General features: G+C 45.1%; 41 protein-coding genes. 17 read left to right on the top strand and 24 right to left on the bottom strand.

All coding sequences use genetic code 11. The features are described from left to right. On the top strand, nt 1-1598 hold a 1598-nt coding region (gene recD / locus ABY436_RS03880; RefSeq protein ID WP_372737714.1), incomplete at its 5' end, for an exodeoxyribonuclease V subunit alpha. A gap of 84 nt (nt 1599-1682) precedes the next feature. On the opposite strand, the gene ABY436_RS03885 is transcribed toward recD, so the two are convergent. Next, complete coding sequence (locus ABY436_RS03885) at nt 1683-1823, bottom strand: hypothetical protein (RefSeq protein WP_372737715.1); 141 nt, start codon at nt 1821-1823, stop codon at nt 1683-1685. 46 nt (nt 1824-1869) lie between these two features. Continuing rightward, nucleotides 1870-2112 carry a GrxA family glutaredoxin gene (locus ABY436_RS03890; protein WP_372737716.1) on the bottom strand — a complete coding sequence of 81 codons (243 nt, stop codon included), beginning with the start codon at nt 2110-2112 and terminating at the stop codon, nt 1870-1872. Between the two features lie 557 nt (nt 2113-2669). Between ABY436_RS03890 and mqo the strand changes: the two genes are divergently transcribed. Then, nucleotides 2670-4154 carry a malate dehydrogenase (quinone) gene (gene mqo / locus ABY436_RS03895; RefSeq protein ID WP_372737717.1) on the top strand — a complete coding sequence of 495 codons (1485 nt, stop codon included), beginning with the start codon at nt 2670-2672 and terminating at the stop codon, nt 4152-4154. A 127-nt stretch (nt 4155-4281) separates the two neighbouring features. Here mqo and ABY436_RS03900 read toward each other — a convergent pair whose 3' ends face one another. Beyond that, the gene (locus ABY436_RS03900; protein WP_372737718.1) at nt 4282-4854 is read right to left on the bottom strand and encodes a TIGR04211 family SH3 domain-containing protein; all 573 of its coding nucleotides are present in this window, start codon (nt 4852-4854) and stop codon (nt 4282-4284) included. 191 nt (nt 4855-5045) lie between these two features. Here ABY436_RS03900 and ABY436_RS03905 point away from each other — a divergent pair, with 191 nt between their 5' ends. Continuing rightward, the gene (locus tag ABY436_RS03905) at nt 5046-5879 is read left to right on the top strand and encodes a mechanosensitive ion channel family protein (RefSeq protein ID WP_372737719.1); all 834 of its coding nucleotides are present in this window, start codon (nt 5046-5048) and stop codon (nt 5877-5879) included. A 91-nt stretch (nt 5880-5970) separates the two neighbouring features. Here the strand turns inward: ABY436_RS03905 and ABY436_RS03910 are convergent, their stop codons facing one another. From ABY436_RS03910 to ABY436_RS03925, 4 genes are all read right to left on the bottom strand, one after another. Next, nucleotides 5971-8172, bottom strand: coding sequence for a hypothetical protein (locus ABY436_RS03910; RefSeq protein WP_372737720.1), 2202 nt, complete (start codon nt 8170-8172; stop codon nt 5971-5973). 96 nt (nt 8173-8268) lie between these two features. Beyond that, nucleotides 8269-8589, bottom strand: a complete 321-nt coding sequence (gene yidD / locus ABY436_RS03915; RefSeq protein ID WP_372737721.1) for a membrane protein insertion efficiency factor YidD — start codon at nt 8587-8589, stop codon at nt 8269-8271. Continuing rightward, nucleotides 8546-9385: a diguanylate cyclase domain-containing protein gene (locus ABY436_RS03920; RefSeq protein ID WP_372737722.1), complete on the bottom strand. Its 840-nt coding sequence runs from the start codon at nt 9383-9385 to the stop codon at nt 8546-8548. Before ABY436_RS03920 ends, yidD begins: the two co-directional genes overlap by 44 nt. A gap of 106 nt (nt 9386-9491) precedes the next feature. Continuing rightward, nucleotides 9492-10877, bottom strand: a complete 1386-nt coding sequence (locus ABY436_RS03925; RefSeq protein ID WP_372737723.1) for a PhoH family protein — start codon at nt 10875-10877, stop codon at nt 9492-9494. A gap of 105 nt (nt 10878-10982) precedes the next feature. Between ABY436_RS03925 and cobB the strand changes: the two genes are divergently transcribed. Together cobB and ppnN are read left to right on the top strand one after the other, a co-directional pair. Beyond that, the gene (cobB, locus tag ABY436_RS03930) at nt 10983-11693 is read left to right on the top strand and encodes a Sir2 family NAD+-dependent deacetylase (RefSeq protein WP_372737724.1); all 711 of its coding nucleotides are present in this window, start codon (nt 10983-10985) and stop codon (nt 11691-11693) included. A gap of 145 nt (nt 11694-11838) precedes the next feature. Then, a complete protein-coding gene (gene ppnN, locus ABY436_RS03935) occupies nt 11839-13209 on the top strand; it encodes a nucleotide 5'-monophosphate nucleosidase PpnN (RefSeq protein ID WP_372737725.1) in 1371 nt (456 codons plus the stop codon). 127 nt (nt 13210-13336) lie between these two features. Here ppnN and bktB read toward each other — a convergent pair whose 3' ends face one another. Continuing rightward, nucleotides 13337-14521: a beta-ketothiolase BktB gene (gene bktB, locus ABY436_RS03940; protein WP_372737726.1), complete on the bottom strand. Its 1185-nt coding sequence runs from the start codon at nt 14519-14521 to the stop codon at nt 13337-13339. Between the two features lie 268 nt (nt 14522-14789). On the opposite strand from bktB, the gene ABY436_RS03945 reads away from it, so the two are divergent. From ABY436_RS03945 to ABY436_RS03985, 9 genes are all read left to right on the top strand, one after another. After that, the gene (locus ABY436_RS03945) at nt 14790-15767 is read left to right on the top strand and encodes a M23 family metallopeptidase (protein WP_090728500.1); all 978 of its coding nucleotides are present in this window, start codon (nt 14790-14792) and stop codon (nt 15765-15767) included. Then, nucleotides 15716-16177 (top strand): polymer-forming cytoskeletal protein, encoded by a 462-nt coding sequence (locus ABY436_RS03950; protein ID WP_090728501.1) that lies wholly within the window; start codon nt 15716-15718, stop codon nt 16175-16177. The genes ABY436_RS03945 and ABY436_RS03950 overlap by 52 nt, the downstream gene beginning before the upstream one ends. A gap of 3 nt (nt 16178-16180) precedes the next feature. Further along, entirely contained in the window at nt 16181-16987 is an 807-nt protein-coding gene (locus ABY436_RS03955; protein WP_372737727.1) for a class II glutamine amidotransferase, read from the top strand. A 93-nt stretch (nt 16988-17080) separates the two neighbouring features. Next, nucleotides 17081-18739, top strand: a complete 1659-nt coding sequence (locus ABY436_RS03960) for an AMP-binding protein (protein WP_372737728.1) — start codon at nt 17081-17083, stop codon at nt 18737-18739. Nucleotides 18740-18793: 54 nt separating this feature from the next. Further along, the gene (gene hrpA, locus ABY436_RS03965) at nt 18794-22783 is read left to right on the top strand and encodes an ATP-dependent RNA helicase HrpA (RefSeq protein ID WP_372737729.1); all 3990 of its coding nucleotides are present in this window, start codon (nt 18794-18796) and stop codon (nt 22781-22783) included. Nucleotides 22784-23120: 337 nt separating this feature from the next. Beyond that, entirely contained in the window at nt 23121-24026 is a 906-nt protein-coding gene (locus ABY436_RS03970) for a porin (RefSeq protein WP_372737730.1), read from the top strand. 138 nt (nt 24027-24164) lie between these two features. Beyond that, nucleotides 24165-24875, top strand: a complete 711-nt coding sequence (locus tag ABY436_RS03975) for a VacJ family lipoprotein (RefSeq protein WP_090728505.1) — start codon at nt 24165-24167, stop codon at nt 24873-24875. Between the two features lie 35 nt (nt 24876-24910). After that, a complete protein-coding gene (locus ABY436_RS03980; protein WP_372737731.1) occupies nt 24911-26086 on the top strand; it encodes a PP2C family protein-serine/threonine phosphatase in 1176 nt (391 codons plus the stop codon). After that, entirely contained in the window at nt 26083-26565 is a 483-nt protein-coding gene (locus ABY436_RS03985; protein ID WP_372737732.1) for an STAS domain-containing protein, read from the top strand. Before ABY436_RS03980 ends, ABY436_RS03985 begins: the two co-directional genes overlap by 4 nt. 178 nt (nt 26566-26743) lie before the next feature. Here ABY436_RS03985 and tal read toward each other — a convergent pair whose 3' ends face one another. From tal to ABY436_RS04060, 15 genes are all read right to left on the bottom strand, one after another. Then, nucleotides 26744-27697 (bottom strand): transaldolase, encoded by a 954-nt coding sequence (gene tal, locus ABY436_RS03990; RefSeq protein ID WP_372737733.1) that lies wholly within the window; start codon nt 27695-27697, stop codon nt 26744-26746. 33 nt (nt 27698-27730) lie between these two features. Next, nucleotides 27731-28750 carry a tRNA dihydrouridine(20/20a) synthase DusA gene (dusA, locus tag ABY436_RS03995; RefSeq protein WP_372737734.1) on the bottom strand — a complete coding sequence of 340 codons (1020 nt, stop codon included), beginning with the start codon at nt 28748-28750 and terminating at the stop codon, nt 27731-27733. A 457-nt stretch (nt 28751-29207) separates the two neighbouring features. Continuing rightward, on the bottom strand, nt 29208-30305 hold the full coding sequence (gene paaE / locus ABY436_RS04000; RefSeq protein WP_372737735.1) for a 1,2-phenylacetyl-CoA epoxidase subunit PaaE: 1098 nt from the start codon (nt 30303-30305) through the stop codon (nt 29208-29210). 8 nt (nt 30306-30313) lie between these two features. Next, nucleotides 30314-30856 (bottom strand): 1,2-phenylacetyl-CoA epoxidase subunit PaaD, encoded by a 543-nt coding sequence (paaD, locus tag ABY436_RS04005; RefSeq protein WP_372737736.1) that lies wholly within the window; start codon nt 30854-30856, stop codon nt 30314-30316. 3 nt (nt 30857-30859) lie between these two features. Then, entirely contained in the window at nt 30860-31624 is a 765-nt protein-coding gene (gene paaC / locus ABY436_RS04010) for a 1,2-phenylacetyl-CoA epoxidase subunit PaaC (protein WP_372737737.1), read from the bottom strand. A gap of 20 nt (nt 31625-31644) precedes the next feature. Continuing rightward, complete coding sequence (paaB, locus tag ABY436_RS04015; protein ID WP_090728513.1) at nt 31645-31932, bottom strand: 1,2-phenylacetyl-CoA epoxidase subunit PaaB; 288 nt, start codon at nt 31930-31932, stop codon at nt 31645-31647. 12 nt (nt 31933-31944) lie between these two features. After that, nucleotides 31945-32886, bottom strand: a complete 942-nt coding sequence (gene paaA, locus ABY436_RS04020) for a 1,2-phenylacetyl-CoA epoxidase subunit PaaA (protein ID WP_372737738.1) — start codon at nt 32884-32886, stop codon at nt 31945-31947. A 428-nt stretch (nt 32887-33314) separates the two neighbouring features. Further along, the gene (locus ABY436_RS04025; protein WP_090728515.1) at nt 33315-34040 is read right to left on the bottom strand and encodes a glycerophosphodiester phosphodiesterase family protein; all 726 of its coding nucleotides are present in this window, start codon (nt 34038-34040) and stop codon (nt 33315-33317) included. 19 nt (nt 34041-34059) lie between these two features. After that, a complete protein-coding gene (locus tag ABY436_RS04030) occupies nt 34060-35088 on the bottom strand; it encodes a lipid A deacylase LpxR family protein (RefSeq protein ID WP_372737739.1) in 1029 nt (342 codons plus the stop codon). Nucleotide 35089: 1 nt separating this feature from the next. Further along, nucleotides 35090-35620 (bottom strand): disulfide bond formation protein B, encoded by a 531-nt coding sequence (locus ABY436_RS04035; RefSeq protein WP_372737740.1) that lies wholly within the window; start codon nt 35618-35620, stop codon nt 35090-35092. A gap of 44 nt (nt 35621-35664) precedes the next feature. After that, a complete protein-coding gene (locus ABY436_RS04040; RefSeq protein ID WP_372737741.1) occupies nt 35665-36012 on the bottom strand; it encodes a YdbL family protein in 348 nt (115 codons plus the stop codon). An 8-nt stretch (nt 36013-36020) separates the two neighbouring features. Further along, entirely contained in the window at nt 36021-36218 is a 198-nt protein-coding gene (locus tag ABY436_RS04045) for a YnbE family lipoprotein (RefSeq protein ID WP_372737742.1), read from the bottom strand. Between the two features lie 24 nt (nt 36219-36242). Next, nucleotides 36243-38633 (bottom strand): YdbH domain-containing protein, encoded by a 2391-nt coding sequence (locus ABY436_RS04050; protein ID WP_372737743.1) that lies wholly within the window; start codon nt 38631-38633, stop codon nt 36243-36245. Between the two features lies 1 nt (nt 38634). Next, nucleotides 38635-39009 carry a hypothetical protein gene (locus ABY436_RS04055; RefSeq protein WP_372737744.1) on the bottom strand — a complete coding sequence of 125 codons (375 nt, stop codon included), beginning with the start codon at nt 39007-39009 and terminating at the stop codon, nt 38635-38637. Continuing rightward, on the bottom strand, nt 39009-39659 hold the full coding sequence (locus ABY436_RS04060; protein WP_372737749.1) for an O-methyltransferase: 651 nt from the start codon (nt 39657-39659) through the stop codon (nt 39009-39011). The genes ABY436_RS04055 and ABY436_RS04060 overlap by 1 nt, the downstream gene beginning before the upstream one ends. A gap of 255 nt (nt 39660-39914) precedes the next feature. On the opposite strand from ABY436_RS04060, the gene ABY436_RS04065 reads away from it, so the two are divergent. Further along, nucleotides 39915-40265: a hypothetical protein gene (locus ABY436_RS04065; RefSeq protein WP_372737745.1), complete on the top strand. Its 351-nt coding sequence runs from the start codon at nt 39915-39917 to the stop codon at nt 40263-40265. 6 nt (nt 40266-40271) lie between these two features. After that, nucleotides 40272-41663, top strand: coding sequence for a DNA recombination protein RmuC (gene rmuC, locus ABY436_RS04070; RefSeq protein WP_372737746.1), 1392 nt, complete (start codon nt 40272-40274; stop codon nt 41661-41663). A gap of 80 nt (nt 41664-41743) precedes the next feature. Here rmuC and ABY436_RS04075 read toward each other — a convergent pair whose 3' ends face one another. Further along, nucleotides 41744-42187: a SirB2 family protein gene (locus ABY436_RS04075; protein ID WP_372737747.1), complete on the bottom strand. Its 444-nt coding sequence runs from the start codon at nt 42185-42187 to the stop codon at nt 41744-41746. Between the two features lie 130 nt (nt 42188-42317). Here ABY436_RS04075 and ABY436_RS04080 point away from each other — a divergent pair, with 130 nt between their 5' ends. Continuing rightward, on the top strand, nt 42318-43178 hold the full coding sequence (locus ABY436_RS04080; protein ID WP_372737748.1) for a DUF6279 family lipoprotein: 861 nt from the start codon (nt 42318-42320) through the stop codon (nt 43176-43178). Nucleotides 43179-43193 lie beyond the last annotated feature (15 nt).

The following is a 43193-nucleotide window of genomic DNA, read 5'->3' on the forward strand; positions in this document are numbered from 1 at the left end:
CTCTTAATAAAAGCCCGGTTGTGACACCACTGGTATTAGATAAAGGGCGCTTGTATCTTTATCGTTATTGGCAATATGAGTGTCAGGTCGCGGTTGATTTGTTGGCGCGCGCCACTCCCGCTGATTTTTCACTGCCATTCCTTAAAGAAAAACTGAATGTGCTTTTTCCTTCAAGCGCATTTCCTTCAGGTGAGCGCTATCAAACTGAAGAGGCGATTGAACCCGATGGTCAGAGAATTGCCGCGGCGACGGCTGTTATGCAGTCTCTAGCTATTATCAGTGGTGGGCCGGGAACCGGAAAAACAACGACGATAACGCGAATGCTGGCGATCTACCTGCAGATGCAGCATCATCAGTATCCAGATAAACACCCGGTCATACGCTTAGCAGCCCCTACGGGGAAAGCGGCCGCACGTTTATCCGAATCAATCAGTGCGGCGCGTGATTCATTAGATGTCAGTGACGAAATCAAAGAGCAGATACCTGATGAAGGTACCACTCTGCATCGTCTTTTAGGTGCCCGCCCGGGACAGTCAGGCTTCAAATATAATGCGGATAATCCACTGCATCTTGATTTGCTGGTGGTCGATGAAGCATCGATGATTGATTTGCCCCTGATGGCTGGTTTGTTGTCGGCATTGCCGCCAAAGGCGAGGTTAATCCTCGTGGGGGATAAAGAGCAGTTGGCCTCTGTTGAAGCGGGTAGTGTTATGGGAGACCTTTGTGCATTACCCAAGCAGGCCAGGCGAAGCCATAAAATGGCTGCTTGCCTGCAGGAAACATGTGGTCTGACAGAGTCACTGGCCTTAAATGCTTTACCGTTTGCTGATTCGGTGGCTTTTCTGACACGTAGTTATCGGTTTTCAATGGACAGTGGTATTGGCGCATTGGCTCGCGCTGTTAATAACGGCAGTGCCGAACAAGTAAAAACAGTATTGCAGTCTGGCTATAGTGACGTGCAGCGGCTGTCGGTGAATACTTCAGATAATTCTCAATTAATTCAGCATATGTTAGTTAAGTATAGAAGCTATCTGGATACGGTGAGTATGAATGCTCCTCCTGCGGATATTTTAAAACGTTTCTCAGACTTTCGTGTTTTATGTGGATTACGCAAAGGCATTTTTGGTGTGGAAACGCTTAATGAAGCCTTTGAAAAGGAGGCCGAAAGCCGCCATTTGATTAAAATGAATGGCCGTTGGTATCCCGGTAGGCCTGTTATGATTACGCGTAATGATCGTTCTTTACGCCTGTATAACGGTGATGTGGGAATCGCATTGACAGATGCACAAACACAGCAGTTGAAAGTATGGTTTGATCAGGGAGGAGAGTTGGTTTCATACTCCACTAGCCGTTTACCACAGCATGAAACAGTATTTGCGATGACAGTGCACAAAAGTCAGGGATCTGAGTTTAACGAAGTGACACTGGTGTTGGCGGAGGATGCTAAGGTGATTAGCCGGGAGTTAGTCTATACAGGAATAACACGCGCTAAAAAATATTGCTCACTTTACGGCTCATTTAAAACGATCGCAGCGTCTATCGATAAAGTAACCATCAGAATGAGTGGATTGGCAGAAAGAATCTGGGATAGAGGATAAAAACGAGCATATCCGCAAATTCTATCTACCGCTTGTTCTGCCTGTCACCCGCTCTATCTGCTTCTGATTCTGGCTGAATGTCACTTAGCGGCGGCGGTTTTTAGGACGCTGCTCATCAGTTTTTATGCGAATAGGCTGCATCTCTTTCTTCTGGCTGACAGAAAGTAGCTGTTTACCGATAAACACGGCAAGTACTGCGATTATAAGAGTCATCAGAATTGTCATAAACTACCTCGTAGACATTTTTTATTACTTAGCGTTACTGTAGACCTTAAAGGCCCATGTCAGCAACCTTATTCGAAAATTCGGTGTATCCGCCTACATACTCCTGGCCGATAAAAATCTGAGGCACGGTATGTACCGGTTTTCCAATCGTTTTTTCTAAGTCAGCCTGGCTGATATTTTCCTTGTGGATATCTAAATAGGTGAAATTGAGATTTTTTTGTTCACAGATCTGCTTTGCTCTTTTACAAAAGCCACAACCCTCTTTGCCAAAAATAGTCACACGTTCCATCTAGTCTCTCCTGTTGATAGAAATTAAGACTTAATAAAACATTAAAAGTTGCAGTTTTCTAATGGGTTATTGCTATTAAACAGATTAATGAAACTAATCAGCGAATTCAGGAACGAGTATTTGACATCAGGCATCTCGCAGATAGCTTAGGTCAGGGTGTAGAGGGTCATTACTTCAGGCGTAGGTTATACAGAGGAGTTTGTAAACTGACAATTATGGAAAAGCGAAGGAATATAATGAGTTATCAGCAGTGATCGAATAAAAAAAGACTGTCAAAATGGCACACGTATACTACGAATTGACCAGTACTAAAGGCCTTATTCTTCAAGACATTTGCAAAAGATTCCGTATAATTTGCGCCAATATACCCCATATGGAAATGTTTTATACGTTCATATGTTTGTAATTAGTACGAAAATCCTAGGGTAAGGCATCCTATAGACAGCGAAACCATAAGATTCGTTGCAGTGTGATTCAGAGTGATTTGCTCTTAATTATTCACACTATCGGGTGTGATTTTCAGATCCCATATTTATATTAGAAATGGTGAGAGCAAAATGATAGCAAAATCGGCAGATGTATTGTTAGTAGGTGCGGGTGCGATGAGTACCACCCTGGGTATGCTTTTGAAGCAGCTCGACCCTGACATCAATATTGTGATGGTAGAACGGTTAGGTCATGTTGCACATGAAAGTACAGATGGCTGGAATAATGCCGGAACAGGGCATGCAGCTTATTGTGAACTGAACTACACACCGAAACTACCTGACGGTAGCATTGATACCGCTAAAGCTTTTGTCATTAACTCTGCTTTTGAGGTTAGCCTGCAGTTTTGGTCATATCTGGTTAAGCAGGGTGCTTTACCAAAACCAGAAAACTTTATTCATGCAACGCCTCATCAAAGCTTTGTTTGGGGGGAGGCTAATGTTGAGTTTTTGCGTAAGCGTTATGCGGCCCTGAGTCAGTCGCCGCAATTCGCAGATATGGAGTACAGTGAAGATCCTCGTGTCTTACGTGAATGGATGCCGCTGATTCTTGAAAACCGTGATCCTATGGAGCCTATTGCGGGCACGCGGGTTCGTTATGGTGCTGATGTTGATTTTGGTGCGCTTGCGCGCAACATGACACACTATCTTCAGGCGCAGGATAATTTTGAGTTGTTACTTAATCATACTGTTACAGATCTTGAGCAGGATGATGATGGTCAATGGCAGGTTGCGCTTGAAAACAGAAAAACGGGTGTGGAAAGAACCATAGCATCGCGTTTTGTCTTTTTGGGGGCAGGCGGTGGTGCGTTACCTTTATTGCAGATGTCTGGTATTCCTGAAGGAGATGGTTACGGCGGCTTTCCTGTCAGTGGTCAGTGGCTTGTATGTAAAAAGCCAGAAATCGTTGCAAAACATCAAGCCAAAGTTTATGGCTTAGCGCCTATTGGTGCGCCTCCCATGTCTGTGCCACATTTAGATACGCGTATCATCAGTGGTGAGAAAGCCTTATTGTTTGGTCCGTTTGCTGGCTTTACTACTAAGTTTCTAAAACAGGGTTCCATATTGGATCTGCCTAAAAGTTTACGAACGAATAACCTTAAATCTATGTTGTCTGTGGGTAAAAACAATATGGATCTGACGCGTTATCTGATCAGTGAGGCGATGCAATCCCATGAAGAGCGTGTTGCCTCTCTGCGTAACTTCTACCCTGATGCTAAAGATGAAGACTGGGAGCTGGCCAATGCGGGGCAACGGGTTCAGATCATCAAAAAAGATAAGGACAAAGGCGGTAAATTAGAGTTTGGAACGGAAGTTATCACGGCGGCTGATCATTCATTGGCCGCATTGCTGGGCGCTTCACCAGGTGCATCAACGGCCGTTAATACGATGATCAATATCGTTGAGCGCTGCTTTCCTGAACGCTTGGCAACAGACGAGTGGCAGCAGAAATTGAAGGAGATGGTTCCTTCATACGGTGAATCATTGAAGGATAACGATGAATTACTGAAGCGTGTCCGTCAATATACCCTATCTACACTGGAGCTTGATCAGTAGTGCCTGATAGTTGAGTGGCTCCCTTATTTAGGACGGGTCATAGGTAAATAAAAAGCCGACTTGAATGTCGGCTTTTTTATCTGTGCAATTTGGTACCCAGCACTTTCAGTGACAGAAATGAAAAGAATTACATCCAGTCATCTCTGCGTTTTTTCTTTTTAGGTAAGTAGGGTACAAGCAAACCTAATAAAACGCCGCCCAGAGCAACCAGACCACCGTAAGTAAACCAGCGCATCAGATTACTTTCATCCATGTTGTCTATTTGGCGGTTCAGGTCTGTAATTTCTGTATTTAATTTGGAGAGTTGGTCAGAATAAGTACCATTTTCAGCTTTGAAGGTGTCAAGTTCACCCCGAAGGCTTTGAATCTCTGTTGATTGCTGTTTGACCAGTACTTCACTTGTTTCCAGTGCGGATTCAAGCTTCGGAACCCGGATTTGAATACTGTCACCGTTCTCCACGTTATTGGCATCAACCCAGCCGGTTTTTCCTGAAGAGGTGCGGACCTGGATAAATTTACCATCACCACTTTTTCTCAGGATGTCGATCGATGACCCACTGCGAACACGTCCGGTAATTTTATATTGATTACTGGGGCCGCCATGGACAAAAACATAAACGTCATCGGCAATATGGCCTTTTTCGGCCAAAGCAGGGATTGAAGCCGAAATGAATACAGCTGCAAGTATATATTTCTTCATTGTTCAGAGAGCCTTTGTCTCGGATTAATGTATTGGATGGATACCTCTGAGAGAACACCTATTGTAAATGATTTACTCTGCAATAGGATCGAAAAGATGCGCTAAAGTTCCTTTAGATATAGGATTTATAGCACGAGAAAGGGATAATGCCGCCTAGTTTGTATCAGACCAATTAGACAATGGAGTTATCAATGGAAAAATTTCTGGATCCAGACATGTTAATCAATATTCAGAATGAGTATATCCTGCCTTGGGGTATCAATATTCTGACAGCGGTTGCTGTTTTTATTGCGGGGCGTGTTGTTGTTGGATTGGTGATGAGGCTTGTTAAGAAGCTGCTGCAAAAATCTAAAATGGACAATATGTTAATTAATTTTATCTCGTCTATTTTAAGCTCTTTGTTGCTCCTTTTTGTCATTGTAGCGTCACTCGATCAGCTTGGTGTGAATACTTCTTCTTTAATTGCGATTGTCGGCGCAGCAGGTTTGGCAATCGGTTTGTCTTTACAGGACTCCTTGAAGAATTTTGCGGCAGGTGTTCTTCTGGTGGTGTTTCGCCCGTTCAAAGAGGGTCATTTTATTGAAGCCGCTGGTGTTTCGGGTGTTGTAGAGAGTATTTCAATTTTCAGTACGGTGATGCGTACCGGGGATAACCGTGAAGTGATTGTGCCTAATGGACCAATCTATAGTGGTGTTATTACGAATTATTCTAAACGTGATACTCGTCGGGTCGATATGGTATTTGGTATTGGATATGATGCGGACCTGTTACAAGCGAAAAAATTATTGGCTGAAATATTGTCAGAAGATGAACGCATTCTTCCTGAGCCGGCGAGCGTTATTGCTGTTGCCGCACTGGCTGACAGTAGCGTGAATTTTAATGTTCGTCCCTGGGTCAAAACCTCTGATTACTGGGCGGTTCTGTGGGACACCAATGAAAAGGTAAAGCTGCGCTTTGATGCGGCAGGTATTTCTATTCCATTCCCGCAGATGGATGTTCATCTGCACAAGCAAGACCAGAACTAGTCAGGGTTTTCAGACTACCGTTCAGGTTCGGGCGATAGTTTAATCAGATCTCAGACCAGAGTGATGCTGTCGCCTGGTCTTCATATTCTGGCTATTTTAATGAAGGGTTACGAGGCAGCTGATTTAATTGTCCGCGTAACTCATCATTTTCCTGATTAGCTTTCTGAGTCTCCATTCGGTATTTAAAAATCTCTTCGTAGCGTGCTTCCAGTTTAGCTTCAAGTGACGCTATCTCTTTTTGTTGCTGGCTGACAGTAGACTCGAGTGTATCAATCTGACTTTGTAAGCTGGACAGCATACCAAAACCATTCGGCAGCAGCTCATCCTCCTCATCCTCAATGCCTTGAGCAACACTTTTAGTACTCAATTCATTATAAATATGGCTATAAAGCGCTTTGAGGTCGCTTGATTCACGGTCTGAATAGCGAATGGTCTGCTCTATCGCGCTATGAGCACTGGCAGCACCAATAGAACCTGCCAGTAAGTGTTCCAGCATTCGATGAAACTCGATAAGTTCAATAATGGTGATGTGGGGCTTGCCAAGGACCTGCAGGTCTTCAGCAATGGTATAGACTGATTCGCGCGCCTTGTCTGCGGTTAGATACTGTGAGAGTAATATTTTAGCTTCTTCTATTTTTATGCTTAACGTTATATAAGCATCCAGGCCGGTCGGGCGTGCTTTGCTGCTGATGTTTTGTGGTTGCATTGCCGCCATGAACTCAGTGGTGAGTGTGCGTTCATCTTTGTGCGGGTGGTATATGAGTGAGCCGATAATATAAAAACTGATATTAAACAAGAGACTCCAGATAACACTATGGGTCACTGGGTTAAACCCATCCAGGCCCAGAAGTGCTTCTGGTCTTAACTGCTCAATACCCCAGGGTCCGTAAACTAAAATGTCCTGATTTAACCATCCCTGTTTGATAAAGGTAGGTAAACCCAAGGTGTAACACCAGATGAAAAAGCCAGCCAGCAGACCCGAAAATGCTCCGCCGCTGTTTCCCTTGATCCAGAACATTCCTCCAAAAACAGCGGGGGCAAACTGCAAAATAGCAACGAAGGATAGTAAACCGATGGCGACCAATATGTAGGAGTCGCTGAATTCATATTCAAACCAATAACTGCAGGCAAGAATCAAGACTACAAGTATCCAGCGTATCTGCAGAAGGTGGGTGCGTAGGCGTTGGGCTGCAGTGAAGCACTCAATTAAGGGTAACACCAGATGGTTAGAAACCATGGTGGAAAGTGTCATAGTGGTAATGATGATCATGCCGGTAGCGGCGGAAAAGCCGCCAATAAACGCAAACATGGTCAGTGTCGGGTACCCTGCTTGTTGAGGTAGCAACAACACAAAGAAATCCGCAGATTCGGCAGGAAGGCCGCTCATTAAGCCTGCAGCAGCTAAAGGTATTACGAAGAGATTGATGGCAATCATATACAGCGGAAATAACCACATGGCTGTTTTGATATGTTGCTGGTCAGTATTTTCAATAACGGCGACATGGAATTGTCTGGGCAATAGAAAGATGCCTGCGAAACTCAGTACGATTAATGTCATCCACATGCTGGCACTGTTTTCAACAACATTGAACTGGGTTATGTATGACAGGTTAGCTTCTGCTATACGTGTATTAATATCAACCAGGCCATCATAGAGCACGAAGCAAACAAATAAGCCAACGCTGGCAAAGGCAACCAGTTTGACCACGCTTTCAACAACAAGCGCCACTATCATTCCCTGATGTCGTTCGGTTGGGTCCAGCTTACGGACACCAAAAATGATAGTAAAAGCGGCCATTATTAACGTGATAAAAATTCCGCTGTACTCAGAGCTTGCGCCGCCTTGTTCATTTGTAATAATTTCGAATGAACTAACGATCGCTTTTAATTGCAGTGCGATATAGGGAAGGATGCCGACAAGCGCGATTACTGTGACCAGGCCGGCGATTCTCTGGGAGCGGCGGTATCGTGTAGAGATGAAGTCGGCAATACTGGTGATACGAAAAGTTTCTTTGATGGCTACCATCTTTCTGAGCGTAACCCACCAGAACATAATGCCGATAATTGCACCCACATAGATGCCTAAAAACAGCAGCCCTGATGTGCTGGCAAAACCGACGCTGCCATAAAAAGTCCATGATGTATGAAAAACCGCGAGGGAAAGCGCATAAATCCATGGGCTTTTGAGCGGCCTGCCTGATTTGGTAATCCGCCGTTCAACAAGTTGAGCCACAGCAAATAGCAAAAGCATGTAGAAGATGACGGTTGAAATCACGGCTAAGGGCGAAAACATCAAAATTGGCCTTTCAAAGAGTGCTCTGGTTCTGTATCTGGTGACTGTTCAAAATATACACTGATTGTAGCGCGTTTTTATACAGAGGTTTAAACACTATTTGGCAGAGTCACTATATGACTTTTCATGCGGGCTGCATCCGCATGCGGGAGGGACTAAGTCGATCCCTCCGTCGTGCCAGGGGTGGCACTTGAGAATTCTGCGAGTACCTAAACCGACTCCCTTCAAGAGGCCGTGGGTTTCAATGGCTTCAAGCATATAATGAGAGCAACTGGGATAGAAACGACAGTTATTTCCCAGAAATGGGCTGATGGCGTATTGATAGACGCGAATTACAGCGGTCAGCACAGCGGTTATTATTTTCTTCAAAACCCTATATCCCGGTACAGTTTTTTTCAGCACGTAACAGAAAGTCATCAAACTGGGAGTCGAGAGTGCTGTCAAATTCGGCACTTCCGTACATCATTTCAAGGGGGATGTTGGTATCGGCGATAAGAATATCTCTACCAGAGATCGCCGTTTTGATCCGGCGCGTGACAATGTTAGTTTGTTCAAGCGTTGCATCGAGCAGGCAGATTACAAAGCTATTATTATCGAGTCTGGCCGCGTAGTCTGACTCGCGTAACACATCGCGTAAGGCCCGGGATACATTAATCAATATATGATCACCCATGGCGTAACCATAGCTTTGATTGACATGACGCATGTTTGAGATAGTAACAACCAGTAAAGAGGTAGGGTGCTTATAACGTTTAGCGCGGGCAATATCCTGCGTCCCCATCAAAAATAGCTGTGACCGGTTAAAGAGGCCAGTCAAAGGGTCGTGTGTTGTTTGTGTGGTTAATGCCGTTTCACTTTGAATTAACGCACTGATATCCTGTAAAAACACATGGATTTGGGAGTGGTGAGGTCGGTACGTTGCAGTGTATTGACGCAGGCCTGCGCCGCTCATGAGGGCAATGCGATGCTGTTGGGTTGTTTTATCTGCAGCGGCCTGCTGGGTGTGACTGATCAGTGAAGCGACTGCCTCCTCTGATTGGTTTAAATCAGACAAAGTGAATGTCATTAAATCGGATACTGCCGTATGAAAAACATGACCTGCCGCTTCATTAGCATAAGTGATGCGCATGTCATCAATAACAAGTACCGCATTGGGGCTGTATTCGACAAGTGGATGTGATGTTGTGTTTGTTATGCTTGTATCAGTACTCATATAAAATCCACGTATTTGCTTTATTCGTCTGAATTCAGGCTAATGATTGTTTAAATATTCTCAATGACAGCCGTGATTCATCATCGGAATAACGGCTGTCTTATTATTATAGGTTCTCTTCAGCGTATTCAGCCAGTCGTGAGCGGAATATTCCTTCAAAGTGAACATTTGCAGCACCATCAAAGCCTTTAAAGCGTTCTACTATATAAGTTAACCCGGAAGTAAGTGGCGTCAGGTAATTAGAGTCGATTTGTGCCAGGTTGCCCAAACAGATCATCTTTGTGCCTTTCCCTGAGCGGGTAAGGATAGTTTTCAGCTGTGAGGGTGTCAGGTTCTGTGCTTCATCAATGATAACAACGGCGTCCTGAATACTCCGGCCGCGTATAAAATTTAATGATTTAAATTGGATGTTGGCCTTTTCAATAGTGTATTTAACGCTGCTCAACGGGCGCTCATCATTTTCGTGCATCGCTTCAAGGTTATCATTGATTGCACTCATCCAGGGTGTCATTTTTTCCTCTTCCGTGCCGGGCAGAAAGCCTATATCTTCGGCTACGGGAGGCGTTGAACGGGTCACAATAATCTTATTATAGCGTTTGTCTTCAATGACCATTTCAAGTGCGCAGGCTAAAGCGATCAAGGTCTTTCCCGAGCCTGCTGCGCCATTCAGAATGGAGAGATCAATCGAGGGGTCAAGTACCGACTGCATGGCAAATGCCTGGTAGATATTGATCGGCGAGATGCCCCAGCAAGTTTGTTGCATCAGGTGCTCATAACCTAAATCGAGTAGCACAATTTCGGTTTCATTAATGGCGACGACACGTGCGGCAAAATCTTTTGAGTCATCAAAAATATATTCGCTGATATAGGCATCAGGAATTAAGGATTTATCAATATAGTGGTATGTTTTACCTTCTTCCTGAACGCTTTTTACCTGATCGACTTTTTCCCAGAATGTGCCATCCAGGTGTGTATGACCGGCCGGCAGTAACTCGATATCAGAAACCAACTGGTCAGTACGATAGTCTTCCACTCGCTCTAAACCCGCGCCGAGTGCCTTTAGTCGCATATTGATATCTTTAGTAACCAGTACAACTTCGCGATCTGTTGTTGTTGATTGCAGGTGCAGAGCACAATTTATAATGAGATTGTCTTTTTTGTTGCTGGTGAGAAAGCCAGGTCGGGCGGTGAGTTCGTGGTCGGGAAAAATACTGAGCTTACCGAGTTTAATTTCCCTGTCTTTTCCGGGAAGAGGAATCTGCACACCTTTGGTTATTTGTGATGGTGAGGCTGCGGTAGATAAAATATCGTCAATGGCTCTGATTGCATAGCGAGCTTCTTGAGCAACGTTTTTTTTGCGATCCTTGATATCATCCAGTTCTTCGAGAACGGTCATCGGGATCGTTATATCTTGTTCTTTGAACTCATACAGGCATCTGGGGTCGTGCAGTAGAACGTTAGTGTCGAGAATATAGAGTTTTGCTTCGCTCATGGCTCTATCCTTTTGTAGTCTAAAGAGAATGGCAGACTTAATAGACCTTCAACATTCATGATAGTCTACTGTTCTGCAGTTGTGGTCAACTATCCGGAGAAGCGAATGGGTTATCAATCAATCGTTGTATTAACGGGAGCGGGTATCTCTGCTGAATCGGGTATACGGACCTTCAGGGCCAGTGACGGGTTATGGGAAGATCACCTTATCGAGGACGTTGCGACACCAGAAGGTTTTCATAGAGACCCTGCGCTGGTGCATCGTTTTTATAATGCACGACGACAGCAGTTGTTTAGTGCTGCTGTGCAACCGAATGAAGCGCATAACGCTTTGGTTAAGCTGGAAGCGCATTTTGAGGGGCGCTTTCTGCTGGTGACACAAAATGTCGATAATTTACATGAGCGCGCCGGCAGTAAGTCTCTTATTCATATGCACGGCGAATTGCTGAATGTGCGTTGTATCCGGACGGGGTTCGTCTCTTTGGTCAAGGGCAGCGTGACGCCACAGGATCGATGCGTCTGTTGTGGTCTGTCAGGAACATTGAGGCCGGATATCGTTTGGTTTGGTGAAGAACCCATGCAAATGAACGCTATTTATCATGCGTTAAGTCAATGCGATCTTTTTTTATCAATAGGTACGTCAGGGCATGTATACCCGGCAGCCGGCTTTGTCGAAGTCGCTAATCAGGTCGGTGCTCTTAGCGTAGAAATTAATCTTGAACCGTCACGTAAAGAATCGCACTTTAAAGCGCATTACTATGGTCCGGCGAGCGAACGGGTGCCTGATTTTGTTGATGAGTTAATAAGTGGCAGTTAAAAAACTCAGTAAGAAAAGTATAAGTTTCTGTTATTTATAGATATACCTGTGTAAAAGTGAACTATGTTGAAGAAAAAAGATGTCTGAAAAAGAGTTAAAGCAGTGACTATTAATATCGATTTATTTTTTTGAGGATGGTGGGTTTATGATCACTGAACATTTTATTAATGCAAATGTTACGCCGTTGGAGAGCATGGATTCCCTCTCTCCACATGAGGTGGCTAAATTACAGGATATGAGTAATGGCGGTTTATACCGACTGTTTCGTCAATGTAGTCTGGCTGTGTTAAATACGGGAAGTGAATTGGATAGTACACGTACGGTGTTACATCGTTTTCGTGAGTTTGATATACGCATCAAGCACAAGCATAGGGGAGTACAACTGGAATTAATTAATGCGCCTGCGTCAGCGTTTGTTGATGGTGAAATTATTCAGGGTATCCGTGAGCATCTTTTTACAGTTCTGCGGGATTTACTGTATGTGGGCGATGAGCTTGATCAGTGTTGTGACGGTTTGAGTGAATCGCAACGCATTACTAATACCGTGTTCCATATTTTACGTCACGCCGATGCTATGCGTCCTCATGTGAAGCCCAATTTAGTGGTGTGTTGGGGAGGACATTCGATTCAACGGGTAGAATATGATTACACCAAAGAAGTCGGTTATGAGCTGGGTTTGCGGTCCTTCGATATCTGCACAGGATGCGGTCCCGGCGCCATGAAAGGGCCAATGAAAGGGGCAACCATTGCGCATGCTAAACAACGAAAAATGGGTCCCCGGTATATAGGCCTGACAGAGCCGGGCATCATTGCCGCTGAATCACCTAACCCTATCGTTAATGAGTTGGTGACCTTGCCTGATATCGAAAAGCGCTTAGAGGCATTTGTGCGTTTGGGGCATGGGATTGTAGTATTTCCCGGCGGTGCGGGTACAGCAGAAGAGATTCTTTATTTGTTAGGAATTTTGCTTCACCCTAAAAACAGGAATATTCCTTTTCCACTTGTTTTTACCGGGCCGGCAGGCAGTGAAGCTTATTTTGAAACAGTAGATCGCTTTATTAAATTAACAATTGGAGAGCGGGCTGCAGAGCTATACCAAATAGTCGTGGCTGACTCACATGGTGTTGCTGTAAAAGTCCGCGAAGGTATGACGCGCGTTCTGGAGTATCGTAAACAGACGGATGAGTCCTATCATTACAACTGGCAGTTGCATATCCCACATGAGTTTCAACAGCCATTTGAGCCGACGCATGAAGAGATGGCGCAGTTGAATCTGGATAAAGGGCAGCCCGATTATATTTTAGCGGCTCAGCTCAGAAAGGCATTATCAGGCATTGTTGCCGGTAATGTGAAGGAACCGGGGGTCTTGGCTATTGAGCAGCATGGGCCTTTTGAGCTTACCGGGGATGCAGAGATCATGAGTGCATTAGATCAGCTGCTTTCATCCTTTGTAGAGCAAAAACGGATGAAGATTAACCATGAAGAATATCAGCCCTGTTACAGAATTGTAAATTAACAGCTTCGTGAATTAACAGCTTCGTCAATTAAGCGAAAAAAAGAGCCTCAATTGAGGCTCTTTTTCACTTATCTGACTATTTAACAGGTTATTAATTATCCGATAAGTACTATCTGTTTTTTATCGCTTATACGCGCTCAAGCAGTGCAGCAATGCCCTGGCCACCACCGATACACATAGTAACAACAGCATAACGTCCTTCAACGCGTTGCAATTCATACAGTGCTTTAACAGTGATAATGGCACCAGTCGCACCAATGGGGTGACCCAAAGAGATACCAGAACCGTTAGGGTTTACTTTGTCTGCAGGCAGGTCAAGGTCACGGGCTACAGCCAGTGCCTGAGCTGCAAATGCTTCGTTTACTTCCCAAACATCGATATCAGCTACCGTTAGGCCTGCTTCGTCTAGCAGTTTGCGAACGGCAGGTATCGGGCCAATACCCATATATTTAGGCTCAACCCCTGCAAACGAGTAGCCAGCCAGGCGTGCCATTGGTTTCAGGCCACGAGACTGAGCTTCATCAGCACTCATCATGGTAACAACCGCAGCCGCATCATTCAGACCTGATGCGTTACCTGCCGTTACACTACCATCACGCTTAAAGGCTGGGCGTAACTTAGTCATGTCTTCTAATTTACAGCCTTTACGGGTGTGCTCATCGGTATCGAAGAAAGTGCTGCCATTACGGCTTTTCAACTCTATCGGCAGAATCTGATCTTTAAAGCGACCCGATGTTGTAGCGGCTTCAGCGCGTTGATGGCTGAGGGTAGCCAGTGCATCCTGGTCTTCACGGCTGATGTTCCATTTTTCTGCTACGTTTTCAGCCGTGATGCCCATGTGCGTATCTTCGAACGGGCAGGTAAGCGCGCCGACCATCGCATCAAGAACCTCAGTGTCTCCCATACGCTGGCCAAATCGAGCGCTTGGAATCCAATACTGTGAACGACTCATTACCTCAGCACCGCCAGCTACTGCTGCTTTACAGTGGCCCAGTTGAATTTGCTGGGCAGCGGTAACAATAGCTTGTAAGCCACTACCACAGAGGCGGTTTACTGTTAAACCCGGTGTTTCGTGCGGTAAGCCGCCGTTAACGGCAGCAACGCGACCTATGTACATATCGCGGCGTTCGGTATGGATTACATTACCAATAACACTGTGTCCGAAACCGGCAGGCTCTACACCAGAACGTTTAACAGCTTCTTCAACAACGGCTGCTGCTAACTCACAAGGAGTTTTTGTTTTCAGACTACCACCGAAACCGCCTATGGCTGTACGTACGCCACTTAAAAAAACGACATCATGCTGACTCATACCCTACTTTCCTTTTTTTAAAATAGTTACAACTGTTATTACAACAGTAATTACGACATTAATTTCAATTCTGACTTGAGGGGAAATCTTTTCAGATGCAATGAACATAAACCATATCTGCACGAGGAGTTATAGTGTTCTATAGACAATTGGTTTAATTTTTAGACTATAGAGTAATACTCATAGAGGAATATATAGGTGTTTTATGACAAGGCTGATATTTATGAGTATATTTGCAGCTGTCTGATGCAGTATTAAGGGCCGGAGATTGAAGAATAAGTTAATAGTTACCTTAACGACCATGCGGGGCTCGCGGCAGTACTCTCTGGGACAAATGGCTCGGTATCTGCTAGTGTTATTTGTTATCCTGTCAGCAGTGAGCTTTTTTATTTCAAATTGGTTGTTGGTAAAAACCACTGATGATTTAGCACTCCTGGAAGAAGATCATGAACAGCTGAATGATCAGTATGAGATGATGTTGGGTACGCAAAATCTATATAAAAATGAGTTAGACCAGTTGAGCGTTTCGTTGTCCAGAGTCGCTAGTCAACGAGATAAGTTACAAGCTGAGAATATCCGCATGGGCGATAAGCTCTATGAGGGTAATAACCGTCTGGGAGAGCTGAGTGCGACACTTGATGCGAGTTTGAATGGTTTAGAAACGTTATTGAATGTCGAACCCTCCGGTGATATGTCACCAGAAAGGTTAGAGTCATTAACCATGATGGCCAATCAGCGCTTGTTTATGCTGAATAGTATTCCCAATGGTTTGCCTATTCAGGCTATGCGGATTAATGATAGCTATGGTATGCGGATGCACCCTATTCACAAGAAACGTGTCATGCATCGGGGTATAGATTATAAAGCCGAAAAAGGGACGCCCGTATATTCCACAGCCGATGGTGTGGTTGAGTATGCGGGGAATAGGGGGGATGGTTATGGTGTGCAGGTTGTGATCTTGCATGGCTTTGGATTTAAAACCAACTATAGCCATTTGAATAATACCGAAGTGAGCAGCGGTGAATTTGTTCATAAAGGACAAAAAATTGCAGAGAGTGGCAATACGGGTAGATCAACGGGAGCTCACCTGCATTACGAGGTAAGGCACCTCTATTCGACTCTCAATCCGGCACCTTTTGTGGCATGGAATATAGCTAACTTTGATTCAATTTTTACAACAGTGAAGAGTGTGAAATGGGCTTCCTTAAAAAATCTGTATCCTCTAAATCAAACCATTCAGCCTTAACCATTATTGCTGATGGTAATAAGCTTTCCGGCGAAATGAATATCGTTGGGAAGATGCATATCGATGGGGTATTTGAAGGGAATATCAATTCTCTTGATAATATTTCAATTGGGGCAACGGGTCATGTGTCGGGCGTAATAAAAGCTAAACATATGACAGTGACTGGTTTGCTGGAAGGTGAGGTGGTTTGTGATGAACTGCATATTGAAAAAGGCGGAAGAGTGCGGGCAACGGTTCTCAGCAAGGTGATGAGTATTGATCCTTTAGGTTGCTTTCAGGGTGAACGCAGAGAAAATGCAGGCCCGGCTTATCCCGCGGTTAAGGCTCTTGATTATGAATCAGGCGTTGATGCGATTGATTCACTGCCTGACAAAATTACACTGCAATCATCTGAAAAACCGGCTTCTTAATCTATGTGTGAATTGCTGGGTATGAGTGCCAATGTTCCGACCGATATTTGCTTTAGCTTTAGTGGTTTGATGCAAAGGGGAGGAGGTACCGGACCACATCGGGATGGTTGGGGAATCGCTTTTTATGAAGGAAAAGGTGTGCGCTCTTTCCATGATCCGGAGCCCAGTTGCGATTCCGTTATTGCGAATCTTGTTAAAAACCATCCGATCAAGAGTTTGGTGGTCATTAGTCATATCCGACAAGCAAATGTCGGTTCAGTTTGTTTGGAAAATACGCATCCTTTTATCAGGGAGTTATGGGGCTATAGCTGGTCATTTGCTCATAACGGCCAGCTGGATAAGCGCTTATTTGATTTGCCGTTAACTTTTTATCGCCCTGTTGGCACCACTGATAGCGAGTATGCTTTTTGCTGGTTATTAGGCCAGATACGCCTGGAGTTTCCTGACCGTCCGGATACTTCTGATCAATTAACAACGTTTATTCATCAATGCTGCGAACAGTTGAGGGCATTCGGTGTCTTTAATATGTTGTTGTCTGAGTCTCAGTATTTATTGGCCTACTGCACTACAAAGCTATCCTGGTTGACAAGAAGTGCCCCATTTGGCGAAGCCAGCCTTAAAGATGATGATATGACGGTTGATTTTTGTACGCAAACAACTGACAAAGATATCGTTACCGTGGTGGCAACAGAGCCTTTAACCGACAACGAAGCATGGATTGCAATAAAAACAGGTGAGCTGGTTGTGTTTCGAAAAGGGCTGGATCAGACGCACCGCTTATCGCCCGATGGCGATGAGAGGTCGTTTTGAATAGAGGTTGTGAATAATAGGGATTGTGAATAAAAGGATCGCCGTGATCAGGCGTGATTGGTTAAACCGATGTCATGAGTGGGTTGAAGTAAATTGAATCAGACAAGTGATTTGCCCGTATCGACCATTACTGAATTGTTGGCTTTTTCTTGTAGGCGTTACCCCCATCATCCGGCATTTACGCATGCCGGTGCAACGCTGACTTACCACGAACTGGACCGTCTCAGCGGGCTGTTTTCCAGCTATCTTTTGCATCATTCCTGTTTAGTTAAAGGTGATCGCATCGCCTTGCTATTGCCGAATTTGCTGCAATTTCCGGTTGTTTTCTTTGGTGCATTAAGGGCTGGTCTGGTTGTGGTTAATATTAATCCTCAATTTACGGCATATGAATTACAGCATCAGCTAAATGACAGTGGCGCTAAAGCGGCGGTAGTGCTTTCTAATCTGACCGAAAGTCTCTCTGAAATTATTCACTTCACTGAATTAAAAGAGGTGATTGTTACCAATGTGGTTGATCTGCACTCGCCACTTGTGCGTTGCTGGAGTTGGCTTGCTGGTGGCTGGAAGCAACAACAGTGGGAGTGGGGGAGTAGCGTTACAACGACCCGCTTGAGAAAAGCGTTGAAGTTAGGTGAAGCTAAAGCGTGGCAGAATATTAACGCTGCGCCTGATGATTTGGCGTTGCTGCAATATACTGGCGGCACCACCGGTGTGTCCAAAGGCGTGATGCTTCAGCATCGTCAGTTAATTGCCAATATGCAGCAAATTAATGATGTCTTAAAGAAGGTAGTGATCCCCGGTAGTGAAGTCGTTTGCGCGCCACTGCCTATTTATCATATATATTCTCTGACATTTCATTGTTTGGTGATGTTATCCCGGGGAAGTCATATGGTGTTAATCCCTAACCCGCGGGATCTTGACTCCTTTGTTGCGGAGTTTGCAAAGTATCCGATTAGCATTTTTGCGGGCCTTAATACACTGTTTGTCAGCTTATGCCAGCATCCGGCTTTTATTCAATTAGATTTTGAAAATTTAAAACTGACCTTTTCAGGTGGCGCCGCTTTGACTCAATCAGCGGCGCGCGATTGGCAGGCGGTTACTGGCTGTGAGATTCTGGAGGGGTACGGGTTAACTGAGGCCTCGCCTGTGGTAGCTGCTAACAGGCCATACTCGGTTGTCTCGCAGACGGTCGGTAAACCGTTACGTGACACCTGTGTTAAAATACTGGGTGAAGAGGGTGAGGTGCTCACCTATGGAGAAACGGGTGAATTGTGGGTGAAAGGGCCGCAGGTGATGCAGGGATACTGGAAAAAGCCAGAGGATACACGTCAGGTTTTGCAGGACGGTTGGTTGCAGACCGGAGATATCGCCAGAATGGATCGGCAAGGAAATATCCGGATTGTTGATAGAAAAAAAGATATGATCAATGTTTCAGGATTTGCTGTATACCCCAATGAATTAGAAAAAGTGATTAGTTGTCATCCGGATGTGCTCGAATGTGCCGCAATCGGCATTCCTGATGATGTTGTGGGGGAGCATATCAAGCTATATGTAGTGTCCTCTAATCAGCGTTTATCTATTCGTGATGTCAGAGACTATTGTCGTGAGCGTTTAACGTCTTATAAAGTACCCCGTCTTGTCGAGTTCAGGCGGTGCTTGCCTCACAATGCTGTCGGTAAAGTGTTGCGACGTCAGCTCAGAGAAGAAGAGTTCAATGCTTTGCAACACCCTAAACATGGTCGCCACCTGTAATCGATCCTCCTTTTGTAATCGATACTCCTTTATAAAATAGCTAATGTGAATTCAGTGAAAGACGATACTCAACGATTTTCTGCGTTATTTAAACTCCTTGATAATTGTCTGACTGCAGACCGTGCAAGGTTGCAGCATGCCATCAGAAAAATGGCGGAACGTGCAAAAAAAGATCAGCCTGTAGATAAAATGCAGCGTGATATTGAGGCAAAAACAGACGCAAGTCAGATGGCTGTTCAGCGAAGGCAGGCGTTGATTGGTGATATTAGCTATCCGCCGCTGCCCGTTTCTGAGCGGAAAGAAGAGATAAAAGACGCCATCAGTAAGCATCAGGTCGTGGTGATTGCCGGCGAGACCGGCTCGGGGAAAACGACACAGTTACCAAAAATCTGTCTTGAGATGGGGTATGGCGCGCAAGGGTTGATCGGGCATACACAGCCCCGTCGTCTGGCTGCACGTACCGTAGCGACCCGCATTGCCGAAGAGTTGCACTCACAGGTGGGGGCTAAGGTGGGTTATCAGGTTCGATTTACCGACCTGGTCAGTGAAGATTCGCTGATAAAACTGATGACTGATGGTATTTTGCTGGCAGAAACACAGCATGATCCTTTGTTGTCTAAGTATCAGGTCATCATCATCGATGAGGCGCATGAGAGAAGTCTGAATATTGATTTCCTGTTGGGGTATCTCAAGCGTATCTTGCCGCAAAGACCAGACCTTAAGTTGATTATTACCTCGGCCACCATCGATTTGCAGCGGTTTTCTGAGCATTTTGGAAAGGCGCCTGTTATCGAAGTGTCAGGTCGGACTTACCCTGTTGAAACCTTATATCGGCCATTACTCGGTGGAAGTGATGGTGAGACTGAAGGTAAGAGTAAAGAAGATTCGCAGGACAGAACTCTGCAGCAAGGTATTTATGATGCTGTTGAAGAGATTATTGACCTTGATAAAGCCGCTAAACGAAGTGGTGCCCGGGATGTTCTGATCTTCTTGAGTGGAGAAAGAGAGATCAGGGAGACCGCTGAAATACTGCGCAAAGCCCAGTTACGTGATACCGAGGTAATGCCTTTATATGCCCGATTGAGTGTTTCAGAACAGAATAAGATTTTTCAGGGAGCGCGGAGTGCCGGCCGGCGCATCGTGCTGGCTACCAATGTGGCGGAAACGTCGGTTACCGTGCCGAATATCCGTTATGTGATTGATACCGGTGTCGCGCGAATTTCCCGCTATAGCTATCGCTCTAAAGTGCAGCGCTTACCCATAGAGGCCATTTCACAGGCGAGTGCCAACCAGCGTGCAGGTCGGTGCGGCCGTGTCGCTGAAGGTGTTTGTATTCGCCTTTATAGTGAAGATGATTTTAAACAGCGGCCGGCTTTTACGGATGCCGAGATTCAACGTACAAATCTGGCCGCTGTTATTTTACAGATGCTGAATCTGAAACTAGGCAGTATTGCCGATTTCCCCTTTATTGATCCTCCGGATAGTCGTTTTATCAGTGATGGATTCAAACTGTTAGAAGAGTTGGGTGCTGTTAATCCTCGGCGCCAGATGACAGGGCTAGGTCGAAAACTGAGTCAGTTGCCGGTGGATCCGCGCATTGGACGGATGATTATTGAAGCGGAAAAACAGGGGGCGTTAAAAGAGGTGCTGGTTATTGCCAGTGCGTTGAGTACCCAGGACCCCCGTGAACGGCCTCTGGACAAACAGCAGGCGGCAGACGAAAAGCATAAGCAATACACAGATGATCAATCAGATTTCGTCACTATGCTGAATTTATGGCAGCATTATGAGGTGCAGCGACAGGAGCTTTCGCAGAACCAGTTGCGTAAGTACTGTCAGCAGAATTTTCTTTCTTTTATGCGGATGCGGGAATGGCGCGATGTTCATCGTCAGCTGCACCTTGCTGCAAAACAGTTGGGTTTAAAAGAGATCACTGAGCCTGCGGGTTACCGGGAACTGCATGTCTCTTTATTAGCGGGATTATTAAGTCATATCGGCTTTAAGCAGGAAAATAAAGAGTTTCTCGGTGCCCGCAATCGTCGCTTTCATATTTTTCCTGCATCGGCCTTATTTAAGAAGCCGCCAAAGTGGGTCATGGCAGCGGAGCTGGTTGAAACGACCAAGCTGTATGCGCGCATGCTGGCGCGTATCGAGCCTGAATGGGCGGAGCCGTTAGCGGCTCATCTGGTTAAACGTGCCTATCTGGAACCCGCATGGCATAAAAAGCGCGCGCAGGTCGTGGCAACGGAGCAGGTGTCTTTGTATGGATTGCTGATTGTGCCTAAGCGCTTAGTGCATTATGGCGTGATTGATCCTGAAGTGTCTCATCAGATATTTATTCGCTCGGCGCTGGTTGAAGGTGATTTTGAGACAAAAGGTGCTTTTTTTAAGCACAACCAAGGTTTGCTGGCACATATTGAAACATTAGAGGCTAAGTCGCGTCGTAAAGATCTGCTGGTGGATGAAGAAACACTGTATGACTTCTATGCAGAAAAATTTATAGAACATAATGGCGCGCATATTGTTAACGGCGCTGGCTTTGAAAAATGGCGCAAAGGGGTTGAATCCCAGCAAGCTGATGCGCTTTATCTGACTGAAAAAGATCTGCTGCAGCGCTCAGCCTCACATGTGTCTAAGGGAGATTATCCTGATGAGTTTCTGTGGAAGGGGGTAAAACTTCGCTTAAGTTATCATTTTGAACCGGGCTGTGTTGATGATGGCGTATCCCTTTCTGTGCCGCTGGCGCTGCTCAAGCAACTCCCTGTAAAAAGACTGGAGTGGCTGGTACCCGGCATGATTAAAGAAAAATATGTGGCGTTGTTGAAAGGCTTGCCCAAACAGCGCCGCAAGAATTTTGTGCCGGTACCTGACTACGCGGAGGCATTAGCGGAAGCCGTGGTATTTGCTGAAGGCGATCTGCATGAGGCGATGGCGCATCAATTGTTACGTATGAGTGGGCTCCGCTTAGCGCCTTCTGAGCTCAGTGACGTGCAGTTAGATGATCATTATCGTATTAATATAAAGTTAATAGATGAAAAGGGTGTGCTCGTCGCACAAAGCAGAGACTGGAATTATTTGTGTGAGCATTATGGCGCTCACTCAGACGCCGCTATAAAAGAAGGCCCTGAAGACAGCTGGGGAAGGAAAGGAATAACCGAATGGGATTTCGGAGAATGGGTCGAAAAGGTCCAGTTGCGTCAGGCGGGAGGTATTATGATTGATGCCTGGCCTATGCTGGTTGACCGGCAAGACAGTGTTGAGCTGATGCTGGCAATGAGCAAAGCAGAAGCCCTGCAGTGTTCGGTTCAGGGGTTTACACGCCTGGCCATGTTAGCGATGGTGCCTCAGATTAGAGCCTCCAGAGGGAAAATTCTTCGTCTTAATGAAAGTTTATTGCTGGCCAGTAAGATTTTTTCAAAAAATGAGTTTGAAGAAAACATCATGTATCAGGCGGTAAAAAGTGTGATGCATCTGGAGGGTGATTTGAATGAGTGCTTGCCTAAATCTGAGCAGGAATTTGCTGCAAGAGTCAAAACCGCAAAAGCAGAATTGAATGACAGAGTGCAGTCTTTGTCGCAGCTTATCTATACTATTCACCAGCAGTATCACGCTATTATGAAGCAGTTAAACAGTAAGGTATCATTAGAGACGGTGATCATTCTCAATGATATAAAAAGCCAGCTCGGTCACTTAATCTACAAAAACTATATATCCACTATCTCGTGGTCTGAATTGTCCCAATACACAAGATATATGCAAGCGATTCAGATACGCCTTGAAAAATTCGCACGTGAACTTCCACGTCAGCGAATGCTCAGTGATCAATTGCAGCAGTTATGGGCAGCCTATCAGACTCTGTATGAACAGAAGAAAAAGCTCGGTGTAGGTGATACAATATGGATAGAAGAATTGAACCGATACCGTTGGTATTTAGAGGAGTATCGGATCTCGCTTTTTGCTCAACAGGTCGGCACATTAGAAAGTGTTTCTGAGAAAAGAGTAAAGCAACGCTGGAAAGAGATTCTGTCTGAATCAGATCAATAAAATATTAAATTTTAACTTTTTATTGATCGTGGAAACTTTTAAAAGGTTGCGATGTCCGCTCTGCTGTGTTGTAATGCGCACAATTTAAATGTGTGCAGAGATTAGTGCGTTAAGACGGATCTTGCAAACGGATTATTGAAAACACTGTAGCTAGTAATGGAAACAGTGAAGACAAATTGATAGACATATGAAATAAAAGTGGAAAAAACACTTTCATATGTTTGAAATATTATTAATTTATAGTACTTTCTTAGTTGTCACTGTTCTAAAAAAGGGCAGGCATTAAGAAAAACTAGAATTCACTACTAGTATATTGAATCTTGAAGGGGAAATATTGATGAAAAAGTCACTGATCGCTCTAGCTGTTGCTGGTGCTCTGGCTGTTCCAATGGTTGCACAGGCTGACGCTACACTTTACGGTTCTTTGCGTGTTAAAGTTGAAGGCGGCGATGGCCAGGAAGTCAACGTTAATGACAATAGTTCACGTATCGGTATCAAAGGTTCTGTTGATACTAACATCGATGGCGTTAAAGCTATCTATCACGCTGAATGGTCTGTAGATACTGCTGATGCTGGATCTGATTTCGGTGGTCGTCTGGGCTATGTTGGTTTGACAGGTGGTTTCGGTACTGCTGCAATCGGTCAGCAGTGGACTCCTGAATACAGCTTCGCAACTGGCGTTGTAGATATTCTGGATGGTAACTCTTCTGCTGTGACACTTGATCTGTTCCGTGCTAGCAACGTGGTTTCTTACGTTACTCCTAACTTGGGTGGTTTCTCAGGTGCGTTGGCTGTAGTTGCTGATGCTGAAGCAGGTAACGACGGTGAAGATGTTGATTCTTATCACGTTGCTGGTAAGTACTCTGTAGCTGGCTTCACCGGTGGTGTATCTTACATCCAAAATGAAGGTGCAGACGATATGAACAGAACTGCAGCTTCTGTAGCTTATGCTGCTGATGCTCTGTATGTTGCGCTGTTGTGGCAGGACCGTGAAGCATCTGCTGATGATTCTTACGAATTAGCAGGTTCATACGCTTTCGGTGATACTTCACTGTTGGCTAGCTACGCTGAACAGGGCGATGCTAACGCATACAGCCTTGAAGTTCAGCATAAACTGGGCAAGCAGGCTCGTGTATTTGCTAACTACATGGATGTGAACGAAGATGCAACTGTAGCTGCAACTGGTTTTAATGGTTCAGCTAAAAATGATACTTTCTCTACTGGTTTACGCGTAGATTTCTAATCTTAATTTAGATTAGCATTTCTCTTAAAAGGCTCCTTCGGGAGTCTTTTTGCGTTTTATCAATATTTGATAAGTGTTTGATTTTATTTTGCAGAACAGTGCCTTACAATTAAGGTTTACCCGTATCAGGAAGCGACGATGTTTAGAAAGCAAGCAGCGTGTCTGGGGTGTAGTCTTGCCCTTGTTATATCTTTTTATAGTTCAGGTGTAAGTGCGAATATTGAATCTGATCCCTGGGAAGGTATAAACAGAAGTATTTATCAGTTTAATAAAAAGATTGATAGTGCTTTTGTTAAGCCGCTTGCTCAAGGTTATCATGCAGTTACTCCCGACATTATCGAGACCGGCGTGCATAACTTTTTCTCTAATCTGGGCGATGTGACTTCATTAGCTAATAATATCCTGCAGCTTAAGCTGGATGCTTCGCTTACCGACTTTTCCCGTATTGTCTTTAATAGCACCTTTGGCTTGGCTGGCTTGATTGATGTCGCGACCCCCATGGGGTTGAAAAGCGCCGAAGAAGATTTTGGTCAGACGCTGGGTTACTGGGGTATTACATCCGGTCCGTATGTCGTTTTACCTTTATTGGGCCCTAGTTCTGTGCGGGATGGCCTGGCTAAAATTCCTGACAGTAGTATAAATCTGTGGGCTGACGAAGTAGATCATATTCCTACGCGTAACAGTGGTTATGCTGCCGAGTTGTTAGATAAGCGAGTAGGGCTGTTTTCGGTAGAAAAACTGATTAGCGGTGATGAGTATGGTTTTGTTCGTGATGCTTATTTACAACAACGTGAGTTTGAAGTGAAAGATGGTCAGATGGATGGCACGTTTAATCAGGACGATTTTTAGCGATATTAAAGTCTGGTCAGATTAAACTAGTATTTATGACAAATTATTTATCAGGCATACAGCTGTTTGGCTTTAGGCAACAAGACTTATCTTTAATCAGATCAGTGCTTAGTAGCGCGGGTCTTGATGGGCCCGGTATTGAAGCGCTGGATAACGTGATGCCCGAGGCAGGCTTGCTGTTTAAAAATTTTGGCATCTATGTATTGTCTGTGTCTGATCGGATTGATTTTGAACATCTGAAACCCCTGGCTGGAGATGATGGGCGATTTCCTATTATCGTGATATTGCATCAAAATAGTACGCCTTCGGTGATAGACGCATTAAGAGCCGGTGCTGATGATGTGTTTTATATAGAAAGCCTGCAGGTAGAATCTCCTGATTTTATAAATTCTATACAGCTAAAACTTAATCGTTGTCGCTTACTTTACGAGCGCCTGGTTTATCGTGAAGGACTTGAAGCCTCGTTAGAAGAGTTAAAAGATGATCAGTATGCTGCGTTTCAGGTACAAAGTCGTTTGCTTCCTGCCGCGCAGCAGGTGATTCACGATATTGAATATCAATTCAGCATTACACCGTCACTTATTGTTAGCGGTGATTTTGTAGATGTGGTGCCCATTAGCGATGAGCTGACGCTTTTTTATCTGGCTGATGTTTCAGGTCATGGCGCTTCATCTGCTTTAGTTACTGTGTTGCTGAAGAATATTACCAGTCGTCTGTTGCGAAATTTTAAGCGCAGCTCCAGTTATGATATTTTATCTCCCCTTGAAACGCTGACTCGTTTTAATACCGAGATATATGCATTAGGACTCGATAAGCATCTGACAATCTTTTGTGGCTTGATCAATCAGCCAGAGAATACTCTGACATATGCGGTAGGGGGGCATCACCCTATGCCTGTTTATAAGTCCCCGGAAAAACTAATGGTGCTTGAAGGACGGGGTATGCCTGTCGGTTTGTTTACAGATGCCGTGTTTGTTGAGAAGAAAATAGTATTGGATAAAAACTTTTCACTCTATCTGTTTTCTGACGGGGTTTTGGAGTTGTTACCGCAAAGCTCTATTGTTGAAAAAGAAAAGGCTTTGTTAGATTGGTTGGATGCTACTAACGTCAATTTTTCGGCGCTTAAATCTCATATATTTGAAGGTAATAAACATTTGGAACAGTATCCTGATGATATTGCCATTATGTCAGTCTCGAGAGTTATATTATGAACCAGGGTTCTATTCACTATGCGCTTCTTGATAATCACTATGTGATTAAATTTACCGGTGAAGTCCGTCTGACACAGTGCTCTTCTCTGGGGACCCATATTGAAAAGGTAATATCCTCGGATGAATGTGAGCATGTATTAGTCGATGTAACAGAAGCTACCTGCCTTGATAGCACCACCCTTGGGTTGATTGCCAAGTTGGCTGTACGCGCTAAAAACAGGGGCTTGCCTACTCCGATGGTGGTGTCTACTCATGATGATGTGACGCGAACATTATTAAGCATGGGGTTTGACCAGATTTTTGTTTTTCTGGATGTGTTGCCGATAACGCAATACGAGTTAATACAGGTGCCTTTAATACAAGAGTCGGCTGAAGAGATGCAGCAACGTATTATTAAAGCGCATAAAGTGCTCATGTCGTTAAATGATTCAAATTATGAAGCGTTCAATAGTTTGATTGCCGCATTAGAGGAAAAATAGGACTTATTCCTATATATTCGATTTCTCACCTCTGTAGAATAGCCGTTGTCAGGGATGCAGCAGGGAGGTTGAATTTCAATTGGAATTGTACATCTGACCATCATTTCAGGATAGATACGGTGCTTTACATGGATGTGAATAAGGGCTCATTGCAGGATGCATCAGAGCCCTTTACCTTTTAAAGATCAGATAACACTTTTTCTAACTTAACCTGATCCGCTGCGAAATTTCTAATCCCCTCCGCCAGTTTCTCCGTTGCCATCGCATCTTCGTTCATGAGCCAGCGAAAAGTCATTTCATCATTATCCGGTATGGCAATATCTGATGTAGCGGTGCTTTCACTGAGTTGTTGTATTAATGGCGCGTTACTTTTTTCCAGCTCGCTCATAAGCTGAGGGCTGATGGTCAATCTGTCGCAGCCTGAAAGACACTGGATTTCAGTGATATTACGAAAGCTTGCTCCCATAACAATTGTTTTATAGCCATTCGCTTTATAAAAGTTATAGATACTTGAAACTGAAATGACGCCGGGGTCTAGCTCAGCAGAATAATCTTGCTCTGGTTGTCTGGCTTTATACCAGTCTAAAATTCTGCCGACAAAAGGCGATATCAGGTAAGCTCCGGCATCAGCGCAGGCGGCCGCTTGTGCAAAACTGAAGAGTAAGGTCAGATTGCAATTAATGCCATCCTTTTCCAGTATTCGGGCCGCTTGTATGCCTTCCCAGGTTGAAGCGATTTTTATTAAAATGCGATCATTGCTGATACCCGCATCATTGTATAAGCGTATTAATTGGTATGCTTGTTCAACGGTTGCTTCAGTATTAAAAGATAAGCGGGCATCAACCTCTGTAGAAATTCTTCCCGGGATAACTTTGAGGATCTCAAGGCCAATTAATACACTCAGTTTTTGTGTCATTAAAGAGAGCTGAGTTTGCGGGTCTTGGCTTTGTGCGCTTGCCCATGATTTGGCTTGGTTAAGTAAAGGGGCGTATATAGGTAAGCCAGCCGCTTTAAGTAATAATGAAGGGTTGGTTGTTGCATCGACGGGTGTGAACTGGCCGATAGCTTCTATGTCACCGGTATCGGCAACCACGGTGGTCATTGATTTGAGTTGCTGTAGCTGGTTTTCCATGGGTTGGATTTCCATAAATTATTATTCGGTAAGTTAACTGAATTCTTTGATTTTCGTCAGTGCCTGCTGAATTACATCAACACCCGCGCCGCGTTTATAAGCCTGTTCACTAATCAGACGGCGGAATTGTTTGCCTCCGGGCATACCATGAAATATGCCTAGTATATGACGAGAAATGTGATTTAGGTAAACATCCTGTTTAAGTTGTTCCTCAATGTAAGGCAGATAGGCCTCAACCGCCTCCAGGCGTTTAATAACAGCTTGGTCGGCGCCATATATGTTACGGTCTACATCGGCCAGTATATAGGGGTTTTGGTAGGCTTCCCGTCCCATCATGACGCCATCAATATGCTCAAGATGAGACTGAGATTCTTGCAGTGTTTTTACGCCGCCATTAAGGATAATCTCAAGCTCCGGAAATGCCTGTTTTAGCTGATAGACTCTCTCATATTGTAACGGCGGAACATCTCTGTTTTGCTTCGGGCTGAGCCCCTGCAGTACTGCTTTGCGGGCGTGTACAATAAAAGTAGTGCAGCCGGATCTCTTTACCGTATCGACAAAATGATGCAGGTGCTCATCGCTATCCAGATCATCAATACCCAGCCGATGCTTAATCGTCACGGGAATATTCACAGCGTCGAGCATGGCAGACATGCAGTCCCGTACTTTTTCGGGATACTCCATTAAACAGGCGCCGATCATGTTGTTCTGAACACGATCACTGGGGCAACCGACATTCAGATTGACCTCATCATAGCCATATTCTTGTGCCATACGAGCACACTTTGCAAGGTCTGCAGGATCACTTCCGCCCAGCTGTAAAGCTACCGGGTGCTCGCCTTCGTTATAGGCCAGATGGCGGTGTTTATCGCCAAAAATTAGTGCACCCGAGGTCACCATTTCTGAATAAAGCACGCTGTTTTTGGACAGGATGCGATGAAACATCCGACAGTGTTTATCGGTCCAGTCCATCATGGGCGCTACACTGAAGCGTCTATCCAGAGTATCCCTCGTAGTTGTTGTCTTTGCGGCTGTTTCTATTGTATTTTTCAATGGTCTGTTTTTGTCTGAAATTGGTTATTTTTGGGTGTTTTGGGTTAGTCAGGCTACGCAAAATGCTACATGAAATTGTGTAGCACTGGCTCTTTAGCAGAGGATAATGCATAGCGACTAGTTCTGCCCGCAAGCGTAGAGATAAATTAGTTTCGTATGCTGTTCAAATGCGTATCCGCACAGATGACAGGATTATATATCAACAGGGACAAACATTCGATCAGCTAAGATGCCTGTATATAGAGAGCGTAAGCGTGAGGCATATATTGGTGCGGTTGGGATTGAGTCTTTGGCGGGTAGTTTTGCTACAGGGTAGGCGGGTAAGCGTTATGTTGATGCAGTCCCACTTAGTATTGAGCAAAAACGTGGAAGTGCAGCTTCGGGCTTAGCGGGTGAAATAAAGAAGCCCTACTAATATAAAACGAATAGCAGGGCTTAGGTACATCAGATTTTAAAACTAGCGTTGATCGAAATCGACAACAACTTTATCTGAAATAGGGTGTGCCTGGCAGCTAAGAATGTAACCGGCTTCGATCTCATGTTTCTCAAGGCCGTGAGTGATGTCCATATCGACTTCACCTTCCATTAGCTTACATTTGCAGGTAGAGCACACGCCGGCTTTACAGGCGTAAGGTAGCTCCATGCCATTAGCCATGCCGGCATCCAGAATGTTGGAGCCAACAGTCGCCAGTTCAAACATGATTGAACGGCCATCAGCAACCACGGTTACTTTGCTGAGCTTCTCTTCTCCAAACTCTTCAATACGTTTCTGGGCTTTGTCCAGAATCTGCTGAGAGTCGGCTGATGAGTTAGCGAACAGCTCGTAGTGGATCTGATCATCGCTCAAGCCTTCCATGCGAAAGCCGCGAGAGATTTCAGACATCATCGATTCAGGACCGCAGATAAAGGCATCATCTGTGTTCTTGATATCGATCAGCCCGCATTTCTGTAAAGCGTAACCTTTTTTGTTATCCAGGCGGCCGTTCAGCAGGTCGGCTCCCTGATCTTCATAGTCCATGATATTGATCCACTGGAAGCGATCCATATAACGGTTTTTAACGAAGTTCAGTTCTTCTTTAAACATCACTGAGTTGCTGCGACGGTTACCGTAGAGCAAGGTAACTCGGCTATTCGGCTCAACGTCTAACACAGATTTAATGATCGAGATCATTGGCGTTATACCCGAGCCTACCGCGATACACATGTAGTTCTTGGCATTATCGGCGTTGAGCTCAGTATGGAAGCTACCCTGCGGAGGCATAACTTCTATTTCATCACCTGCTTTAAAAGTATCATTAGCAAAGTTTGAGAACTGTCCATCTTTTACACGCTTGATACCTACGCGCATATGCCCGTCGTTAATACCTGAGCATATTGAATATGAGCGACGCACATCTTCACCGTCGATCATGGCTTTAATCGTCAGAAACTGACCTTGGATAAATGTAAATTTTTCTTTCAGAGCTTCTGGAACATCGAATGTTACACAGATAGCCGTATCCGTTTCCGGTTGTACGTCCGCTATCTTCAATGTGTAGAAATTGGTGTCAGACATTGCTTCACCTATATCTTTTTAAAATAGTCAAATGGCTCACTGCAATCATTGCATTGGAACAGTGCTTTGCAGGCTGTAGAGCCAAACTCACTGATCCTGCGAGTATTTCTGGAACCACAATGTGGGCATTGGGCATGCGCTTCGGGTGTTAAGCCGTCTTCACAAAGATCGGCATCTTCAGGTGGCGCAATGCCATACTCGCGAAGATTTTTGCGTCCTTGTGGCGACATCCACTCTGAACTCCAGGCAGGCGAGAGTATGGTTTTTATAACCACCTCTTTATACCCGGCTTTGTTCAGCGCTGTTTCTACATCACTGGTGATGGTGTCCATTGCAGGGCAGCCGGAGTAGGTGGGAGTGATCGTCACTACCACCTGATTTCCGTTGCGCTCTACATCACGTAAAATGCCCAGATCCCAAATACTCAGTACAGGTACCTCAGGATCTTTTACTTCATCGAGAATATCCCAGAGCTCTTTTACTTCTGCTTTGTTGCGTTGTTGCAGACGTTGATACTCTTCGTCTGGCATCAGTGAGATCTCTTTCATCATCAATTACCACTGGCAACCGGGGTGGGAGCGGTGCACAATCTGCAGCTCGGTCAGCATGTGGCCCAGATTTTCAGTGTGATAACCGGTGCGTCCGCCACGTACAGCCCAACTGTCTTCAGGCACTGTTATCGTTGACTCAGTGAGAATAGCACTGACATCTTTGTGCCATTGATCACGTAGTTTGGAGACATCAACGCCGATACCGTTGTCCGCTAATAATTGCTCGGTTTCATCCATATCGAACATCTCATGGGTATAGCCCCATAGCTGATCAGCGGCTTTCTGAGTGCGTTTATGGCTTTCTTCAGTCCCGCCTCCCAGGCGGTGAACCCAGTCACGGCTGCGGCGTACGTGGTACTTGGTTTCTTTAATCGCTTTTGCAGCAACCGCGGCTATTCTTTCATCTTTGGATTTTACAAGCTCAGGTAGTACCAGGCTGTAGTAGACATCAGCAAATAGCTGGCGGATCTGCGAATAAGCAAAGTCACCACGCGGCATCTCCAGCAGTAGCAGATTACGGTAGTCGCGATCGCTGCGCATATAGGCGAAATCGTCTTCGGTTCGGCCATCTGCAGCAAGTTCTGCAGCATAGGTGTAGAACATACGTGCACGGCCGACATAATCTAATGCTACGTTGGCGTAAGCGATATCTTCTTCTAAAAACGGAGCATAGCTTACCCATTCTGAAATGCGGTGTCCCAGTACCAGAGAATCGTCACCTAAACGGGTCACATATTCCAGTGTGGCTGCTTTTATTGCATCACTCATCTTAAATAGTCCTCACTGAATTACATGTTGTTAACGGGGTCAGGCAGCACATAATAAGTCGCATGACGGTAGGGTTTGTCGTCAGAAGGATCATAAAAGCTTTCAGCATCATCTTCCTGGGAAGCGCAGATGTCGTTTGATTTCACCACCCAGATGCTAACGCCTTCGCTTCGACGCGTGTAGCAGTCGCGGGCATATTCAAGCGCCTGAGCGTGATCTTCTGCGTGCAGGCTACCTACGTGTTTATGATCAAGGCCACGCTTTGAGCGGATAAATACTTCAAACAGTTCTAGTTTTTCAGTTGTCATGTCAAATACCTCTTACGCCACGTTTTTTATTTTATTGGCATTTTTTTTGTCGTTATATGCAGTAATAGCGTCACGTACCCAGGCACCTTCTTCGTGAGCGGCAACATGATGCTCAATACGCTGACGGTTACAGTGACCATTTCCGTTAATGACGCTGTAAAACTCTTCCCAGTCAATGTCACCATGATCGTAATGGCCACGCTCTTCATTCCATTTGATCGCCGGATCCGGGTGCGCTAATCCCAAAAATTCTATCTGTGGGACTGTCTGATCGATAAATTTCTGGCGTAAGTCATCATTGGTTTCACGTTTGATCTTCCATTCCATCGATTTGGCAGAATGTGCTGATTCAGAATCGTGAGGACCAAACATCATCAGTGCTGGCCAATAGAAACGGTTTAAAGAATCCTGTGCCATCTGTTTCTGTTCAGGAGAACCTTTTGCCAATGCGAGCAGCGCTTCATAACCCTGACGCTGATGGAAACTTTCTTCTTTACAGATGCGGATCATGGCGCGTGCATAAGGGCCGTAAGAAGTACGCTGCAGAGATACCTGATTTACAATGGCAGCACCATCAACCAGCCAGCCGATAGCACCTACATCGCCCCAGGTTAGGGTAGGGTAGTTAAAAATGGATGCATATTTGGCCGTGCCTTGTTGCAAGGCTTCGATCATTTCTGCACGGGTAATGCCAAGCGTTTCAGTAGCGCTGTAAAGGTAAAGTCCATGACCTGCTTCATCCTGTACTTTGGAGAGCAGAACGGCTTTACGACGCAAGGAAGGTGCACGGGTAATCCAGTTTCCTTCAGGCTGCATGCCGATCACTTCAGAGTGAGCGTGTTGAGACATCTGACGGATAACATTTTTGCGGTAAGCTTCCGGCATCCAATCCTTGGGTTCGATTTTATCTTCAGCGTTGATCTTACGCATGAAATTTTGTTCTTCTGGCGTCATTATTCTGCTCTCCGGTGTTCTGGTTCGTTTTACAGGCTACGAGTTTTTTTTATTGTCTTCATAGCAGGCGCATCAATCAGTCTTTCTGGTAAGAATAAATGTACCTCGAAATATTTTAAAATGATACATAAAATTACTAAAAAATATGTTTTATTGTATCGCTTTGTCGCTTTTTATTGTCCGATACCACTACTCATAATACTTAAGGTGATAGTTCAGGTGATAGTTAAGGCGATAGTTCAGGTGATACTTAAGGCGACAGTTCAGGCACTGTGGAAGTTCTGAATTCAGGATGGATTTCTAACCGAACGGCAGGTAAATGACTTGAAGTATTGAGCAGAATGCATGCTTAGCATGAGGGTGGGGTGTCGGCGGGGACGCTGTTTGTTAGTTAAAGCGAGAGATTTTAGTGGGGTGGGGTGCTGATACTATAGTTTGCCCAGAAGGTGCGGGCTGTCTGAAATAATACTGTCGACGCCCATTGCCCGGAGTTGCTGAGCGGACTCAGGATCGTTACAGGTGTAGACGACTAGTTGATACCCTGCTGCTTTTATTGATTGGGCTTGGGCGGGGGTTAGATGTAGCCAGTCACAATGAAGACTGATGGCGTTAAGTTCCACCAGCGTGCTGTGCCAGTGATCATCAATCTGTTCGTATAGTGGGCCAATGGCTTGCTGTTTATCCTGTTGTCGGTATATGCGTAACATATCATGATCAAAACTACTGATGAGTAGTGGTTTGTTACTTTTCCAGAATTTCCTGATAAGGGGGCGGATTAAACTGACGGTTTTGCAAGGTGCAACCCCGGCCTGTGCTTTCAACTCAAGGTTCAGTCCCATATTGAAGCCAGATAACAGTGTTAATGCCTGCGCTAACGTGGGCATGGGCTCTGCTGCAAATTCTTCAGAAAACCAGCTACCGGCGTCTAATTTGATCAGATCATCTTTATTGATAGTGAGTAAAGGGCCCTGGCCATTACTACAGCGGTTTAAGGTATCGTCATGACAAAGCACCACGGTATCATCACCCAGAATACTGGCATCGGCTTCTATCCATTCTATCTGGTGTTGATGAGCCAATGTAATCGAAGCCAGTGTGTTTTCCGGTGCTAGTGATGCCAGCCCCCGGTGGCCGATAATTGCACTGAGCTTCATATGTCTGCGCCTTCGTTTATTAATAAGAATAAGCAACAGTAAACGAGCCGTAGCTTTGCGCATCTTCCTGTCCTTTAAATTCTTTAGTGCGATAGACCTGTGCGTAGGATACTTTCCATTTGTTATAAACACCGGCAATGCCGAAGGCCGCATCAGCGACCAGGTATTTTTTATCCACAGAGTGGCTGTCGCGAACTGAGTTGCCATCAAGAAATATATTCTGTGCAACTAAGCGACTATCTATCGAGATAAAAGTGTGAACTCCCCAGCCTTGACGTAAGCGAGGATCCTGATTTCCCGGTGCACTGTTATCACCGCCCGGGCGTAATGATGAGGTACCGAAATCATCCGGCAGGCGAACACCAAAGCGTATTTCGGCACCTGTATTTGCATACGTGGCGACGTTGCCAAGGCTTGCACCATAGTGGGTGATAATATCATATCCAAAACGGCCAAAAATCGGTTTCTTAGCTAATCGACGCTTGTTCTCCCATACCAGCTGAATCCCGGGCTCGTTTTGTAACTGGTTATCCCATCCCTGAAAGAGTGGTATACCGCGGGCGCGATGCACCATATCCTGGGCTTCTTGCCCAAGTGCGGCGGGTCCTACCACACCCAGGTTGAGTTCTACCGAGTTTAGTCTGTTCTTGGTTTTTGCGTGGTAACCAAACCCGGCATAGAGCCAGCCAGCATATGGGCGGTCACCAGGGTCGAGGGTGGTTCGTTCACGATCTTCAGGTGTGTACATCTGTTGGCCGATCGTAAAGACGAGATTACGGTTTACGCCATCTTTTATGTTTTCCGGGTCAGGGTACAGAGGCGTAAACCAGTAGTTGACCTCACGTAACCATGCCGGAAGCTGCGGGTCATATAGATAAGTATCAATATCAGGAGATACCCAGGCGAATCTGATGCCGTTGGTATAGCTTTGATCGGTATCGGCAAACAGGTCATTTTCAAAATAGAGATTGAGGGTCCAGGGTGCGGCCGTGACGGGTGCTGTGTATATACACAAAGCCAGCAGTGCTGGTAAAAATTTCAGTTTCATTTCAGAAGAGTAATTTAGGCTCAGGGCGCCGGGTTAAGAGTCGCCATGTGATTAAAAAAAGGAATATAAATACTCCCAAGGTTACTTGAGATAAGGTGAACCCCAATAGATGCCAGCTATTATCCAAGCAGTCGTGTTGTTCTGCCAGCAATATATGAACATCTGATAAAAAAGGTAACGAAGCCGTTAGTGTTTCTATACCGGCATTGCAGGCAGTCGGGCTTGCATGCTGAAACGATTCCAGCCAGGTATGTCGAGCTGCAGCGGCTAATCCTGCGAGAGACAGTAGCCAGTTTAAAAGAGCATAAAAACGTTGACCAAAAGTCCATGGGTTGTGGACAAAAGCGATAAAAAACAAAACGCTCATACATAACAAGCACAAGCGTACAATACTGCACAGTGAGCAATTAATAGAGCTGAGCTGTTGTTCCAGAGCAATGGAAGCGTAAAAAAGCGCAGAGCCGGTTAAAAAGAAACCTGCCAGATTTAACCTTCGGTAAGAGAACAACGCGTTATCAATTTTTTGTTTCACGAGCTGGCCTGCGCAAGACTAATATTGTATTTTTTTGCAATCTGTTACTGCTTTTGTATCCATTTTCCTTGTGGGTTTTGCAGAAAAGCGCCTTTTTCTGCGCTATCGTAAAGGCGCTGCCCGATGCGTATTTCAATAATCTCCAGCGCTACGCCCGCTTTGTTGGCGATATCCATATAGGCTGCTTTACGTTTTGTATTGATCTCATTGATGAGGCGCTGGGTATCACTGTTGGGTGACGGGCTAACGCTGGCAAGGTAGCCACTGGGCGTTTCACCGACAAGCCCTTTTGATTGAGCCTCATCCAGAGATAGTGCCCATGCCGGTGTCGCCATGATAAGGAAGCTCAGAATAAGCCTGCTCAGGAGTTTACGTGTTATTGGTTTCATCATGGTGACTCCTAGAATAGGTCGCTCTTATCGTTTAAAAGACCATCAATCTCACGATCAACCTTGATCAGAATCTTATGCTCAATTTTCACATTAAGATTGATGTTAATAGGCTCATTGGGTACAGCTACCTGAACTTTTGGTGAGCAGCCTATTAGCAGGCTGCTGCTCAGTAGCAGCCCGGCGAGAAGTGTGATATTTGGTTGCATGAGGAGGTTTCCTTCAACATTCGTCTAAGGTGTACGGTACCGCTTCTCTATCGTGTTCGTCAATTCATCTGTAAATTGTAGGGTTTTCAGGAGATTAAGTAAGTTTTCTTCAATATTCAGCGAAAAATTGACTGCCTGGCCATTATTCCATGCAGGATTATTGCCAGCTAAGTGAGTTTTTAATAACAAAACCCCATCGGGTGTGTAATTAGCGCCGACTGATAACTCACGGTAGTGAAAATCAGACAGGGCATCTAACGCAATACCTAAGCCCAGATAGGATTGGCGTAATGCTTGAATGCTTGCATCCGGGCGGTAGCGGATAATGCCGGGCCCGCGTGCCTGTAATTTTCCATCAGTGATATAAATGCCGCTGCTGGTAAATCGAAGTGGCAGGTCTCCATCAAGAACGCCTTCACCGCTTAATCCTGGTTGTTGTTCCAGTTTAAGGAGTGCATCCAGCGATAGACCACGCAAGAATAAATCGGTGTTGATCGTCAGTGGATTGAGCACACTATAGAAAGGTGCCAGTTGAAATGAGCCGCCGAGCAATGCGCCGGAAAAATGACTGATATCAGCGATGCTATTATCAGTCCCCAGCTTATTGAGTCGGAACTGTGATTGTATATCATTGATTTCTATACCAGCATCGATTTTATCGATGCGTAAGCTGCCCTGTTCATCAATGCGCTCGCCACGCAGAAATGTTTTGCTGTCGATGGAAGCGCCAATCACAGCAAGGCGATCTTGTGTGACGCTGACCTGACTCAGTGAGTGGCTAATGACACCATCTAACCGACCGCTGAGCCATGTAAAGTGCCCGGATTGAGAGTATTCACCACTAAGAAACGTGAGTTTTTCAGGCCAGTAGGCAGTAAGATACGGCCGCCATTGTGCCTGGGTTTTGGCGAGGTCGATCTCTTTGATGCGCCATTGCGCGTCGATCAGTTCTTTGTCGGGATTTGCCGCCAGGCTAATAGCACTTTGTAATGAAATTGAGTCGCTGCCCAGGCTAATGCCTGCTTTGATTTGCGGAAGTTGGACGTAAATATTGCCTGATGCCTGAATGGCTGGCAATGTGGTTGACTGCATGTTGGTTTGTATCCGGGGAGCATTAAACCCGATACGTGTTTTTTTTAGCGCAAGATCTGTGTCACTGAAAGACAGGCTTATTGGCTGAGAGGTGATCTGACTGGTTGGGTTGCTAACCTTGCCTGTGTTCAATGTTATCCTGAACGGTTCGATGGCGGTTTTTTCGGTTATTTTTATTGTCAGGGCGTTATCTAACGTGGCCGTCGCATTGGCGGCTGACCAGCCTGCTTGTTTCAGGTTGGCAAGTGAAACCTTACTGTCGGCTGATACGACGATAGAAATAGAGTGATTAACAGAGCTGGGGTTAACAGCGCCTTGTTTAACAGCGCCCGGTTGTAACAGGCTTATTTCAGAGGTGAGGTCAAGATTTACACTACCAATACCGTCATGAGGTTGCTCTATGCGTGCATGTAACTGGTTTTGTTGGGTGGCGTTGATGCTTGCCAACCAGGCATCAAGACTCCCTGTATAATCTTTGGCAAAGGAAAGCTCTGTGTCGCCTGAGTAAGATCCGTTGATGGGCGGGATGATTTCCATGTGAGGAAGTTCAAGCTGTTGTGCTATCTGAAAGACTTTACCAAGATCCACAGAGTGTAAGGCTTGCAGAGTAACCGAGGCATCATTCTGTATGAATAGGCCTGTTAGTCTTACTATGGGGCCTGAATTGCTTGCTTGCTGATCAATGACATTGATTTGAAAACGGTTATCCCTGAACAGGGTAATATCCGAGTGGCTAAGCTTGCGCCCATTGATGCTACTCAATACACGTGTGAGTAGTTGTTCCTGAGTGAGATAGATGTTGCCGGTGAAGCGGTAAAAGGGTTGATCAGGGCCATGCCATTTAACATCTAACTGGCCAATCACCAGCTCCTGTGCTGGCGCAAGTTCCAGCCATTGACCGGGCATCAGTTGTGATAGGTCAAAAGAAGTTGTAGCGGGTGTGTCAATTGTTTCTGCTTCGTCCCGGGGCGCTTTGCCTGTCATGGCGATATCAAGATTGGCCGAGGGAATCTCAATACGGGTCAGTTCTCCATTGAAAAGCAACCTCCATGGATCAAATTTGATAGTGACAGGCCCTGCAGACAGGGTGGATATGCGGTTCTGGGTATGTTTTTCCACACTGAGTTGAGAGATCAGTAGCTCCCGATGGCTCGGGTATTCCACATTAAAAACAGGTTTTTGAAAGCCTTGGTCAGTCAGCCAGATCTCGACAACGTTTTTTGCAATAAAAGGCAGGGAGAGGTAGCTGATAACCGGGAGCGCCAGTAGCACGATCAGGCAAAGTGATAGCCAGCGGCTTAGCTTCATACGCCCCCATTTCATGTTAGCTATTATCCAGCATAATAGTGTCGAGGCGCTCAACAGCCATTTTGATCTGAAAGATCAGATGAGTATAGAGGTCAGTATCCGACTCTGTATCTAAATCGCCGAGACGATCAGCTGTTTCGTCCAGTGTTGCGCCCTGAGTGTTAATGCCGTTGTCCCTGAGCAGCCAGATAATCAACCCCGTCACCTCAGCGGCCGAAGCCACTTGATCCGGTTCATCCAGAAGCTCATCGCGTTGCCGGCATAGCTGTTTCATTAATGGATCATTATCTGGCGTGTTCACATAGATACGTAGCAGTTCATCCGCTGATGATGGCGACTTTGGTGATTGCCTGGATGAGTGCTTGGATGAATGAAGAGGTTGGCCGGACATTAGCGGAGTTTCCTGACGACATTTAATCCGTCACGGACGGTCAGAAATACATTTTCCATATCAGGGTCGGCTGCAATTAAGCGGTTGGTTTCAACCAGTGTATCGTCGATTTCTGATTCTGGCTGCAGGACTTTGCCAGACCAAAGCACATTGTCGAGGACGATGAGTCCACCGGGGCGGGTGAGTTCTTTTACTTTCAGGTAATAATTCAGGTAGCTGCGCTTATCTGCATCGATAAAGGTGAAGTCCAGCGGCCCATCAAGTGTATGGCTCAGACTATCGAGCGTGTCGAGTGCTTTACCAAATACAACATCAATCTTATGGCCATGCTCACTGCGCTGAAAAAAGGTCTTAGCGAATTCAATAGCGCGGGGGTTGGTTTCGCAGCAGATAAGTTTGCCGTCGTCAGGCATTCCTTCAGCAATCGATAGCGCGGAATAGCCGGTGAACATACCAATTTCAAGGGCGCGTTTAGGCTGGTGGATAGCACTGAGCATTTTGAGTGTCCGGCCTACTAATCTACCTGAGAGCTTTTGTGGCCATCCCATGGTTTCATTGGTAGCAGTAATCAATTCTGTCAGTAAGGGTGGCTCTTCGCTTGTATTAAGGAAAGCATAATCTTCAACGGCTTCGTTAACCAGATACTCCATTTGTGCGTAATCTCTCTTAATAAGGCGTTGCTGGTCCAGACCAGTCATTGAGAAATGATCAGTGAGCCTGAAACAGGGGTCAATGTGGAATTATAGAGAATAATATCACTTTCTATACAATGATTGATCTTTGTGGCTGCATCGGTGGTGCAAGTTCGCAGATATCAGTATGAATAAACGAGAGGATGGGTAGGGTTAAACGCTGAATTCCTCTACAATCACGCCTATCAACCTGTTGAACTGGAGTAACGGCGCGTGGATCCAATATTTACCTTTTTGATTACTGGTTTTGTAACGATGTCAGCGGCGCTGAGTGCCGGCGCGGTAAATAAGCTACCGGATGAGCAAAAAACCGGAAAGCTGGCTGAGCGCAATACTCAGGTGGCTATTATTATGGCGGGAAATCTAGCCGCGCTAACCTTAATTGGCGCGATGGCATTCGGCATGCTTAATTTAGAGTGGTGGATACCGCTTGTCTGTTTGCTGATAACGTTTCCTGTGGTGCATCTGTTAGTGATGCAGCGTTTGTTGGGAGATGTTAAGAACCTTATGCTGATGACGCCGCTTGTTATTGGTTCTATCGCGATACTTTATTATTACTGGTAAGCACGGATGACCTTAGTGGAGTTTGTCGCCGGCTGGGATATGGCGACCTCGCTGATCACTTTTATTGTCGTCGGTGCTACGGCCATGCTGTTTTCTCAATGGACCCGATCCTCCTGGGTGCGGCTGCGTGGCGAATTAGAAACGCAGTTGCACCAGCAGCAATTAAAAGAGGTGCAGTATCAGGAGCGCTTATCTTATCTGGATAAGTTGGAAAACAAGCTGGATAACCTTGAGTTTGATCGTTCTGACTTAAGAGAGCAGTTGGCGATTCGTCAGGCACAAGTGGCTGAGCTGGAAGCGCGCCTGCATGCTGACCGGGAGTCGGCTGAAGAAAAGCTCACATTGCTGGCTGAAGCGCGGGATCAGCTTAAGCAGGAGTTTCAGAACCTGGCTAATCAGATTTTTGATGAGAAGTCACAGCGCTTTTCCGAGTCGAGTCGCAAAGAGATGGGGATGCTGCTAACCCCGTTGCGTGATCAGATTGGTGACTTTAAACGCCGTGTTGAAGATGTCTATGATCGTGAAGCGAAAGATCGGCGTGCGTTGCACACTGAGATTAGCCAGTTAAAGCGTTTGAATGTGCAGATGAGCCAGGATGCCATTAACCTGACACAGGCGCTTAAAGGTGAAAGTAAAACTCAGGGTAATTGGGGAGAGATTGTACTCGAGCGGGTGCTTGAAGAATCCGGGCTGCGAAAAGGGCACGAATACGAAGTTCAGGTCTCACTGAAAGATCAGCAGCAGCGCTATCAGCCGGATGTGATCGTACATCTGCCAGACGGCAAAGACGTTATTATTGATTCCAAGGTTTCGCTGACGGCATACGAGCAATATTGTTCCAGCGATGATGCGCAGTTTCGCCTGCAACAACGCAAAGCACATGCTGTTTCGCTGCAGAATCATATTCGCGGTTTAGGTGATAAAGCCTATCAGAAGTTAGAAGGCGTGCGCTCTCTGGACTTTGTTTTGATGTTTGTACCTATTGAGGGGGCTTTCCTCTTAGCACTGGAACATGACCCTGAGTTATTTCGTTTTGCCTTTGAACGCAATATCATGTTGGTAAGCCCGACAACCTTGTTGGTGACCTTGCGTACCATTCAAAATATCTGGCGATACGAACACCAAAGCCAAAATGCCCAGGAAATTGCGAAACGTGGTGCCGACCTGTACGACAAATTCGTCGGCTTTATTGAGTCTCTTGAAGATGTAGGCAAACATCTGTCGCGTGCGCAGCAAGCATATGACCTGTCGTTTAGCCGTCTATCTTCCGGACGAGGCAACTTGATTCAGCAGGCCGTAGCGTTAAATGAACTGGGTGTTAGCGGCAAAAAAGTTCTACCTAAGCGCTTGGTTGATATCGCTGAAGAAGCTGATAGTGACCACATTAAATCTGATTGAAATAATCTTAGCGTGATTATAAAACTGTGATTTAAATTTACTCTCGATAAGAGCCGGTCATTCGGCTCTTATCGTTAGTTTTAGCAAATCGCCGATAACATAAACTGCGCCGATTCTATATATGCATTAGCATCTTCGCTCATCCCCTTTACTTTAAGATGATCGGCAAAACCCAGTCGTGCAGTCATGGCTAACCAAAATACGGCACTTATCAGGCCTACAATCCGCCATAAGTTTGATTTTGCCCATTTAAGCGCAAGCGTAATAGAGAGTATGTAGAACACGAAACCAGCTAGTTTAGATGATGCCCAACCATTTACGAAGGGATACAAGTTAAGCGGATTAACTATTATCAGGTAGATAAAAGTGAAAATAAACAGGGCATATAAAATATGTGGTCCAATCTTTAGTATTTTATTGTTGACCTTGTCAGACCCTTTCATCGTTAACACAAAATTAATAATGAAAAAGACAAACGTAAGCGAAATTATGGTCAGGTGGGCGTGCTTAACTATCATGTACATGGCTTTGATCCGTAAAATTTTTTATTATGCCTATTTAATATTTAAGACGTTAGTAAAATAGTCTGCTTTAACCATAATTTCCTATCTGCTACGCTATTTAAAAATTGCATTTTACATTGAGAGGCTGTCGATGAAGTTTCAGTATCGCTCATTGTTAAAGACCAGCTTAACGGTTTTAGTGGTGAGCTATCTGATCACTGGCTGTTCTACGCGCTTTGTTTACAACCAATTAGATTGGTTAGCGCCATGGTATCTTGATGACTATGTGACGATAGAACACTATCAGCAGGATTTGCTTACTTCGTCTTTAGACTCCGTTTTAGACTGGCACCGTGCTACCCAGTTAAGTCGTTATGGCGACTTTTTAAAGGTGATTTCCAGTGACGTCCAAGGATCGGTTTCTGAAGAGAAAGTAGCAAAATATTTTTTACAATTAGATGGATTTATTGAAACCCTGTTTATTGAGTTCGCTAATGAATTTACGCCTTTGATTGCGCAAATGAACCCCAGGCAACAGGCGGAACTCATTGAAAATTTAGCCATTAAAAATCAAAAATATTACGAAAAATATGTCTTAATTGGCGAAGCTGAATCTAAAGCGTCAAGCAAAAAAAGAGTGAAAAAATTTTTGGATGATTGGCTAGATGAACTAAGTGCCAGTCAAGTGCAGATGATTAATCAGTGGTCCACTCAAACCCATTGGCTCTCCCCTGGGTTTTATCAAAGTAGGCAAGCCTGGCAAACACGGTTACATAGTATTTTCAATGCACAAAATGCTAACAAACCTGAAATGATAAAAAGCATGTTTAAGAATCGACGCGAGTTTTGGAGCGTAGATTTACGTCAAAAGTTTCGTCATAACCAGCAAGTCACCACTGTTTTTATTGTAAATTTTTTTAACAGTTTAGATGCCAATCAAAAACAGTCTCTGCTTAAAAAATTGGAAAAATATGAAGCTGATTTTAGGTTACTTGCCAGCCAGTCAAATTAAACAAAAGACTTATCA

The sequence above is a fragment of the Neptunomonas sp. genome, assembly GCF_041601355.1.
In the GTDB taxonomy this organism is placed as follows: domain Bacteria; phylum Pseudomonadota; class Gammaproteobacteria; order Pseudomonadales; family Balneatricaceae; genus Neptunomonas.

Coding starts and splice junctions, on each gene's coding strand:
- ABY436_RS04060 (WP_372737749.1), bottom strand. CDS start 39,659: ATGGAGTATCTGGTTAACGAAGCCGTTGAAGATTATGCTTTCCTTAAT.
- ABY436_RS04055 (WP_372737744.1), bottom strand. CDS start 39,009: ATGTCCGGCCAACCTCTTCATTCATCCAAGCACTCATCCAGGCAATCA.
- ABY436_RS03975 (WP_090728505.1), top strand. CDS start 24,165: ATGTTTAGAAAGCAAGCAGCGTGTCTGGGGTGTAGTCTTGCCCTTGTT.
- mqo (WP_372737717.1), top strand. CDS start 2,670: ATGATAGCAAAATCGGCAGATGTATTGTTAGTAGGTGCGGGTGCGATG.
- ABY436_RS03890 (WP_372737716.1), bottom strand. CDS start 2,112: ATGGAACGTGTGACTATTTTTGGCAAAGAGGGTTGTGGCTTTTGTAAA.
- ABY436_RS04045 (WP_372737742.1), bottom strand. CDS start 36,218: ATGCAACCAAATATCACACTTCTCGCCGGGCTGCTACTGAGCAGCAGC.
- ABY436_RS03925 (WP_372737723.1), bottom strand. CDS start 10,877: ATGAGCGAAGCAAAACTCTATATTCTCGACACTAACGTTCTACTGCAC.
- ABY436_RS03970 (WP_372737730.1), top strand. CDS start 23,121: ATGAAAAAGTCACTGATCGCTCTAGCTGTTGCTGGTGCTCTGGCTGTT.
- ppnN (WP_372737725.1), top strand. CDS start 11,839: ATGATCACTGAACATTTTATTAATGCAAATGTTACGCCGTTGGAGAGC.
- ABY436_RS03985 (WP_372737732.1), top strand. CDS start 26,083: ATGAACCAGGGTTCTATTCACTATGCGCTTCTTGATAATCACTATGTG.
- paaD (WP_372737736.1), bottom strand. CDS start 30,856: ATGATGAAAGAGATCTCACTGATGCCAGACGAAGAGTATCAACGTCTG.
- ABY436_RS03885 (WP_372737715.1), bottom strand. CDS start 1,823: ATGACAATTCTGATGACTCTTATAATCGCAGTACTTGCCGTGTTTATC.
- bktB (WP_372737726.1), bottom strand. CDS start 14,521: ATGAGTCAGCATGATGTCGTTTTTTTAAGTGGCGTACGTACAGCCATA.
- ABY436_RS03955 (WP_372737727.1), top strand. CDS start 16,181: ATGTGTGAATTGCTGGGTATGAGTGCCAATGTTCCGACCGATATTTGC.
- paaC (WP_372737737.1), bottom strand. CDS start 31,624: ATGAGTGATGCAATAAAAGCAGCCACACTGGAATATGTGACCCGTTTA.
- ABY436_RS04080 (WP_372737748.1), top strand. CDS start 42,318: ATGAAGTTTCAGTATCGCTCATTGTTAAAGACCAGCTTAACGGTTTTA.
- ABY436_RS03950 (WP_090728501.1), top strand. CDS start 15,716: ATGGGCTTCCTTAAAAAATCTGTATCCTCTAAATCAAACCATTCAGCC.
- paaE (WP_372737735.1), bottom strand. CDS start 30,305: ATGTCTGACACCAATTTCTACACATTGAAGATAGCGGACGTACAACCG.
- cobB (WP_372737724.1), top strand. CDS start 10,983: ATGGGTTATCAATCAATCGTTGTATTAACGGGAGCGGGTATCTCTGCT.
- tal (WP_372737733.1), bottom strand. CDS start 27,697: ATGGAAAACCAGCTACAGCAACTCAAATCAATGACCACCGTGGTTGCC.
- ABY436_RS04025 (WP_090728515.1), bottom strand. CDS start 34,040: ATGAAGCTCAGTGCAATTATCGGCCACCGGGGGCTGGCATCACTAGCA.
- paaB (WP_090728513.1), bottom strand. CDS start 31,932: ATGACAACTGAAAAACTAGAACTGTTTGAAGTATTTATCCGCTCAAAG.
- ABY436_RS03910 (WP_372737720.1), bottom strand. CDS start 8,172: ATGTTTTCGCCCTTAGCCGTGATTTCAACCGTCATCTTCTACATGCTT.
- ABY436_RS03920 (WP_372737722.1), bottom strand. CDS start 9,385: ATGAGTACTGATACAAGCATAACAAACACAACATCACATCCACTTGTC.
- ABY436_RS03905 (WP_372737719.1), top strand. CDS start 5,046: ATGGAAAAATTTCTGGATCCAGACATGTTAATCAATATTCAGAATGAG.
- ABY436_RS04040 (WP_372737741.1), bottom strand. CDS start 36,012: ATGATGAAACCAATAACACGTAAACTCCTGAGCAGGCTTATTCTGAGC.
- ABY436_RS03980 (WP_372737731.1), top strand. CDS start 24,911: ATGACAAATTATTTATCAGGCATACAGCTGTTTGGCTTTAGGCAACAA.
- yidD (WP_372737721.1), bottom strand. CDS start 8,589: ATGACTTTCTGTTACGTGCTGAAAAAAACTGTACCGGGATATAGGGTT.
- ABY436_RS04075 (WP_372737747.1), bottom strand. CDS start 42,187: ATGTACATGATAGTTAAGCACGCCCACCTGACCATAATTTCGCTTACG.
- ABY436_RS03900 (WP_372737718.1), bottom strand. CDS start 4,854: ATGAAGAAATATATACTTGCAGCTGTATTCATTTCGGCTTCAATCCCT.
- ABY436_RS04030 (WP_372737739.1), bottom strand. CDS start 35,088: ATGAAACTGAAATTTTTACCAGCACTGCTGGCTTTGTGTATATACACA.
- paaA (WP_372737738.1), bottom strand. CDS start 32,886: ATGACGCCAGAAGAACAAAATTTCATGCGTAAGATCAACGCTGAAGAT.
- ABY436_RS04050 (WP_372737743.1), bottom strand. CDS start 38,633: ATGAAATGGGGGCGTATGAAGCTAAGCCGCTGGCTATCACTTTGCCTG.
- rmuC (WP_372737746.1), top strand. CDS start 40,272: ATGACCTTAGTGGAGTTTGTCGCCGGCTGGGATATGGCGACCTCGCTG.